The sequence below is a fragment of the Mesobacillus stamsii genome (genome assembly GCF_030814065.1).
GTDB lineage: Bacteria > Bacillota > Bacilli > Bacillales > Cytobacillaceae > Mesobacillus > Mesobacillus stamsii.
The window spans coordinates 56,670-114,340 of the sequence record NZ_JAUSUN010000006.1 but is presented as its reverse complement, the minus strand read 5'-3'; the positions used below and the strand labels follow the sequence as shown (position 1 = coordinate 114,340).

Sequence of the window (57,671 nt, the reverse complement as noted above, 5' to 3'; positions counted from 1 at the left end):
TTGCCTTGCGATTGGTCCCTCTGGGTTGAAAACTACCATATTGTTTTCACAGCCACTAAGCAGCAGCACAGTTATGATCGAGGTGAGGGAGACCAAAAAAAGTTTTGATTTCTTCATCACTGCAACTCCTTTCAAAATTAATCCTTGTACATTTTATCACAAACTTATGTTTATAAGTTCACAAATTTATCATACTTTCTCCAAAATAAACGGTAAGTTGTGGTAAAAAGTGTGATAAATATCACACATGTTTGTTTATAACTATTCTAACATGGCAATTGTTACAGTTTTGAGGATAATTGTGAACAAATTATGAAAACAAAAATTGGCATCTTCGTGAATTTCTAACAACAGATATTGACGTAAAAAGGGAAGCTAGGAGGGATGAATTTAATGGGAACGAGGAAATGAAAGCTAATTGTGTAGATTTTTTGATTAATCATTCACGAACATGTTGATATCAGAAATTGGTATGGTGAGGATAGGGTTGGATTAACCATTTAAAAAGCCTAGTTATGATACAATAAGAGGCGGATTAACAGAATTCGGCTCGCGTTTGAATGGAGGAATAAAGTAGTTATGTTAACAGACAACTTATCAGGGAAGATAGCCGTTATCACAGGTGCAAATAGTGGAATCGGCTTTGAGGCAGCAAAGTATTTTTCAGCAAAGGGAGCATTTGTCATTCTAGCTGTTCGAAATGAGAGTAAGGGCCAGATAGCTTTGGAATCCATTTTGAGGGAAAATCCAAATGCTAAAGTAAATATAATGAAGCTTGACCTTGCTGACCTTAAAAGTGTTCGCAACTTTGCAAAAAGTTTTATGGAGAAGTTCGAATTCTTGAATCTCTTGGTTAATAATGCCGGAGTCATGATTCCTCCTTATGGAAAGACAAAGGATGGTTTTGAACTTCAGTTTGGCAGCAATCACTTAGGTCATTTTGCTTTAACCGGACTATTACTGCCACTATTAAAAAACACACCGGGTTCACGTGTGGTTACTTTGAGCAGTATTGCCCATAGAGGAGCAAAGCTTGATTTTGACAATTTAGATGGGTCAAAAGGTTATAAGGCAATGAAGTTCTATGGTCAGAGTAAACTTGCAAATCTTTTGTTTGCCAAAGAATTGGATAATCGCTTCAAACAGCATGAGATAGAGAGCATAAGTGTTGCCTGCCATCCTGGATTATCAAATACGAATCTATTTCATTTCGGAAAAGGAGAAACACCTGCTTTTATAAAAGGACTGATGAAATTCATTACACAACCTGCTGAAAAGGGTTCTTTGCCAACAATTTATGCAGCTACGGAAGACAGCCTTAAAGGCGGGGAGTACATCGGACCGGACGGAAGAGGGAATCGAAAGGGGAATCCTGCGATTGAAGTACCGGCTTCAAATGTGTATAACATAGAAACGATGAATAGATTGTGGTCCATTTCTGAAGAAATGACAGATGTTTTTTATCATTTTTAGGCTTTTTATAATAGATGGTCTTGCTCAATCTGGCAGGACCATCTATTTATTTAATGCACCAAATCATCTCTTTTATCTATATAGAGTGTTCCATCAGGCTGGATTTCTGCAAAAAACACCTCATCCAATGAATTGGTACCAGATTGATGCAGCTGTTGCACGAGCCAGCTTTGATCTTTATTCATTTTAGCCAGATTTTGAAGATTGACCTGACCGTCAGCTATGAGTTCTGTCGAAAGCGGAACAAAATTACCTTGTGTAACGGCAATATTTAAATCTTTTTTCGTAACTATTTGTTTGTTCGGTTTTTTCATAACAGAAAGCTTTCCATCCGTTTCAAAGATAGCATAATCGACATCGCTTAATGAAAAGACATTTTTTCTAAATTATTTGCAATCAGGTAAAATATATTCTATGAGTTTGAAGTTGGAAATGTAAAACCGTGAGTGAGGGAGTGTGGAAGAAATCCGTAGCAGGAATGGGATCTGGAATAATAAAGAAGAAGGTTCCGAAAGGAACCTTCTTCTTTTCAGAAAACGATTATAGTTTTGTTACGTTAGCAGCTTGTGGTCCGCGAGCGCCTTGCTCCACGTCGAAAGATACTTTTTGTCCTTCGTCTAATGATTTGAAACCTTCGGATTGGATAGCAGAGAAGTGTACGAATACGTCGTCTCCACCTTCGCGCTCGATGAATCCAAAACCTTTTTCTGCGTTAAACCATTTTACTGTACCTTGTTCCATTACTTTTACCTCCTAGTGCCATTCGCACAAATGTTACTATCCTTGCCCAAAGTGATCATTAAGACGAAATAATTTCTATCCTTTACACCGAACAAAAATAATTCTACTCCATCATATCAAATAATGGTGTTAAAAGCAAACGAAAAAGAGAGATTTCATTCTATTTACCCATTTTAAAACGAAGGGATTTATTGAGTCCTCCTAACCACCATCTGGTCGCCAAATGTTAGTTTCACTATGTCTCCCTTGAGCGTTGTTGCTAGTTCCTGAGAGATTGCATCTTGTTCTTCTTTATTCTCCGCAAGCAAGGTTAGCTGCCGTCCGCCGATCACCCGGTCTTTAGAAAGGGTGACCAAGGCAATGATATCAAATCGGGGAATTCCGCCTATTTCCTGTCCCATATTTTTAATTCCTCCCAACAAAATTAGTGCTAAGAACATCTTTGTTCTTTTTTGTACTTTCAAGCAGTGGAGTTTTTTTGATTGCTTCGATTAAACGGTCGGCGTCTTTAAGTATGGGAACAAAGGTAATGATGACTTTTCCATTTTCAAAATCCTTTCTTGTATAGTGGTAGCGTTTAAGGCCAAGTGTCCGTGTAGCTTCAAACAAGGCAGCTTGCTGCTGACCAAAATGATCCAAAGTGATTCGGAATCTTTCCTCATTGGGACTGATCACAGCGGCAATTCCCTCTTTTTGAAATAAAGACGATGCATCATCCGATCCAAGCAGATTTGTTACATAGATACCATTAACATATAAATCATTGTTTTTAAGGGATATGATTCCTGATTCAACTTCCGCTATGTCTCCAATCGTTTTTCCTTTAGAGAATCGTTTCAGTACAAATAAAAGGATAAAACCGGTGATAATACCTGACACGATATTAATCGCCATGATCTTGCTGTTGATTAATTGCATTGTCAGTGCAGATCCGAATGAAACGATCAGTGCAAAATAATTGCGAGCCTCGAAAGTTTTGGCGATTCCATCGATATAGGCATTTCCCCTGCTTGTATATTCTGCATCTTCCAGATCTTTCAAGCTTTCTCTTTCGGCTTTTCTGACGTCTCGGAACTGCTGGATGGCCAATGTCAGGAAGGTAACGGCAATAAAGTTCTTTGTCATTAGAGCTGGAATTGCTACGGCTCCGAGAGCTGCTGCTACAAATCCAGTCACAAGGTTCGTAAGATAACCATTAGGGTAACTGGGATATTGCCGAAAATCCTCCTTAACAGTGAGGATGCGGGCGCAGGTCCCTGTACTAATGGCAACTATGATCATGATAATATGTTCGGTAGAAATGATGTCTGTTTTCATATAGTCACTCCGTTGTTTCCTCCATTTGATAGCTTCCATGCTTAAATCTTTGATACATATAAAATGGACAAAAGGAATAATAATGAATGATAGCTTATCCAAAAAGATCTAATACTTTAAAAAGATGGGATGCGCTTATGATCGCTTTTTTCCAAAAAAACGGTTTGGTTGTTGCAGGAGGAACCATTCAAGGGTTGGGAATGGGGCTTTTTTTATTTCCACACGCGATCCCTTCGGGTGGCGCAGGTGGAATAGCTGTTCTATTAAATTATTTTTTTCACCTTGATATGGGATTTGCTCTTTGGATCGTCAATTTCTCCATGCTAGTGGTCGCCACAAAATACCTCGGGAACAAAAGCGCATTATGGACGATGCTTGCTATCACCATAACCTCAATAACGGTAGCGTTTTGTGAACAATATTATCTGACTGTGAACCGAAATGAATGGTTTGATTTACTCATCGGATCGATCTTTTTAGGAACCGGAATCGGCATATTACTTAGGGAAGGAGTTTCCAATGGTGGTGTCGGGGTCATTGCCCTCATTCTTGCCAGAAGGAGAAACTCGCTTCCCGGTCCTGCACTTTTTTGGATTAATAGCAGTATTTTTATTATGACTGGCTTCCTTATTAACATCGAACTCATTGTGCAAGCACTGATTAGTCAATGGATTTCCACGAAAATCGTGGATATTGTGTATTACTATCGTTTTCATCAGGCATACACTTTAGACTGGCGAAGAAAATAGTTAAACATAATTATATCGGAAGGCTGAATATTTCTCCTTTTCTCCGCTTGGCTTACTAACGTGAATCGTCAGAATTGCTAGCAAACCTACAATAAATGTCAGAGTAGCGATTGACAGAAACATACCCGTACGCGACCAATCCATTAACCGAGTGAAGACAGGCGGACCGACTGCAACACCTAGAAAACGCACAGAGCCATATAGCGATGTGACAAAACCGCGCATTTCCTTGCCAACTGAACCTGTGATTAAACTATTGAGACAAGGGAGTACCAATCCTGTTCCGATACTGCTAAAGATCAGGATAAACAAAAATGGGACTATTTTTTCCACAAAAACTAAACTGACATAGGACAAGGTCATCAGCAGAAAACCAAGAACGGTCAGGCGCTTCATCACCAGCATGTTTTTCCCGATTTTTGCGCCTGTTATATAGGCAGTACCACCTTGAACAAGCAAAGGGATTGCCAAAATCAGTCCCTTTTTGACCCCATTAATGCCGTATTGGACCTCTAGAGTATCTGAAAGATAGAAGAGTATTCCAAATAGGGTAAATAAACAGGTCGCACCCGCAAGATAGGTAGTAAATAGCCATCTGCCCTCCATTTTAAAAACATTCATTAGACCATGTACATACTTTTCAAATGGAGGAGGTGCCTGTCGATTTCGCTTTTCTTTAATGAACATCCAGGTGAGGATGATAGATATAAGACAGATCGCCGGAAAGGCATAAAAAACGGCAAACCAGGCAACAATTGCAAGCAGCGAGCCAATGATCGGCGATAAAACTTTTCCTAAGCCGTTTGAAGCTTCCACAATGCCGAGAACGCGGCTTTGTTCACCGCCTTTAAATAAATCGCCTGTGAGCGCCATTGCTATCGGCGCGGTCCCAGCTGCACCGATTCCTTGGAGAGTCCTGCCAATAAGAATCCAAATATAGGAATTCGTCAGCACATTAGAAGCAAAACCGGCAAGTAAACCACCTACACCATATAAAATCAGCGCTGGCAGGATAACGATCTTCCTTGAGAATCGGTCAGACAAGTAGCCAAGAATGGGAATAAAAATTGCTGCTGCAACCGAAAAAACGGTAATGGTTAAGCTAACCTGAAGCTGTGTCAATCCTAGTTCTGATTTCATTTTTGGGAGAATGGGGATAAGCATCGAATTCCCCAATGTCATAATTAATGGGATAGACCCGATGGCAGCAATCAGCATCCCTTTATTTTTTTTTGCCAAAAATCCTGCACATCCTTTATGAAAAATTCTTATTTTAGATTGATTGGCGGCGCTACAATCCAACCTTTTTCTTTCATGATTTTCATTAGCTTGTCTTCATACTCACTTTTTTGAACATGAAACTCACCAAACATTTCTGGTATATCTGATCTGATTGCGATGCCCATTATATAACTGTCCTTTATTTTGCCGACCACCAATTCCCGTTGTACTAATAAAGCAATTTCCGGATCATTGAAACGTGCACCTGCAGGAATATCTTCCACCTGTACATCAGGTCGGGCAGGAGGTGCTGGCGGAAGACGGATTCCATTTTGCTTCAATATCGCTTCTGTTTGCTGCTCCTCTTGCTTATAACAATTCTCCAGCAAATCCTCTAAAAAAACCTTCAAATCATGATCCCCAGTATGATTGATAAAAATTTGCAGTGTGACCATATACCCTTTTGTTGCATAAAGATGCGACCATAAATTAAATACTTCACCTGAATGTAGAGGTTCATTTTCAGGTTTTTCACTAAACATTCCCATCTATGTTCCCTCCGAATCTTCAATTCACTTTCTGGTTAGTTTACCTGCTTTGATTTTTTTTATGTTTTTTATTTTGTTCGATTCAGGAACCTACTTTTTTCCTTTTACATAGGCTAAATCAGTTACAAATGGAGTTCAAGGGGAGTAGGGAAATGAGATTCAATTCATTGTTTTACAAAAAAATTTTTACAGGTTTTGTATTGTTTTTCGCCCTTGTCCTGACGAGTTGCAGTCAAGATGGGGGAACGCAGCAAGGGAAAGATGCTATGTCTTCTGATAAATCCATTCGAATTGGCTATCAAAAAAATGGTCCGCTAGTTATATTAAAGTCTTTGGGCACGGTGGAAAAGGAGCTGGAGAAAAAAGGAGTAAAAGTTGAATGGAAGGAATTTCAGGCAGGACCTGCATTAATGGAAGCTTTAAATGCGGGAAGCATCGATTTTGGAAGAACAGGGGATTCACCGCCAATATTTGCACAGGCCTCCGGTTCGCCAATTGTCTATGTTGCTGCTGGATATTCAAAATATGAGGGTAGTGGAATTCTCATTCCAAAGAATTCTCCGATTCAATCTCTGGCTGACTTAAAAGGGAAGAAGATCGGCTTTGTCAAAGGTTCAAGCTCCCATTACCTACTTGTTAAGGCATTAGAAAAAGCAGGTCTTGATTATAGCGATATCACTCCAGCCTACCTACAGCCAGGGGACGCTCGAGTCGCCTTCGAACAAGGAAGTATTGATGCCTGGGTAACGTGGGACCCATTCACTGCTGACACTCAACTAAATTCTGATGCTACATTGCTTGTGAATGGAGAAGGATTGACATCTGACCGTGATTTTTTCGTTGCGAACGCGAACTACGCGAAAAAAAATAAAGAAATCCTTGAGATTATTGTAAATCAGATCCAACATTCATCAGAATGGGCAAATGGTCATCAGAAAGAACTTGTGACCATGATTGCCCCACTGCTGAAAATTGATGAAAAATCGATAGAAATGGCCGTCCAAAGACGAGAGTACGGAGTCGACCCCTTAACAGATGAAATCAAAAAGGAACAGCAAGCAAAGGCAGATACTTTCTATCATCTGAAAATCATCCCTAAAGAAATTCATGTAGAGGAAGCAATGATGGATTGAGTGGGTTAGGAGGAGAAATTTTATGCAAGCTCGTTTTAAGGCTGGTATACGCCGGATGATTCCCTGGGCTTTACCGGTATTATTATTGGTATTATGGCAGCTGTTTTCATGGAATGGAGTCATTTCAGATAGAATATTGCCGGCCCCGAGTGACGTATTTACAGCGGCAATTGAATTGACGAGTACAGGGGAGTTGACTGATCATATCTCGATCAGCCTGGGAAGGGCAACGCTTGGATTTCTGATTGGTGGCCTTCTTGGCTTTTTCCTTGGAATCATGAACGGAATCTTCCGTTTTTCTGATCTATTGCTTGATACGTCGATACAAATGCTAAGGAATATTCCGCACCTCGCGCTGATTCCTTTAGTGATCTTATGGTTTGGAATAGATGAGACTTCCAAAATTTTTCTCGTCGCTCTCGGTGTTTTATTTCCGGTGTATATTAATACGTATCACGGAATTAAAAATGTGGAAGGTGATTTGATTGAAATGGGCAAAGCATATGGATTACGAGGATCCAAATTGTTTTTTTCAGTCATTTTCCCCGGAGCTTTATCCTCCATCTTAGTTGGCATCCGATTTTCACTAGGAGTGATGTGGCTCACATTGATTGTCGCAGAAACCATTTCTGCTCACTCAGGAATTGGCTATATGGCCATGAATGCAAGAGAATTTATGCAGATGGATGTCATTGTGTTAAGCATTCTCATCTATGCTTTGTTTGGAAAATTCTCTGATATGGTTGCGAAGTATATGGAAGAAAAATGGCTTAAGTGGAAGACATAATCAACGAGGAGGTTCGGGAATGAAAAAGGATGCTCGAGTACCGCATATTCACCTCAATCAATTGAAAAAGAGTTTTGATCATACTGTTGTATTGGATGGAATCAATTTGAAAGTAAACCAGGGTGAATTTATTGCCATTGTAGGAAAAAGCGGCTGTGGAAAAAGTACCCTTTTGCGGTTAATTGCAGGACTGGAACATTACAACGAAGGATCGATTTCGATTAAAGACAAGGAACTTGCAGGTCTCAATACACAGGCAAGAATCATGTTTCAGGATGGACGTCTGCTTCCGTGGAAAAGAGTCCTCGAAAATGTCGGATTGGGCTTGAAAGGGGACTGGCGACAAACTGCAATCGCTGCGTTAAGAGATGTAGGGCTCGAAGGTAGAATGCATGATTGGCCCTCAAAGCTTTCGGGAGGGCAAAAACAAAGGGTTGCACTTGCAAGAGCGCTGGTGCATAAACCGGAGATTCTGCTCCTGGATGAACCGCTAGGAGCATTGGATGCACTTACAAGACTGGAAATGCAGGAACTTATTGAATGTATATGGGAGAAAGAAAAAATCACAACCATCCTAGTAACACATGATGTAGAAGAAGCTGTTGCTCTTGCTGATCGAGTCATCCTAATTGAAGATGGAAAAATTGTCTTAAGTAAAAACATTAATCTTTCAAGACCAAGACAGAAAACTCAGCAGGTTTTTGTTAATATTTCAGAAGAGATTTTATCTAGAATTGTCGACCCAAACGAACAGAATCTGCGTCTCATTATAAAATAGCAATTTAAACCTACTCGGTTTTCACGCCATATAAAATACACGCAACACCACAAAGGATCCATATCATTTTTTGAAATGAAATTCGATCAGAAAGACCAAGTAACCCTATCGCCGTGGTTGCGATAAGGATGAGAGGGCCAACAAAAGCAAGGGTGCTATTAACAATAAGAGCTTTTTCTACATCATTAAATTTTAAGATGAGTACGGCTGCGAATATTTCAAGGCTCCCCGAAAAAAATCGTAACAGAGCCATTCCGATTATTGCTTTTTCAAATAACTGTACCATCGTAATCCTCCCCGGAAACCTTTTAGCATTTTATTGTATGCACGGTGCCAAGAATAAAGGACAAGAAAAAAAGCATATCAGAACTTTATCTGTTATGCCTTTTCTTCTATATTGAATAGGTTTCTGCTCTCTTCGCTTCTTTGACGTTAAACAGCTTTTCGTAAATGTTTGAAACTTCCCTTTGAAAGAATAGTTCTTTCGAGCCTATGGCCCATCATTCCAGCTAAAACAGCTAGAATAATGTCTTTTGGAAGAGGAGCAACCATCCAGAGCCATGCCAGCTTATACGTGAATCCTTCTGGTGCTGCCGCCCATAATTTATAGGCAAAATACATCCAGTTTGTACCTACTACATAATTAATAAAAAGACCTGCGAGTGCTGCTGAGATGAAAGCTGCAAGTGAACGATTATTCTTAACAACCTTGCCTGCTACATAAGCTGTTAAAATAAACGATAGAATAAATCCGAATGTAGGGCTGATCAATGTGGAAAATCCTGCGCTGAACTGCGCAAAAACAGGAACACCTGCTAGCCCAACCAAGGCATATACCGTCATTGAAATCGCTCCTAGCCGGCTGCCCAGGATGATTCCCGCTAAAATGGCAAAGAAGGTTTGCAAGGTAATGGGGACACCTCCTATTACCATGAATGGTACAAGTGCGGTGATGTTCGCTCCAATCGCCATTAGACCAACAAACATGGATGCAAGTGTTAAATCAAGTGCTTTTAATTTCAACTAAAACGCCCTCCTTTTTCCTCTAAAACAAGAATAAACTTTCTTGATTATTTATGTCAACTAAAAATAATATTGGTTAACAATTTTAATATCAGCAGACGGCTGTCGTATTTCCTTGATGGTTTGGATATTGCGGCTACTCCCCATATATACAAACACGAGAAATTGTGCGACAATAATGAATTAGAGGTGAGCTATGATGTCTACAATCGCAATTGTGGAAGACGACCCAACAGTATTTGAAATGCTTCAAGTTTTTCTAATTAGAGATGGATATAAAATTCAGAGGTTCTCTGATTCTACTGGAGTGATCGAGTATATTCAACAAACCCCTCCCGACTTACTTTTGCTAGACTGGATGTTACCAGGGGTCAGCGGGATTACTTTGTTGCAGGAAATTCGCAAAATTACAACTACGCTTCCTATCATTATGTTGACTGCAAAAGATGATGTCGTCGATTTAGTCATCGGCCTTGAAGGAGGCGCTGATGATTATGTTACTAAGCCATTTAGTCCGTTCGCGCTCTTAGCACGGATAAAAGCTCATTTGCGGCGCATGGAAACTTTTGGTTCCATTACTCAGGTGGTCACCAGCAATCAAATTCAAGACAATTTTATTGCGGGGCAAAACTATCAAATTAACCTAGACACTCGTGAGGTTGTCTTACATAATCAAATGATCGAAAGTTTAACGCCAAAAGAATTTGATATTCTTGTTTTCTTAGCAAGACATCCAAAACATGTATTTTCACGAGAACAATTAATCGAAACTATCTGGGGATATGATTATATTGGCGATGATCGTACCGTAGATGCTCATATTAAACGGTTAAGAAGGAAAATTTCTACTCCGCCTTATTCTTGGATTCATACTGTGTGGGGATCTGGTTACAAATTTGATGGGGATATCGTCGATGAAACTTAGATTTTTCCACCAGCTTTTTATCAGTCATATATTCGTATCGGGACTTTTGTTGACTCTGATCGTCGGCTCAACTTACATGCTGCTTCCGAATCTCCTATATCAATTAAAAATACAGCAGTTTGAAAAAATAGGGTCTTATTTAATTTTAAACCCAAGCCTTGTTCAGCCATCAAATGGTCGAGATGTATCATTGCACATACAATTAATCAAAAAAAATGTACCGATCCAAAACACACCTAATCCAAACGCTTCCAATATAAATCTGGGAGATTCGGATTGGGCAAAACTGAACAAGGGAGAAAAATTAGAATTTCGCCAAGACCGACAACACTTTAGCATTCCTATGACGGTTCTCATCATGCCTGTTCAACAAGATGAAGCTTTGCTTATCGCTTCCCCGTTAAACGAAATTGAAATAGCAACCAAAGAATTACAAAGTCTTTTATGGAAAGTAACTGCCATTCTCATGCTATCTGTATTTTTTATAAGCATTTTATTAGCTAGACGATTACAAAGTAGAATCTCCACCATGCGTGAAATGACCCGGATAATAGCCGATGGGGAATTTGGCAAACAAATTCCAGTAAAAGGTCAGGATGAAATTGCGGACCTTGCCCATGATTTGAATCGAATGAGCCAAAACCTTGAAATCACTTCAAAAGAAGTCGAACGGCTTGAACTCTTACGTTCACAGCTATTTGCCGACTTATCTCATGAAATAAAAACACCGCTCACATCGATTCGTGGCTGGATTGAGGCGCTTCGGAACGGATATATACAGAATGATCAACAGCAGCGAGTTTATTTTATGATTGAAAATGAAACCTTACGATTGATCCGAATGGTACAGACCACTATGGATCTGGAACGATTGCGCAGCGGTCAAGCACCACTCCAATATAAAACCATTGATTTATGCAAGATGGTGGAACAAGTTACAGATCAAATGCGTATATTGGCTGATGAGCAGGAGCTTCAGCTTACCAACGAATGTTCTGGTAGCCATCATAACCTCACGATAATGGGAGATGAGGACCGTCTCCGGCAAGTACTGATAAACCTTTTAAAGAACGCATTGCAATTCACTTCTTCAGGCCTTATAAAAATAAGCTGTTCTGCCGATGCGGATGAAGTTCGGATTGAAGTGGAAGATACCGGAATAGGAATGACGCCCGAGGAGCAGAAGCTCATTTTCGACAGATTTTACAAAGTTGATCCATCTCGTTCCTTGCAAAGAGGGGAGATGGGATTAGGACTATCTTTGGTCAAAGCCATCGTCGAAGCTCATAACGGAAAGATTGAATTAACCAGTATAGTTCAGCAAGGATCGATATTTCGTGTGATACTTCCGCGACTTCAGTAAGAAACTCGCCACCACTAGCAGTGACGAGCATGTATAATGGATTACAATTTATCTAATTCTGTTTGAAACGCATTGAGATGATTGTATGATGCGTTCATCAATTTTCCAAAGACATCCTTGACGTCAGCAGGAAGATCGGGTTGTTCCAAGAAAAATTCATACATCTTGATGTTATCAATTTCGGCTTGAACTCCCATTTGATAGACCTCTTTCAATGTCTCTGGTATTTCTACCTTGCTTGTATCTTCAGGCATCGGCAGTTGATACTCACTGAACAGCGGGACCAACAAATCAATGTGATGCTGTTCTGCTTCTGAGATGTTACTAAATGGACTGTCTACATTAAACTGCTCCATAATGATTTCATATTCAGCTAAGGCAAAGTATTCATCACGGATGGCGAAGTCAAGCATTTCTTCCAGTGAAGGATCTACGAGACTTAAAGACGGATGATCGGAGGTGGCTTGGCTTAGATCCGGTTTCACTTGATTGTGACCCTTACCTTGACCTTGCTGCCCTTGACCTTGATGTCCCTGACCTTGTTGTCCTTTGCCTTGTTGACCCTGTACCTGTGTATTCGTATTTGTTTCTTCAGCTTGAGTTGTTTGTATCGTATTCTCTTGGGGAGCTGGGGATGAAGCATTTGCCAGCAAAATACCTCCTCCAGTTAAAAGTCCGATAGCTGCTACTGTTGAAATCATAAATTTCTTGTTCATGTCAATCTCTCCTTTTTATCTATCATTCTGTCCTACAACCTTAGAATACAGAGAGAGTTTGACGGGCTAAAGACGAATTTATGACGAAAATAAGTTTTTTCATGGGGGATTTCCCTGGTGCTGTAGTTTATCTGTATTTTTCATGGAAAGGGGAGAGTATTATGCCAGAAAGTAAGCACGAAGTAATCATTGATGTTCCGATAGAAAAGGTTTGGGATTTTGTTAAAGAGATGGATAATTGGGCTCCTTTACTGCCGGGTTATATCAACCATGAAAAGCTGAATGAAAACCAGTCTAGTTGGACTTTCAGGGAGACGGTCGGAGTTTTGAAAAAGAAGCTTAGTTTGCTCGTAACAATCAAAGAATGGATCGAGCCTAGTAGAGTATTATTTGAATTAGATGGAATCAATGAAAATCTGAAAGGGAATGGTTATTTTCATGCCGAAACAGTTCAAATCAATAAAACAAAGATGACCGGATTTCTTGAATTGACAGCAGAAGGTGCCCTTGCGACAGTAATGAATGCGGTTATGAAGAGTTCCTTGCCAAAAAGCGGACAAAAATTAACAACCGCAATTGCAGAAGAGTTGGAACGAGGAATGTGAATTTCACTAGTGCATAAGGGAGTTTGCTTTAGAACATGACTAAATTATATGAAGCAGATCTTTATGGGCCAATTAAAGATCATTTTATAAAACAAGGGTATCGGGTAAACGGGGAAGTGCATGACTGTGATTTAACGGCTGTAAAAGACGGAAACCTTATCATTGTCGAATTAAAACTGACATTAAATATTGATCTTTTGCTTCAGGCAACTAGAAGGCTGCGCCTTACTGATTTGGTGTACATAGCCATTCCGAAACCAAAAAAGCAATCAAGAAAACGATGGAATGATGTCGAACACCTGTTAAAAAGGCTGGAAGTTGGCTTGATTATTGTAACGGTTACCGGCAATCGAAAATCCATTGAATTTAAACTTCATCCAGAACCCTTTACTCGTGTGACGAACAAGAACCACCGTAAAAAAGCAGCTTTACTCAAGGAAATTGAGGGAAGAAGCGCCGACTATAATATTGGCGGCAGCAATAAAAGGAAGATCATGACCGTCTATAAAGAAAATAGTATCCATATAGCATGCTATCTTAAAAAGCTTGGACAGATGTCCCCAAAAGCACTTGTGGCCCTCGGAACAGGCGAAAAGACACCATCCATCCTTCAGAAAAACTATTATAAATGGTTTGAGAGAGTGGAGAGAGGCATTTACGCATTAACAAACGAAGGAATAGCAAACCTGAAGGAATATCCGGAACTCGTGGCGTATTATACACAGAAACTAGAAGGAAAAGGTGAATGATCGAAGCCGGAATGAATTCATGGATAGAAATCTGGATGAAAATAATAAAAAAAGCATGGACAGTAAATCTAATGGATTGCTGCTCGTGCTTTTTTGTCCACGGTATCTTTATGCCTTTTCAAGCAAATGTTCATCGATCAAAGCTTGTAATTCATGTGTTTCTCGATTAAAATCCGCTGACATCGAGAAAACAATGCTATCGATCAGAAATTTTCTTGGTTCCTTTGACCGGAGTTCTTCTTCAAGAAAAGTTAGCTTTTGGAGATGAACTTTATTTTTGCAATCAAGCTTTTTCAAACGAGAAATAACAGAATGAATTTTGGATCTCCAGTCGAGTGCCTCTCTATTAGAAACAGGGAGCCATACATCAAGAAGTTCGGGAGACAGCAACTGTTCCTGAGACAGTGTAACTTCCTCCATTAAGTTTAGGATTCGGTTGACACTATAACGAACAACAGGGAGCATACTTACCGAATTCCCGTAGGCTTTTCGATAAAATCGGACATATTGAATGAGCATAGCATTCAGCATAATGGCAGCATCCAGTAGGTACGGACTGCAATGATCATCCGTGATATTTGCAAGCCTGTCGGAAAACCATCGTAAAATTTTCATTTGACCTATTTCAATGAATTGCTTTAGTTCATTATCACCAGAAAAATATACTTCTTCAAAAAGGGGAATAATTTTATTTTCTCTGTTAGCTGTCATCTGTTGTTCAATTTGCTTCATGAAAACTTCAGGATCACCTGCATCCTGTCCAAGTAATAAGGCGTCTCGGGCCATTTCCATTTTCCTGAAGGCTGCCCTGAAGATTTCCATGAGCAGTTCATTTTTTGATATGAAATAATTATAAAAAGTTCCCTTTGATATTCCGCTGTAATCTAGGATATCTTGTATAGAGGTTGCGTGAAATCCTTTTTCGATGAAGAGCTCGTGTGCTTTTTCGATGACATTTCGTTTTCTGTCGTTCATTTCATCACCTAAACCTTTTTTGGAACGTTAGTATAAATAAATACTACCTGAAATCTTTACACTTTACAAACCTCTTTATAACAGTAGTTTAAAAGCATTGCAAAAATTAGACCTTTAGTATATGCTATTGTTTATGCAATCACATTGTTTACTTATTTGTGAACAATAAAGGGGGAAATTCACAATGGAAAAAAACGTTAAAGCACCCGAAAAACCACCTTACGGCATCATCGCGGTTTTGTTAGTCGGAGCTTTTATTGCTTTTCTAAATAATACATTGCTTAATATAGCCTTGCCCACCATCATGGCAGACTTGAAAGTAGAGGCAACCACAGTACAATGGCTGACAACGGGCTTCATGCTTGTCAGCGGAGTGATGATTCCACTTAGTGCTTATTTGATTCAAAAATACTCAGTAAGACGGTTATTCATAATTGCAATGGGATTATTCACAGCAGGCACTATTTTGGCTGGTGCTGCCCATGTTTTCCCACTATTATTGGCAGGAAGGATGATCCAGGCATCAGGTACTGCCATCATGATGCCATTATTGATGAATGTCATGCTCATCAGTTTCCCAATTGAAAAACGAGGAACGGCAATGGGGGTATTTGGCCTGGTGCTGATGTTCGCACCGGCAATCGGTCCGACACTCTCCGGTTGGATAATTGAGCATTATGACTGGAGAATGCTGTTCCATTTTGTCACACCAATTGCAGCAATTGTTTTATTGCTTGGCTCCATTTTGCTTAAAGATAAAAAAGAAAAAGTGAGTATGCGTCTTGATGTCATTTCACTTACCCTATCCAGCATCGGTTTTGGCGGGCTGTTGTATGGCTTTAGCTCTGCTGGCTCAAAGGGCTGGGATAGTCCAAATGTTTATGTTACGTTAACAATTGGTACTGTGTCATTGGTAACTTTTATCTTGCGTCAATTGAGACAGGAAAAACCGATGCTTAATTTCAGGATCTATCAATATCCAATGTTCGCCTTATCATCTGTTATTTCAATGATTGTCACCATGGCGATGTTCTCTGGCATGCTTTTGCTGCCAATTTACGTCCAGACAATCAGAGGGATTTCTCCGATAGATGCAGGGTTATTACTTTTGCCTGGTGCGATCGTAATGGCAGTCATGTCACCTGTAACTGGAAGATTATTTGATAAGTTTGGCGGACGGTTATTGGCCATTATCGGTCTGGCAATTACACTTATAACGAGTTATTATTTCAGCCAGTTATCATTGGAAACAACGTATACCCAGCTGGTCATCCTTTACACTATTCGGATGTTGGGTATGTCGATGGTCAATATGCCAGTCTCGACTAATGGTTTAAACCAATTACCAGTAAAATATTATCCTCATGGTACAGCTATGAATAACACGATGCAGCAGGTATCCGGGGCTATTGGCACAGCATTATTGGTGACTGTCATGTCCACTCGCGCTAAAAGCTACGGTACAGAGCTGGCAGCCGATGCGTTTAAACAGGCGGCAGCAGCAGGCAAAGCTGTTACCCCAGCTGCAAAAGCAGAAATGGAACAGCAGATTGCGATGCAGGCAATGCTGCATGGAATTAACGATGCCTTTTTTGTGACAGTCATTCTTACCGCCATTGCGTTGGTGCTCGCTTTCTTTATCAAACGCGCTACTCAAGCAGAAGACACCATTGGCAAAAAAGTTCCTGCCAAGAAACACTCTCAAAAATTGGCTAATAACTAAAAGGACCCCCTGGATTTCAGGGGGCCTTTTAGTGTAATTCTTGTTGACTAATAGGCTGCTTGTTCATTAAGCTGTATAAGGACCCATTTTTGCATGTGTTTGTTCAAAAATCAACCAATTCAAGGAGTAGACAGATGTACCAGACTTTTTCGACAAAAGAAAAAATAAAGCAAATTTTAGTCATGTTAATCCCGATATTGATCACCCAATTAGGAATGTTCTCCATGGTCTTTTTCAATACCATTATGTCAGGAAAATATAATTCTTCCGATCTTGCTGGGGTAGCGATTGGGTCTTCAATCTGGAATCCAGTCTTTACAGGTCTTAGTGGAATTCTTCTGGCTGTTTCCCCGATTGCCGCGCAGCGATTTGGAGAAAAGAAGGGAAAGGAAGTTTCCTCGATTCTCACCCATGGAATTTATTTGGCTCTGATTATTGCCGGACTCGTGATTATTTTAGGAATTTTTCTGCTAACTCCTATTCTGAATGCCATGAATCTGCCAGAAAGTGTGCAGCAAACGGCCTATCAATATTTGGTCGGCTTAAGCTATGGTATTATCCCATTATTCATCTTTAATGTTCTTAGGTCCTTCATCTACGCGCTTGGAAAAACTAGAGTAGTGATGTATATTTTGCTCATGTCACTTCCCATCAACTTTTTCTTTAATTATGTTTTCATATTTGGAAATTGGGGCTTTCCGGAACTTGGTGGGGCAGGTGCTGGTTATGCAACGTCCATTACTTTTTATCTAATTGCGGCAATGACAGCTGTCGTTATTATCAAGCAACAGCCATTTTCCGAGTTTGTTAGACTGGAATTTTTCAAGGAATTTTCATGGGAGAAAGTAAAGGAAATAGTAAAAATCGGTGTTCCGATGGGCTTGTCTATCTTTTTTGAAACGAGCATGTTTGCTGTTGTGACCATTCTAATCAGTAAATTCAATATTACCACGATTGCAGCCTATCAATCCGCGTTGAATATTGTCTCCTTCCTTTATATGATTCCTATGAGTATCTCGATGGCGTTAACCGTGTTGGTTGGGTTCGAAGTAGGCGCTCAACGTTATAAAGATGCCAAAATTTATAGTTGGCTTGGGATTTATTTGGCTGCGCTCATCGCGATTGGTGCAGGCTTACTTGTCGTTTTATTCCGATATAAGCTCGCAGGTTTTTACTCGAATGAACCTGCCGTCATTTTGCTAACCGGTCAATTTTTGATATATGCATTATTCTTCATGATCTCCGACGCCATTCAGGCTACTGCGTTAGCGGTTCTACGCGGATATAAGGATGTGAATATTTCCTTCGTAATCACGCTGATTGCATACTGGTTCATCTGTTTGCCAGTAGGTTATCTGCTCGCACAATATACCGGGCTTGAAGCATCTGGCTACTGGATTGGCCTTACCGCCGGATTGCTAGCAGCCGGGATCTCTTTATCACTAAGGTTACTATTCATTCAAAAAAGAAAATTCAATGTCCCTACAGCCAAAACAGTTTAAAGAGATTCTTTTTGAATCTCTTTTTTCGTTCCGTGAAACTTTTCAATCGATTCTTGAGTAGATTAGGAAAATAGGACCACAGAAAAAAGCAAGAGGGAGGAAGCCCCCTTGCATGCATCTACTGCTAATTCTTCAAAACATTGAAATATCTGGCTTCTGGATGTGAGAATACAATTGCCGTTACGGAAGCCTCGGGTTCCATCATGCAGCCTTCAGTTAACTGTATGCCGATATCCTCTGGCTGGAGGAGATTAAATAGCTTTTTTTGATCTTCCAGGTCTGGACAGGCAGGGTATCCAAAGGAAAAACGCTGACCCTGATATTTAGCCGAAAATCGATCCTTCATCGTCATTTCCGCTGTGTCCGGAAATCCCCAACGATCCCTTATTTGGCGATGGAGTAACTCCGCAAAGCCTTCTGCAGTTTCAAGTGCCAGGGCTTGAAGGGCATGACTTTCCAGGAATTCTCCTTTGCTTTTCAGCTTGTCTGCAGCTTGTCTGATTCCTGCTCCTGCGGTTACCGCAAACATCGCTATATAATCCTTAATTCCGTCTGAAACAGGGCGTACGTAATCTGCCAGACAAAGACCGGGCGAAACCTCCTGGCGTGGGAACTCAAAGGTTTCAATGATCTGGTCTTGTTGCTCAGGGTGGAAAATAAATAGTCTATTCCCCTCTGACTGGGCAGGGAAGAACTGGTAAACGGCAGCAGGATTGATCCATTTGTTTGCTATTGCTTCCCTTGTGAGGGATTGGACAACCTCATGCAGCTTGACTGCCTTTTCATTTGATTCAGCAAGCAATTTTTCTACTTTTCCTTTTAGGCCCAGATGATGGCCTAACAACATTTGCTGGTTGATATATGGCTCGATGTGAGAAAGGGTATACGTTTTTACGAGATGTCTATTCAAATCCTGCGGAATAAAGACAGGCGCCTTTGGAAGTGCTTTTGGACGTTCAAGCACAGCAGTGGCAGATTTCCGGCCAGGAATGATGATTTCTTGCTTGTTTAAGGCTGCTTCTTGCTTGTCCTTTTGTTCTTGCAAAAACTGTTCAAGCCCGTCCGGTTCCTGCAGTCGATTGGCTAGAGAAAGCCCGTTCATTGCATCTTTTGCATATAATACAAGTCCGTCATATTCCTGGGCGATTTTCGTATCAGTAAATTTCCTTGAAAGGGCCGCGCCTCCTACCATTATCGGAAGATCGATGCCTGCTTGCTTCATATCTTGTGCCGTCAGCACCATTTGCTGTGCGGATTTCACCAGTAGACCCGAAAGGCCGACGATGTCAGGTTTTTCTTTTTTAATTGCCTCTATAAGCGCAGTTGGTGCAACCTTGATTCCAAGATCGACGACATTGTAGCCATTGTTGCTGAGAATGATATCAACAAGGTTTTTGCCAATATCATGGACATCGCCTTTTACAGTAGCAAGAAGCACTTTCCCCTTAGCAGCGGTTGTATCGTTTTTTTCCATATGCGGCTCGAGGTGAGATACAGCTGCTTTCATGACTTCTGCGCTTTGGAGAACTTCCGCCACGATCAATTGATTATCATTAAAAAGTCTGCCAACTTCTTTCATTCCATCCATCAATGGACCGTTGATAATATCCAGTGGGGCAGGAAAGGTTTCCACTGCAATATCCAGGTCAGGGAGAAGGCCTTCTTTCGTTCCTTCAACCACATAGTAGGCCAGCCTTTCTTCTAGGGTCATATCAGGCAGGGTACTTTTTGTTTCCTTCTTTTTGTCTCGGTAAAAATCGGTAAAATCAGCTAGTGTTTGATCTTTAGTATCGAACAGTAAATCTTCCGCCATTTTTACTTCTTCAGGACTAATGGAAGCAAAACGCTCGAGCTTTTCCGTATTCACAATTGCATAGTCCAAGCCAGCCTGGGTGCAGTGATAAAGAAAAACAGAGTTCAATACTTCTCGGCCTACCGGAGGCAGACCAAAAGAAACATTGCTGATTCCTAGGATTGTTTGAGTTTCCGGAAGTTTTTCCTTAATCATCCTGATGCCTTCAACAGTCGCTTTTGCTGAACCGATATATTGTTCATCGCCGGTACCGACTGGGAAGACAAGCGGATCAAAAATCAAATCCTCCGCCGGTACCTTATATTTATTGACAAGCAGGTCGTAGGATCGTTGGGCAATCGCCAATTTTCGTTCAGCGGAAACACCCATCCCTTCTTCATCAATCGTGCCAACCACCACTGCGGCTCCGTATTTGTGGATCAGTCGAGCAACTGATTCAAAGCGCTCCTCGCCATCTTCTAAATTGATGGAGTTGATGATCGCCTTTCCCTGACAATAGCTTAGCGCTTTTTCAATGACTGCATCATCAGTCGAATCAATCACCAGTGGAACCTTTACTTTTTTGACAACTTCCTGAATGAACTGTTCCATATCTTGCAGTTCTTCTCTGTCGGGATCTGCAAGGCAAATATCGATAACATGGGCTCCATTTTTAACCTGAGCTCTTGCAATTTCTGCTGCTTCTTCTATCTTTCCTGCAGAAATCAATCTTTTAAATTTCCGCGAACCGATCACATTGGTCCGTTCCCCAACCATGATTGGTCTTAATGTTGGATCATCATAGATGAAGGGTTCGATTCCAGATACCATATGATGCCGATTTCCTTCTGTCTGCCTTGGCTCTTGTGCTCTCATTTTTTCCGAAATCGCTTTTATATGAGCCGGAGTGGTGCCGCAGCAGCCTCCGACAATATTCAGCCAGCCATGCGTGGCAAAATCGGATAGCTTCTGCGCAAGGGTATCAGGTGTTTCATGGTATTGACCTTCTTCATCGGGCAGTCCTGCATTTGGATAGCAGCTGACTGCGGACTGGGAGAGGAAGGACAGAGAGCGCAGATGCTCTTGCATGAATTCAGGCCCTGTTGCACAGTTCAGCCCGATGGCGATTGGATTCATATGCTGAACCGAAATATAGAATGCTTCAATTGATTGGCCGGCTAGTGTAGTGCCCATTGGTTCGATTGTCGCTGAAATCATGATGGGAAGTTCTTTGCCGCTTATTTCGAAAGCTCGTTTGATTCCACTATAGGCTGCTTTGACATTAAGCAGATCCTGACTCGTCTCAAGCAGCAGCAAATCCACCTTACCATCGATCAATCCGAGTGCCTGTTCTTCATATGTTTTCGACATTTCCTCGAAAGTGGATCCCCCGGTAACACTCAATGTTTTGGTTGTCGGGCCCATGGAACCAGCAACAAATCGAAGTTGGGAAGGAGTAGACGCTTCATCCGCAGCGGCCCTGGCGATCAGAGCTGCTTTCTTGTTAATTTCATACGCTTTATGCCCTAAGCCATATTCGTCAAGGACTAAACTGGTAGCACCGAATGTATTGGTTTCAATGATGTCTGCGCCGGCAGTTAAGTATTCACGATGTATTTGTTTAATCAATTCTGGTGCAGTAAGATTCAAGATCTCATTACAGCCTTCATATTCTTCCCCGCCGAAATCATCCGCGGAAAGATTAGCCTGTTGGAGCATTGTTCCCATGGCGCCATCCATGATCAGGATTTTTTGTTTCATCTGCTCAGTTAACAAGGTTGACATTTTGTTTCCTCCTCTGTAGATGGCTGCTGTATTCTTTAGCATAACGAGCTAATTCCACACTCATTTCATAATTCATAAAAGGGGTGATCAAATAGATGCCATTAAATAATTCAGCTGCTGCTTCGATCAAACCCTTCGTGATGGCAATGCCTTCTTTCTTGGATTGAAGCGGTTCGTTATTGAATTTCGCCATCGTTTCGAGTATTTCCTGTGAGATCTTAATTCCGGGAACTTCATTATGGAGAAATTCTGCATTCCTGCTGCTCGTAAGCGGCATCAACCCAATATAGATAGGTGTATCCAGATGCTTTGTAGCTTCCTGGACTGCTAATAGCATTTTTTCAGAGTAGACCGGTTGGGTTATGAAATAATCTGCACCAGCCCTGATTTTCTTTTCCATCCTCAGGACTGCTTTATCTATGGAGCGGACATTTGGATTAAAGGCTGCTCCGATCGAAAATGCTCCTTTTTGCCCAAGGTCTTTGCCAGAATAGGAGAGTCCTGAATTCAATTGTTTGATCATCTCAATTAATTCAAAGGAAGATACGTCAAAAACAGACGACGCTCCAGGAAAATCCCCGACTCGGGCAGGGTCTCCGGTAACTGCCAAGACATCATGAAGGCCAAGTGTGTGCAGACCCATTAAATGCGACTGCAGCCCGATTATGTTACGGTCCCGGCAAGTCAGGTGTACGAGCGGACGCATTCCAATTTTGTCTTTAACCAGATGGCCAACGGCTGAATTGGAAATTCTGGGTGAAGCAAGTGAATTATCCGCAAGTGTCAAAGCATCGATTCCTATTTCTTTTAACGCCTTCGCTCCTTCAAAAAAGCGTTTAGTATCGAGTTTCCGCGGAGAGTCTAGCTCGACAATCACCGAAGGTCGTTCTTTTACTAATTCATGCAGAGGAGCATCTGGCCGTTTGACATCTGCTGGTGCCGCCACAACCTTGACTTTTTTTGCCGCGACTAGCTTATTGCTAACTGGCTGCGACCCCTTTAGTTCATCAGCTAATGCTTTAATATGTTCTGGTGTAGTACCGCAACACCCACCGATCAGCCTGATTCCTTGTTCACGAAAGCTGCGGGCCGACTTTCTGAAATATTCCGGGTCGCCCTCATAATGGAATTTTCCATCTGTGTACGCTGGCAAACCAGCATTTGGATACACCGATAAGAATGCTCTTGTCGGAAGCTTGATCTGTTCGAGGCTCGAAATCATATGATGAGGCCCTAGTCTGCAATTAAGTCCGACGATATCAGCACCCAGATTTTCCAGCCTGTTAAAAACTTCCTGAAGAGGAGTCTGGTCCTGCATAATGCCGATTTCCTGGAGCGTTACATGAGCAATGATCGGCAAATCTGTTTCCTTTCTGGCAATTGCCAATACAGTCTCGATTTCCTCCATATCATAAAAGGTTTCGAGCAGCACTCCGTCCACTCCTTCAAGAAGCAGGCAATAGAGCTGTTCCCTGAAGCTACGCTTGATCTCTTCAATCGGGATGGCTGATGGCCTGATGCCGCGATTGCCGCCCATCGTTCCTAAAACATAAGCCTCGCTGCCTGCTGCCTGACGGGCAAGCCGGACAGCTGCGCTATTGATTTCCTTCACTTGATCCTCAAGTCCATATCTTTCTAGTTTTATATAATTGGCAGCATATGAATTCGTCTGAATTAGATCAGCTCCAGCATCCATATATGCTTTATGGATCTTTATGATCGCTTCAGGCTGGGAGAGATTCAACTCTTCAAAACAGGTTCCTGCTCCATAGGAATGGAGCAGGGTACCGATTGCACCATCCGCTATTAAAATTTCATTTTCCATTCGTTTCAGGAAACTCATTCTAATCCCTCCTTCTGTAAATCAGCCTTCTCCACCGCTTTTTTAAAAGCCGCTTGCAAATCATCTAGCAAATCTCGGTAATCTTCAATACCGACAGAGAATCGCAACAACCGCTCACAGACGCCGGTTTGTTCGCGAATTTCAGGTGGAATATCAGCGTGTGTCTGAGTAGCAGGGTAGGTAATAAAACTTTCAACACCTCCAAGACTCTCAGCAAAAGTGATTATAGACAAGCTTTTCAAAAATGGATCGACGATGGCGGGAGACTGGACACGGAACGAAATCATTCCGCCTCTTCCGGGATAAAAAACATCCTTTACAGACTCATGTTTTTTCAAGAAGTCAACCAGCTTCTTGGCATTCTGCTCATGTCGCTCCATCCTTAGTGACAATGTCTTCATGCCACGAAGGAGAAGCCAGGAATCGAAAGGACTTAAAACCGCCCCGCCCCCATTATGATGGAGGAAAAGGGACTCGCAAATTTCTTTCCCTCTTGCAACAATCAATCCTGCCAGCACATCATTATGTCCCCCGAGGTATTTCGTCGCACTGTGGATCACAATATCAGCGCCAAGAGTCAAAGGTTTTTGGAGAAGGGGAGTGTAGAAAGTATTATCAACGATCAACAAGATCCCGTACTCATTGGCGATCTGAGCAATGGACTCGATATCTGCCTGTTCCATTAACGGGTTTGTCGGTGTTTCCACAAACAGTGCCTTTGTATTGGGATTGATGGCTGCCTTGATTTCTAGTAAATTTGACATATCTGCATAGGTACTATGTAATCCCCACTTTTTAAATCCTTGCTCAAGAAGTCTGTATGTACCCCCATACAAATCTTTTGAGACAATCCATTCATCCCCAGACTTAAAAAGCGAGAGAACGGTCCAAATTGCCGCCATTCCTGAGCTGCAGGCAAATCCACGGTCTCCTTCTTCGAGGTCGGCAATTGCCTTTTCCAAAATTTCGCGAGTAGGATTGCCAGTACGAACATAATCATAACCACTGGACTGTCCAATCCCTTCATGACGATACGCTGTTGTCAAATAAATGGGAGGATTCACCGCACCGGTCGCAGATTCACTCCTATTGCCTAGCTGTGCTAACTTTGTATCGATTTTCACCAATGTACTCACTCCTCATGATTGATCGGCCAGAGACTATATTTGTTTTAAAATGCTGACTTGTAAAAAACAAAAAAGCCTTCTCAAGAAGAAGACTTTAAAATGATCAGCCAACTTCTTATCTGCCAAGTTTTTGAAAACTTGCTGGAATTAGCACCTTTTCAACAAAGTTGAAGGTTGCTGAAGCTTCATAGGGCCAGGACCCTCAGCTTCTCTCGATAAGATTCCATAAATGGAATTATTAAATTTCTCTAAATATTACAGCTGATATAGAAAATTGTCAATCATTAAATTAAAGTGGTGAACTAGTTTGTATTTGTTTCCTTCATTTGAGTGCGCATTAAATTTATGTGTTTGATATAATAATAGCATTCAACTTACGCAAGAATACGAGAGGCATTAAAAGAGTTTTAGTTTGGGAGGGGAAGACTATGAAATTTATCCATACAGGTGATTGGCATCTTGGGAAGCTTGTCCACGGCATCTATATGACAGAAGACCAGCGGGAGGTATTGAATCAATTTGTTGATCTTGTTGCTGAGGAACAGCCGGACGCAGTTGTGATTGCTGGAGATCTATATGACAGATCTGTACCGCCGACTGATGCGGTGGAGCTGCTCGATGAAATTCTGTTCAGAATCAATGTCGAGCTGAACACCCCCGTTATAGCGATAGCCGGGAACCACGATAGTGCCGAACGGCTGTCGTTCGGGAGCTCTTGGTACCGTCATAATCATTTTTACTTAACCGGCAAATGGACGAATGAGTTTAAACCTGTACATATCAAAGGGGTCAATTTCCATCTGGTTCCGTATGCTGAACCTGGCGTAATCCGGCATTTGCTCGGCGATGCTTCGATTCATTCCCATCAGGATGCAATGAAAGCTGTCATTGGCAAAATGGAAGAAAACCTGAATCCGAACGAACCGAATGTGTTTGTCGGACATGCCTTCGTTCTTGGAGGGGATTCCTGTGATTCTGAGCGGGCGCTTTCGGTGGGCGGTTCTGGCTGTGTGACACAGGATTTATTTGATCCATTTTCGTATACGGCACTAGGGCATCTTCACAGTCCTGATGCGATCAAACATGACAAGGTCAAATATTCTGGCTCTCTTTTAAAATATTCATTTTCAGAGGCAAAACAGCGCAAGTCAGTCTCCATTGTTAAAATGAATGAGAATGGAAGCTTCGAAATCAGCTATAGGAGCCTGAAACCGAAACAGGATATGCGTGAACTGGAAGGGCAACTTGAACAGCTTTTGGATCCTTCTTTTTATGAAAAAGAAAACACCACGGATTATTTAAAAGTAACGTTGTTGGATGATGGTGCGATCATTGACCCGATGGGCAAGCTGCGTCAAGTTTTTCCAAATGTCTTGCATCTTGAACGGAAAATCGAATCTATCGACCAAAAGCAAAGGCAGCACTTCAGCTCCATCAGAAAAGAAAAAAAGTCTGAACTGGAGCTTTTTGCACAGTTTTACAAGGAAATGACGACGAGCGAATTCACTGAGGAGAAACAGGGCATTATGACGGACGTGATTGGCCAAGTTTTAAAAGAGGAGGGGCAAAAATGAAACCTCTTAAACTGACGATGCAGGCTTTCGGGCCATATGCAGGTACAGAAACGATTGATTTTAAAGAGCTGGAAAACAGGACAATGTTTGTTATTTCCGGTAAAACGGGTGCAGGAAAGACAACGATATTCGATGGAATCAGTTATGCGATTTATGGAAAGGCAAGCGGAGAGGACAGGAATGGCACTGACCTGCGTAGCCAGTTTGCAGAAGAGGATACCCTGACTGAAATTTCCCTCGATTTTTCCTTGCGTCAAAAGACGTACCGAATCACCAGGTCTCCGCAACAGGAGCGGAAAAAGAAATCAGGCGAAGGAACAACCACCGTCGGAGCCAAGGCAGAGCTTTACCTGATTGACGAAAATGGTGACATCCAGCTGCTGGCTTCCAATGTTCGTGAAGCAGATGAAAAAATAAAGGAAATTATGATCATTGACAGCAATCAATTCCGACAAATTTTGATGATTCCGCAAGGTGAATTTCGGAAGCTGCTGACATCTGACAGCAAAGAAAAGGAAATCATCCTGCAAAGATTATTCCATACGGAAATTTATAAAAAAGTGGAAGAAAAATTAAAAGAAGAAGCAACACTTTTGAAAAAGATGGTCGAGGACCAGGTCGAAAAAAGGAGTGCTCAGCTGCGAAGCATTAAAGCGGTTGAAAACGATGAGCTCAAAGAACTGATCGCTGCAGGCAGCGTGAATGACACGCTTATTCTTCCGCTTTTAAAAAACGAAATCGACGCAATGGAGAGCAAGCTTCAGGAACTTGCGAAAGCCCGTGAAAACCTGCAACTAGACCGTGATCAAATGCAGCAGCGCTTGTTCGAGGCCGAAGCCACTTTGAAACAGATCCAATCGCTTGAGACATTGAAAGCTGCAAAGGAAAAGCTAGAATCCCAGCAAGCTTTGTTTGCCGAAAAAGAAACGCAGACGGTATTTGCTAAAAAAGCTGCCCTGCTCAATGCCCAGGAACAGCTGTGCCATAACTTGAAAGCAGATTTTGATTCCATGACGAACCAGGTGTCCCAGATTTCCCAGCGAATTGGACAGTTATCTAGGAAACGGGAAGAAGCGGAACGGGAGCACCAAAGACAAATGGACCGGGAACCTGAAAGGAAAGCCGCAGCAGAACAAGTGAACTTGCTTGAGAATATAAGAGGAGAAGTCCTAGCATTTGCCAGTATTGATTCCAAGGTAAAGAAAATGAAAGGATCCCTTGATTCCAAAAATCAAGACCGTGAAAATGGTGAACACGCCCTGAAAACAGCAGAAGATCGTCTTAAGGTTCTGCAAATTGAGAAGGAAGAGGCGGAAAAAGCTCAACTCACTTATCTTGAGAATGACCGGCAATTAGAAAAGCTCCTGCGCGAATTGGACAAGCTAACTAAATTTAAAAATCACCTACAAAAAACGCATTTGGCCAAAGCAAAATTTGAAACAACGAAAGGGCTGCTGAACCAAGTTGTTTCTCATCATCATGATGGGAAAGCTGCAGCAGAAGAGCTAGAACAAAGGTGGCTGCACTCCCAGGCTGCCGTTTTAGCCGGAAAATTGCAAGAAGGAAGTGCCTGTCCCGTCTGCGGCTCCGAACATCATCCAGCTCCAATACGGGCAGATGAAGGCTTTATCCCGACAGAAGAGGATTTAAAAGCAGCCAGGAAGCAAGTTTCCGTCCTTGAGAAAGAAAAGAGTGCTGTTGAGAAAACGGTTATTGAAGCTGAAACAACTTTGCGATCATTAAACACAAATGGCGAGGAATTAATGGCTGAAATCCTCGGTTTCCGTCCTGACTTTAAAATGGAACAGATTGCGGATGTCATCCTCATGACAGAGGGTGATATTGAAAAGCTGAAAAAAGAGCAGAATCAACTCGCAATAAAACAAAAATCGCTTGAAAAAATAAGGGCAGAAATAAAACGATATGATGAAGGCAAGGAAAAATTGCAGCTGCAATTGAAAGAGCTCGAAGACGAATACCAAAAACTGATTATCCAGTATACCGAAAACAAGACTACGCTAGCGAGAATGACAGAGAAAATTCCGGAACAACTTCGGTCACTGCAAGCATTCGAAGCAAAGTTGCAAACCGCAGAACAGCATCGAAAAGAGCTGGAACAGGAAATGGAGCTGGCGCGAAAGAATTTCCAGGACGCCAAGGAATTGCTAGGAACGGAGAAAGCCCGTCTTGAAGAAGCAGAAAGGCGTTTGAAGGAAATTGAAGCAAGGTTAGCCGCAGAACGGGAAGTGTTTAAAAATAACATGGTCGCTCAGGGATTCGAAAATTATCAGGCATATCACCAGTCTAAGACCCCCGAGCAGGCAATCCTGCGACTTGAAATGGAAGTAAGAGATTATCGGGAAGAAGTTCGCTCGGTCCGGGACCGGTTTACAGAACTCTCGGAAATGCTGAAGGATGTTAAAAAACCTGATCTGGAAACACTTCAAGCTAGTTTCTCAGAACTGAATCAAAAGATAAAAGAAGCGGATGAGACCTATCAGGATTTGAATCTCAAAAAACGTGATAATCAGTCTATTTTTAAACAGATTGTCTCATTAAACGAACAAATGAAGCAGCTGGAGGAAAAATACAAACTGGTCGGCCATCTATATGAAATTTCCAAAGGCCAGAACACATACAGAGTGACATTTGAACGCTTCGTCCTTGCTGCGTTCCTCGATGATATTCTGCGGGAGGCAAATGTCAGGCTGCAAAAGATGACAAGTGGCCGATACAGATTATTAAGAAAAACGGACCGATCAAAAGGCAATGTTCAAAGTGGCCTGGAACTTTTGGTGCTTGATGCTTATACAGGACAGGAACGGCATGTCAAAACCCTATCTGGCGGCGAAGGTTTCAAGGCAGCACTTTCATTGGCTCTTGGTCTTGCGGATGTGGTTCAGAATTACGCTGGCGGAGTATCACTGGAGACCATGTTTATTGATGAAGGTTTCGGAACGCTTGATCCAGAATCGCTCGATCAGGCAATTGAAGCCCTGATTGATATTCAGAGCAGCGGACGACTTGTTGGCATCATTTCTCACGTTCCAGAACTAAAAGAACGAATTGATGCAAGGCTGGAGGTTATCTCCACACAAACAGGCAGCAAAACTCAATTTGTGTTCATGAATTAATCGAGACAAGGAAGAGATTTTTAGATAGAGCCAAAATATAGTCACCAGGGAGATCGATCATGGAATTTGAAGTGGAATACCTTTCCTTCTACGTTGTTCAGGTAGAAGGAAAAGGCGATCAGGCAGATAAAAGATATAAACATTTCCAGACTCTGAACGAGGAAGAATATGAAAATAGTCCTTTAAAAGATTTCCTGGATGGTGAATTCGCAAAAATCGTCAAACGAAAGGTTGAACGCCATCCAAAAACAGATGAAGTTCCGACTAAGATTGGTTCCTTCATTGTTGAGGAAGGGCATGACCTGACCTCAAACCCAAACTATAATCTTTTTCACCGGGCGCGCTTTTCAGAATCAAAGGAGGATTTCCAGCAGGAGAGTGAGAAATTCGCCATTGCCTATGTGGATACGAGTGCTGTCCGCGGAGGAGCTTTCATTGTCGCCAAGGCAAAACTTCGTAAATATTTTGATGATGCTTTTGTGTTCATTCTGAAATGTGATTTCGAGCCGAAAGTTGCTTCCATTTCTGATGAAACTACCTTGATCCGTCAGGTGGAAATGGCCATTACAACGAAGAATATGAAGTCCATCCAGTATCCTTTTATGCCAGAAGAAGGCATGATCCAGGATAATGAATTGAAAATCAACCAGTCTTCTCATTCCCGTTATTTTGAGGATTTCCTGAAATATGTAGAATATGGACAGTCCATGCCCGAAATCGTCAAAACTCAAGTCATCGAAATGGTCCGCGGGCACATGGAGGAAACCTTCGAGCCGGAAAGTGAAGAGCGCGAACAGCTCGAAAACGCCATGGAAATCTGGGCTGCCAGCGAAAAAAGGGAACTGCAAGAACGATTTGAACCGGAACAAGTCATCGAGGCTGCCGCGCAGCTAATCGAGCATACACCTGAGCTCGAATTAAAGATGAAGCTTGATCACGTTTCGGTCAAAGGATTGCTTGCCGACTACGGTGACAGCATCCACCTGGCAAAACTAAATGGAAAATATGTCTTAATAATTGAAGCAGACGCAGTAACCTTTGAAAAAGGCTTTTCTCCAGTCGAATTTGCGAAACCTGACGAAATCGGCACTGTAGTGGAAAGAATCAGGCAAAAAGGCTAGCCACAAATAGATAAAATCCATCAGGCATCGATGTTTCGATGCTCTTCTTTATATTGTCAACATATAGGCTTGCTGATTAATTAGAAATGAATAGATCCAGTCTCGTTTTTCGTTGTGGACACATCCATACACATCTTACTGGGATTCCAAACACTCCCGTTCATTAAAAATCAATGAAAATAAGAAGTTTTAAAAAAATTGCTGATACAATTAGTTTTTATACTAACAATAACAAATACCTTTATACTTTATTGCTAGGGGGGCAATGTTGCATGAAAACCCATATTTTAGTCGTAGAAGATGAAATCCAAATTGCTCGTGTTTTGAAGATGGAGCTTGAATATGAAGGATATCAGGTGACGGTAGAGCATAACGGGAAGGCTGGGCTGGAAGCAGCCTTACATAAAGACATAGACTTAATTTTATTAGATGTGATGCTGCCTATATTAAGTGGCATCGAGGTGTTAAGACGGATACGAAAAGAAAACGAGAAGATTCCTGTTATTCTCCTTACCGCCCGTAATACCACGTTTGATAAAGTAGGTGGGTTGGATCAGGGTGCTAATGACTATATAACAAAACCATTTGAAATTGAAGAATTATTAGCAAGAATTCGTTCCTGTCTCCGCCATAATTCTATAAAAGACTCGATGCTGTCTATAGAAGATCTAGTTATTAATACCGATACAAGAGAGGTTGTAAGAAATGGCCTATCCATCCTCTTAACGCCGAAGGAATACGACCTATTGGTCTATCTAATTGTAAATAAAAATAAAGTGGTTACACGTGAAAGTATCCTTGTAAACGTATGGGGATATGACTATGAGGGAGAAACGAATGTGATTGATGTGTTCATTCGTCATTTACGAAAAAAGATTGATGATGGTTTTGCTTCTCCTTTGATCACCACTGTTAGAGGCATCGGGTATTCAATACGGGGAGAACTCAGATGAGGATTACATTAAAGATTAGTCTGTTAACCACCGCTTGGATGCTCCTTACCTTAATAATAATCAATATTATCGTGTTTATTTTATTTATGAAAACGACTGTTGATATGGAAAAAGATACCACGATTCAAAAAGCAGATGACATTGTAAAGTATTTTCAGGCCGAGACTGACTATACTCCTGAACAAATCAATAGTAAATTAAAAGCGCTTTTAACAGAACACTCGTATATTCGCATCTTACAGGCCGACAACCAAGTCCTATATGAAGTAACAAATGAAAAGCCGCTTGCTGAAAAAATAAAAGGAAAATATGTGGATACACAGGAGTCTGAAAGACGGGGAATATCATTAGCAAAAAAGGAAAAGCAGGTGTTAATCGTTCGTGTTCCGTTGAAAGAGGGACTTAATGTAAAAGGAAGTCTGGAGATTGGTAAGGAACTAATTGGCTTAGAATCAAGGAAAGATATACTATTATGGATTCTAGGGGTTAGCTCCCTTTTAGCGGTTATTTTATCATTACTAAGTGGAAGATGGCTAGCAAATATTATCATGCGGCCGATTACTAATATGATTCAGACGATGGAAGATATTGAACGAAGCGGTATTCCTAAGAAAATTATTATTCATAGCGAAACGAGGGATGAACTTCAAACATTAGCCAATACATTTAACTTGATGATTGATAGACTAGAGGAAAACTTTGAAAAGCAGTCTCAATTTGTTTCGGATGCATCCCATGAATTGAAGACTCCTTTAACCGTTATTAAAAGTTATGCCAACTTGCTGAGAAGACATGGATTGAAAGATCAGGAAATGGCCGATGAAGCTATACAAGCCATTCACACAGAGGCAACAAGAATTCAAAAAATGACGGAAACCTTTTTAGATGTAGCTTCTTTAGAGAAAGAAGTTGAGTTGGAAATGAATTTAGTCAATTTGGTTTCATTGTGCCAATCCATTCTTAAACAACTAAAACATGTTTATAAAAGAGATATTATCTTGCATTTTGAGGAATCGCCAATACTTATTCTAGCGGACGAATTAAAGATTAAGCAGGTTATTATTATTTTACTTGATAATGCCATTAAATATAGCAATAAAAACATTGATGTTTTTTTAAAAAAAATGGAGGGAAATGCTATTGTATGTGTGGAAGATCATGGTATTGGTATTCCCCAAGAAGAAATTGAGAATATTTTCGAACGATTTTACCGTGTGGATAAAGCAAGAAGCAGGGAAACAGGCGGATCAGGTTTAGGGCTTCATATTGCGAATAGGATTGTGAAATTACACAAAGGGGAAATTACCTTAAAAAGTAAAGAAGGAGAGGGAACTAAGGTAATACTGCATTTACCTGCCGGATTGGAATTATTGTAATAAAAAAATCTCATTCTATTCTTCTTGACCTTGAACTAATTTGGAGGCATGTATGTCCTATTTAATCACTTTATTTGAACAACACAGTTATTTGACATTATTTATTGGGATTTTTCTTGAGCTTCTAGCTTTTCCAATATCAGGGGAACTATTGATGAGCTATGCGGGCTACTTTGTTTATCAAGGGAAAATGAATTATGTTTTTGCACTGCTGACTTCATTTATATCGGCAGGTGCAGGAATTACAGTTACCTATTGGATTGGCAAGGTTGGAGGCTATAGGCTTATTGAGAAATACGGAAAATATATACATCTAGGTCCCGAAAGATATAAAAAAACAGCCGCTTGGTTTGAACGGTCAGGGAGTAAATTGTTGATCTTTGCTTATTTCGTCCCAGGGGTTAGGCACTTTACTGGCTACGTATCAGGAATTTCCGGAATGCCGTTTCGGAAATTTATTTTCCCAGCATATATTGGTGCTATTTTATGGGGAAGCAGTTTTATTACATTAGGAAAAGTATTGGGGCCGAACTGGAAAATATTCCACGAAGCAGCAAGTAAATATTTAGTTGGTTTTCTTATTGCTTTGGCTGGATTGATAGTGGGTTATCTCGTTTATCGGTTTTATAAAAATCAAATTAAAAACTTTTTCATTCATTGGTTAACATGGGTAACTAATTATTTTAGGACAATTAGGGCTACGGAAATATTTCTTGTATTTCTTTTCTTAGCGCTCATTGGTTTAGTGGTCCTGATGTTTGGGTTAACACAGGATTATCTGGCCAATGACTTTGCTGAGTTTAACGAAATAACAGAATATGTCATTCAAACTGCTATTTACATGAACTGGATGAACGGGTTATTAACATTTCAACAGCCATTTGCATTTGGAAGTGTAATTGCTGTAACCCTCATAGGTATCTGGGTAAAACAGAGAAACCGATTACTCGAATATCTTCTACTGGTGGTAACAATATTTGGAGGTATTCCTTTTCGTTCCATCATCATGGACCTATTTTCTTTCCTTCAAACACTAGGTTTCATGGGGGAATTTCATTCGGCGAATTTTCCTGATTTGAAAGCAACTTTGGTGATGATCATTTATGGAACTTGTATATTTTTACTCGTTCGGCATTCAAAAAAGAATTATTGGACTATTGTTATTCCTGTAATCGGATTATTTTTATTAGTAGGTCTAGCGATTGCAAATATTGCATCGACTCATTTGCTTCCTAGTGACATTGTAGGTGGGTATGTATATGGTGGAGTTTGGATCTTCTTTAACTTCTTGTTGTTTGAAATGTTTCGACTAATGCTTGAAAAGGATGAATTTAGAAAGGATAAAAATTAAATCTACGTATAAGGGAAGAAACCGTGATATTGGTCAAAATAATGCCGCCTAATATGTTTTATAAGGCGGCATTTTATTTTTTAGAATATTTAGACTAATAGTTGAATATTTCAAAATAAACGATATAATAAAGTTAAAAATACATACCGACCGGTTAGTAGATGAATAAACGATGGGGAAAAACGGTATATTTTTTGTGCAGACTAGTAGGAATGCGAGGACAACAAAGTGAAAGAAAAAATAATCGAGTACAGCATTCAATTATTTGAAAAAAAAGGCTTCAGTGAGACATCCATCCAGGATATCGTTAATTCTATAGGTGTGACAAAAGGGTCTTTTTATTATTATTTTTCCAGCAAAGAAGAGCTTCTCATGGATATCCACCTGAGATATATCGACGAATTGCTCGGCCGACAAGAACAGATATTGGCTGATCCATCGACAAGCAAACAAAAATTGTTCGAGACTGTCTATATGCTGATCAGCAGCATTAAAACAAAAGGGACATCAGCAAGAATCTTTTTTAGAGAGATGCGGCACTTAAGCGATGCCAGACTGGCACAGATTATCGACAAACGGGATGAATTTAGGCTGAACGTGGAACGGTTAATCCGGGAAGGAATCGAAATTGGGGAATTCCGTAAGGATTTAAACCCGGTCATTGTTACGTTTGGAATACTCGGTGCAGCTAATTGGAGTTATCAGTGGTTTAATCCAGATGGCAAGGTTTCTGACAGGGAAGTAGCGGAGATATTTGTCGAAATGATCTTAAAGGGAATTGAAATCAACTAAAGAATAAAATAGGAAGAGGATTAAAAACTTTAACATACTAACCAGTCGGTAGGGAGAAAGTGAGGATAAATAGATGCAGAACATTCAAATCCAGGTCCGTTTTGGCGAAACGGATGCCTTAGGACATATCAACAATACAAGTTATTTTGTCTATCTTGAAGAGGCAAGAATCCGCTTTTTTGAATCATTAGGCTATAGCATGAAATTGGATGAGTGGAAATTCATACTAGCGTCAACCAAATGCGATTTTGTCAGCCAGGGATACTTTGACCAGCTTTTGACTGTGAAAACATATGTGTCAAGAATCGGGTCAAAAAGCTTCCATCTTGAGCATGACATCGTCTGCTCGCAAACGAATGAGCTAATCGCCAAGGGAAATGCCATCATTGTGTATTACGATTTTAAAAATCAAAAGAGTGAAGTGTTGCCTGAATTGCTCAAAGAAGCATTAAAAAATAATTTTTTACTTGCTTGAAAAATGAATGATTTGTATTTGATTCTAATCAGGAGGTGCCTGGTTTGAGGTTCTCAGAAACGGTAGCGCTTATTACAGGAGCCGGAAGCGGAATACAGGATCAGATGTCCTTGTCGATGGCGGATGGTTAATCAAATAGTTAATTCGAAAGGGTGAGCGATATGACAGAAGTTAAAACAAGTGACCATTTAATTGTAAACAGAAGCGGAGCCGTTCTTTCATTGACGCTTAACAGGCCTGAGAGCCTGAATGCTTTTAGCCCGGAAATGATTCTCGGAGTGACAGATGAAATCCAGAAGGCCCAGGAGGACCTCAATGTCAAAGTAATCATACTGTCTGGCTCCGGCCGCTCCTTCAGTGCCGGAGGAGATGTGAAAACGATGGGACAGGCAAATGCCGTTGGCGTTTATGACCATATCGGCAAATTGAATGAATGCATCCTCACCATTAAGGATACAGAGAAGCCAATCATTGCTGCAGTACATGGTTTTGCTGCTGGCGCTGGCTTCAACCTGGCATTGGCATGTGATTTGATCATAGCGGCGAACGACAGTAAATTCGCCCTGAGTTTTTCCCAGGTAGGCCTAGTATCTGATGGGGGCGGTTCCTATTTTGTCCCGCGGCTGGTTGGACCTCACCTGGCAAAACAATTTATGTTCACCGCAGAACCTATTCCAGCAGAACGCTTGTACCAGCTGGGAGTCATCAACTACCTTGTGCCATTGGAAAACCTTCAAGAGGAAACGATAAAACTAGCCAGTAAATTAGCCAATGGGCCAACACGGACGTATGGCATGATCAAAAAGCTGATTGACCATTCAATGGCCGCAACTTTAGAGGAAATCCTTGAGCAGGAGCGTATTACCCAGACGATGATGGTTTCAACAGAGGACCATCAAGAAGGTATTGCAGCTTTTAACTTACAAATGCGTGGTCTAACTCCACCGTCTTTAGACGGTATCAGCTTTTAGCCTTATCCTTGCGTGTCCATACTAAGTGATGAGGTGAGAGTATGGACGGATACAGGAAAAATAGTCATGCGGTATTTGATATAAAATATCACGTGATTTGGGTAACAAAATATAGATACAAGGTGTTGCGTGGCCCAATAGCGGTAAGAACGCGGGAACTAATAAGGCAGGGCTGTGAAGCAAGAGGCATAACAATCTTGCAAGGTAGTGTAGGAAAAGATCACATTCATCTGTTACTATCATGTCCACCAAGTCTAGCTCCGAGTAAAATATTGCAATATCTGAAAGGGAGATCATCGAGGTTATTGCAAGACGAGTTCCCAGAACTAAAAAAGAAGTACTGGGGTCAACATTTATGGGCCAGAGGCTATTTTTGTGCAACAGTTGGTACAGTGACGGAAGAAATAATAAGAAACTATATTGCAAACCAGTTCAATGAAGAAAAGAACGACATATTCAAGATTGAAGAATGAGTTCAGTCTCATTTGGAGTATGCTTCAGCTTAGGGGCTTTAAGAAGGACTTCAGCCTTGAATAACGACTTTAGTCGTCGACATTTATGTCAAAATCCACCTGCTTTAGCAGGTGGTCGTTTAAGGAAAAAAGGAAACCTGAATTTACAGGCAACTAATGAGGATCATGATGAAAGCAATTTCTTCAGTCCCGGCAAACGAAAGGAAAGCTGATTTTAAAACCTTAAAAAGACCTGCGGTAACAGTATGGCAAAGATTAATACGGTTACCGGTCCAATTAATGCAGAGCAATTGGGAAAGACTTTGATTCATGAACACTTTATTTTTGGCTATCCAGGTTTCCAGGGCGATGTGACGCTAGGTGCTTTCAATGAGGAAGCAGCTTTGGAAGAGGCAATCAACATTGTCAGGCATATGCAGAGCTTCGGTGTCCAGACTGTCGTGGATCCGACACCAAATGAATGTGGCAGAAACCCGGAATTTTTAAAGAAAATATCTGAGGCGACAGGACTTCAGATCATCTGTGCAACAGGCTATTATTATGAAGGCGAAGGAGCAACCCCCTATTTCAAATTCAGGCAGGCTTTAGGTACAGCTGAAGAAGAAATTTATGAAATGTTCAAGAAGGAGCTGACCGAAGGCATTGCAGGTACAGGAATCAAGCCTGGAGTCATCAAATTGGCTTCAAGCAAAGACGAAATCACAGAATACGAAAAAATGTTCTTCCGTGCGGGTGCGCGCATCCAGCAGGAAACAGGAGCTGTGATCTTGACCCATACACAGGAAGGTACAATGGGTCCCGAACAGGTTCGGCTATTGATCGAAAATGGAGCGGATCCAGCAAAAATCATCATTGGCCATATGTGTGGGAATACAGACCCAGAATATCACAAACAAGTGCTTGACCAGGGCGTCAGGATCGGCTTTGACCGCTTTGGGATCCAGGGGATGGTGGGAGCACCATTCGATCAGCAGCGGGTACAGACTCTTCTTGCTTTGCTTACTGCAGGGTATGAGGACCAGATCTTACTTGCCCATGATACTGTGAATATCTGGCTCGGCCGTCCTCCTGTTATGCCTGAACAGGTAGCAAAAATCATGGAAAACTGGCAGCCAGGCCATATTTTCACCGATATCCTTCCGCAGCTAAGGGAAAACGGAGTGTCCGAGACTCAAATCGATAAGATGCTTGGCGGTAATGCAATTGGGTTATTCACGGGATCTTCCGTAAATTTAAATTTCCTAGAATACTAACCCTTGATTCTATAAGAAAGGGGCGATGACCTATGCAAAATTCACACATATTAAAAAAGGAATCAAGGATAGGCTCCCCAGCATGGCCTATCGAGTCAGTATCGGAAGAATTCATGAATGAATTAGCAGACACCTACTAACTATGTAAAAAGGAGATGCGCTTTCATACCGAAGCGCATCTCCTTTATTTATCATTATAAAATCATTTCAGATTGTACGTAGTGATAAAGCAGCTTAGTTGTATTTTCAATAGAATCTTTATGCGTTCTTTCAAATGCGTGTGATGAATCGATTCCAGGACCAATCAGACCGTGGATGATATCATGTCCTGAACGGATTGCGGCTGAAGCGTCCGATCCATAAAAAGGATAGATATCGAGTTTGTAGCCGATTCCATTGTCGATGGCCAGTTGTGTCAGCCTTTTACGAAGTTCATAATGATATGGGCCGCTCGCATCCTTCACACAAATGGAAACCGTATATTCATCGGTAGATTGGCCATCGCCCATCGCACCCATATCCACCGCCAGGTACTCAACAGTTTCCGGTGTGATATTCGAATTTCCTCCATAACCGATTTCTTCATTATTAGAAATGAGGAAATGTGTTGTATACGGCAGTTCCATGTTTTCACTTTTGATTTGTTTGATTAGCTGAAGGAGGATTGCTACGCTTGCTTTATCGTCCAGGTGACGTGATTTAATATACCCGGATGGCGTAAGCTGTACACGCGGATCAAACGAGACAAAATCTCCAACCTCGATGCCAAGTGCTCTCACATCATCAGCACTTTGGACTTTTTCATCGACACGTACTTCCATGTTATCCTGGTTGCGCTCTGCTTTTCCGGCATTCTTATAGACATGTACGGAAGTCTGGTGCATCAAAATCGTTCCTGAGTACTTTTTTCCGCTGGAAGTTTCAATCTCACAATACTCACCCTCGATGGAGTTATACTTAAAGCCGCCGATCAAATCAAGCTTTAGTCGTCCACTTGGTTTAATTTCTTTTACGATGGCGCCAAGAGTATCGACGTGGGCAGTCAGCATTCTGTGGTTTTGCCGATCTTTCCCCTGCAAGGTGGCAATCAACCCACCCTTGCGATTTCTTTTCGTTTCTACCTGCAATTCCTTTAAATAATTTTCTACATATGTAATCACATCGTTTGTATTACCTGAAGGACTCGGAATACTGACCAGTTCCTTCAACAGGTTCACTGTCTCGTCCGTAATTGGATATGCCATATTATAACTCCTCCCTATAATGAAGATTCTCGCATTATTCTTATTATAAACTTTTTTCCTGAAGCGAAATACCATTTAACTTTAAATACTGTAATCCTTAAACCAGTCCGCTCATATTTTGATTATGGATGTAGTTTTGGGAGGCGATAAAATGCACGGGTATTGGTTTAAATATTCCTTGCAGGAATGGTGCAGGGAGATGGAAGAGAAATGGGACTCCGTAAAAGCTCAGCTTAGAGAATCTGGAGATCAAGACTCGTTAATGCAATGGGAAGAAAACTTATTCACACTGAAAAATAAAGCAGAAAGTAACCCGGATGCGGAAGAGTTGTATGCACAAGCAAGAAAATTATTTGACGAGCTTACAAATTTTGAAAATAGCCCTGAAGATGGACGCCTGCAACCACAGAGGCTACAGCCGGTGCCAATAGGAGGCCACAAATTGCCGCCATTGCCATATGCTTATAATGCGCTCGAGCCTGTGATCGATAGAGAAATCATGAGACTTCATCATTTAAAGCATCACCAAGGCTATGTAGATGGCTTGAACAAAGCAGAAAAAGAAATGCAGAAAGCCAGGCAAACCGGTGATTTCTCTTTGATCAAACACTGGGAAAGGGAAGCAGCTTTCCACGGATCAGGCCATTATCTCCACACGATTTTTTGGAACATTATGATCCCGAATGGAGGGGGAACTCCAAAAGGGCAGCTAAGCAAGGCCATCAACGATACATTCGGCAGCTTCGAGAATTTTAAAAAACATTTTACCGAAGCCGCTAAAAATGTCGAAGCTGTAGGCTGGGTCATCCTTGTCTGGTCTCCTCGTTCCCATCGCCTCGAGATCCTCCAGGCTGAAAAGCATCAAAACCTGACACAGTGGGATGTTGTTCCACTCCTCGTTTTGGACGTTTGGGAACATGCCTATTATCTTCAATATAAAAACGAACGGGCTAAATATGTTGAAAACTGGTGGAATGTTGTCAACTGGAAGGAAGTAGAGCAGCGGTTCAACAAAGCCAGGGCATTAGCTTGGCAGCCATTTTAGAGGAGTGACTTAGTGTCACTTCTTTTTTTGTATAAAAGCTTCCTTTTGGCAAAAACTAAACATATGTTCGGGAGGTGGTATTTTGGATAATAAAGATTTTAACCAGATCTACAATGAATATAAGGAGCAAAGCAAAACACAGGTGGAAATCGAAGTAAACACTGGCCAGCCCGGGAAAGAGCAAATCGTGGCTGTCCGGAAAAATGATGACGGGGACCTGATTGCGTTCAAGACAGAGAATGGCAGAGAGCTGGATTACGTCACTGCCCTCAGTGAAGCGAAGGCTGGCAGGCTTGCCCATGTGGATGTATTCCATAAATACGGACGGGATATTCTCAGGAGTGAACCAGACGGAATCAAAGAAAACAATCTCGATCATTTACCCGATTTTTAGCAGGGAATTTCCCCTGCTATTTTTGTTTCCTATATAAAAAAACTTGATTTTTCTGAAATTTCAATCTAAAATTAAGAGTAACATACCAACCGGTAGGTATGTGAAAAAGGGTAGTAACATACAATTTTAATAGGCCAGTTTGTTTAATAAGTAAAAATGAAAGCGTTAACAGCTACCAGATAGGGAGGAATCATGATGGGAAGATTTGATGGCCGAGTGGCTTTTGTAACAGGAGGAAGCCGGGGAATTGGAAAAGGGATTGTCCAGCTATTCGCGCAAGAAGGAGCTAAAGTAGCTTTTATTGATTTGAACGAGGAAGTACTTGCAGATACAACGAATGAGCTTCGTGAAAAGGGATATAAAGTCTACTCAAAGATAGCGAATGTTACTGACGCAGAGCAAGTAGAACAAGCTTTCAAAGAGGTGAAAGATACCTTTGGTTCGGTTGATATTCTAGTGAATAATGCGGGCATCATACGTGACAACCTTCTTTTCAAGATGACCGACTCTGACTGGCAAACAGTCATGGATGTTCACTTAAAGGGATCATTCAATGCAGCCAGGGCTGCTCAGAAGTACATGGTCGAACAGAAGTATGGCCGGATTATTAATATTTCCTCAACTTCTGCACTTGGAAACCGAGGACAGGCAAACTATGCTGCAGCCAAGGCAGGGCTTCAGGGGTTCACCAAAACCCTGGCCATTGAGCTGGGGCGTTACGGCATAACCGCAAACTCCGTAGCTCCAGGGTTTATCGAAACGGAAATGACAAGAGAAACTGCAGCTCGAATTGGCATCCCTTTTGAGGATTTAATTAAACACAGTGTAGCGGGAATTCCTGTTGGCAGAAGCGGAAAACCGGAGGATATTGCCAATGCGGTCGCTTTCTTTGCGGATGAAAAATCATCCTTTGTAAATGGCCAGGTCATTTATGTCGCAGGCGGGCCTAAAAATTAACGTGAGGTGAAGGATCTATGTTCAAAGAGCATATTGGCAAGCAATCGAATAAAGTGAAAAATATAGTTGAACGCGGTGCTGTCAAAAAGTTTGCGGAAGCCATCGGGGATCTTCATCCCATTTTCGTGGACGAGGAAACGGGCAAAAACTCCAGATACAGCAGAAACATCGCGCCGCCAACGTTTCCGAGAGTATTTGACTATGGAACAATCGACGGATTGAACCTTCCAAATAAAGGCCTGATCCATGGTGAACAAACCTACCATTATGAGCGTCCATTATTGGTAGGTGAAGAACTCACATGCTACTCCGTAGTGGAAAATTACTTTGAAAAGAAAGGCACTCAAGGAGAGATGGGATTTCTTGTGCTGGAGAGCTTTGGCGAGGACGACATGGGTCAGGTTGTTTTCACTTCTACGCAAACAGTCATTATTACGGAAGCAGTAAGGAAGGTGCTGATTGGATGAGTAGATTGGCAGAATGGAAGATTGGTGAATCTCTAAAGGAAATCCAGCTGGATCCGGTGGATCGTATCACTTTAATTAAATATGCCGGTGCCTCCGGTGATTATAATCCGATTCATACAATAGACGAAGAAGCCCAGAAAGCGGGACTGCCTGGGATTATCGCTCACGGAATGTGGACGATGGGCAACCTGGCAAAACTGTTTACTAATTTTTACGAGGAAGGTTACATTCAGGACTATACCATTCGTTTCAAAGGAATGGTGTTCCTGAATGACGTTGTCACTCTCCAGGCTGAACTGGCAGAGGAAAATGAAAACAATCTCCGATTCCTCGTCCGAGCAGTCAACCAAAATGGCAACGAGGTCATTAAAGGAACTGTTACTTGCCAGCTTTATGCTTCTTCATACTAATAATATCAATAATTTCAGGAATATCTGCGCCAATTGTTTCAGCTAAATCTACTTCTGTTAAAAAAACGTTTGTTTTTTCCAGAAACAGGTGACGTTGATGATGGTTTGAAACAGAATTATTCAATCAAAAGAAAATTTGAAGAGGTGGAAGATATGAATTTTGACCATACAGAAAAGGTCAAGGAATACCAGGCCAGGCTGACAGATTTCATGGATGAATACATTTATCCAAATGAACAGGTATATAATGAACAAATTGACAAAAAGGACCCTTTTTCAAAGGTTCCATCGATCATGGAAGAACTAAAGGTAAAAGCAAAAGAAAAAGGTCTTTGGAATCTGTTTTTGCCTAAGAGCGAATATGGGGAAGGATTGACAAATCTCGAATACGCTCCCCTTTGCGAAATCATGGGCAGGTCCAGCATCGCGCCAGAGGTGTTCAACTGCGCTGCTCCAGATACCGGGAATATGGAAGTGCTTGTCCGCTACGGAACGGAAGATCAAAAGGAACAATGGCTGAAACCACTTTTAAATGGGGAAATCCGTTCCTGTTTCTCCATGACGGAGCCGGATGTTGCTTCATCTGATGCAACGAATATTCAGGCTAGCGTCGTCCGTGATGGCGACGAATATGTTATTAACGGGACAAAATGGTGGTCATCGGGTGCAGGCGATCCGCGCTGCAAGATTGCGATCGTGATGGGAAAAAATGACCCAAATGCTCCAAAGCATGAGCAGCAATCTATGGTTCTCGTTCCGCTGGAAAGTCCGGGAGTGACAATTAAGAGAACCATCCCAGTCTTTGGCTATGACCATGCTCCACATGGACATGCCGAAATAGAATACAAGAATGTCAGAGTGCCTGTTTCCTATATGATTTGGGATGAAGGGAAAGGCTTTGCGATTGCCCAGGGGCGTCTTGGCCCAGGCAGGATCCACCATTGCATGAGGACGATTGGAGCTGCTGAAAGGGCACTAGAGGAAATGTCCAAACGGGTACTGGAAAGAACTGCTTTTTGCAAAACACTTGCCGAACAGGGGGTCATCCAGGAATGGATCGCGGAAGCACGAATCGATATTGAGCAGTCCAGACTTCTGACATTGAAAGCCGCCTATATGATGGATACAGTTGGAAACAAAGAAGCGAAAGCAGAGATTGCAATGATCAAAGTTGTTGCACCAAATATGGCGTTGAAAATCATCGACAGGGCGATCCAGGCTTTCGGCGCTGCAGGAGTAAGTGATGATACCACGCTCGCTGCTTCCTGGGCAAATATCAGGACACTGAGGTTGGCGGATGGGCCTGATGAAGTACACAAACGGGCAATTGCAAGGTATGAACTGAAAAAATATAGGTAGGGGGAAACAGCAATGCATGTATCAGAATTATTTTCACTAAAAGGAAAAGTCGCCATTGTCACTGGTGGCGGACGCGGTCTCGGCGAACAGATCGCTGTTGGTTTTGCAGAAGTAGGAGCCAATGTTGTCGTCTGTTCGCGACGAGTCGCGGCATGTGAGGAAGTAAGTCAAAAACTGAAGGAAATCGGTGTTGAATCCCTTGCTTTGAAATGTGACATCACGAACCCAGAAGATGTAAAAAATGTCGTTAACCAAACTGTAGAGAAATTCGGCCGGATCGATATTCTCGTCAATAACAGCGGAGCGTCATGGGGAGCGCCAGCGGAAGATATGCCGCTGGAGGCGTGGCAAAAGGTAATGAATGTCAATGTGACTGGAACATTTCTGATGTCACAGACAGCTGGGAAAGTCATGCTCGAACAAGGCTCAGGGAAAATCATCAATATTGCCTCGGTGGCTGGATTGAAAGGGTCCAATCCAAAGATAATGGATGCAATTGGCTATAACACCAGCAAGGGCGCTGTGATCACTTTTACAAAAGACCTTGCTGCAAAATGGGGACCACGCGGGATCTACGTTAATGCAATAGCACCCGGTTTCTTCCCGACTAAAATGTCAAAAGGCCTGCTGGAAAAAAGCGGCCAGGCAATCCTCGAAGGAACGCCACTACGGAAATTTGGATCTGATAACGACCTAAAGGGGGTTGCTGTATTCCTAGCGTCCCCAGCCTCTGACTACATCACTGGAGACGTAGTCGTAGTGGATGGCGGCACTCATGTCCTTTAAAAATGGGAGAATGCATTGAAAAGAAATTCCAAAGGAGGAATGGAAAAATGGCTTCTGATACGATACCGATCAGGCAAGGAGAAGAACTAGATACAGAAGGAATCGAAAAATACCTGAGGGAGCAATTGCCTGATCTTCCAGAAGGCATTTTAACAGTTGATCAGTTTAGCTTTGGGAAATCAAACCTCACCTACCAGCTGAAAATTGGAGAATGGGAGGCCGTCTTAAGGCGGCCTCCGTTCGGTCCTGTTGCACCAAAAGCGCATGATATGGCTAGAGAGTACAAAATTCTTAAAGAGATTAGTCCACACTTTGCTGCTGCTCCGAAGCCCTTTTTATTTGCTGATGAAAATGTCATCGGCAGTCCGTTTTTTGTGATGGAAAGAAAGCGTGGCATCGTACTTGATACAGATTTCCCAGAAGGCATCGCGCCGACTGAAGAAATGTGCAGATCGTTATCGGAAACGATGGTTGACCACCTCGTTGAGCTTCATAGCATCGATTATACGAAGACTAGGCTGACCGAAATGACAAAACCTGAAGGCTTCATGGAACGGCAGGTCATAGGCTGGATCCGCCGTTATGAGCGAGCGGAAACGGATATTATCGAAGGGGTTGAGCATTTGAAACAATGGTTGCTAAAGAATGTCTCAGAATCCAAAATGCCAGCAATCATTCATTATGATTATAAATTGAATAATTCCATGTTCAATGAGGATTTAACCAAAATGGTCGGACTGTTCGACTGGGAGATGACGACGGTAGGTGACCCGCTGGCCGATCTGGGTGTGGCGATGAGCTACTGGATTCAACCGGATGATTCCGATCTGTTAAAAAGCGGGCTGGGAAAACCGCCAGTTACAGTGATACCAGGGTTTATGACGCGTAACGAATTCATGGAGAGGTATGCGAGGAAAAGCGGCAAGGACCTTGCGAATATGAATTTCTATCAAACATTCGCTTATTTCAAGCTTGCGGTGATCTGCCAGCAAATTTATTTTAGGTGGAAAAATGGCCAGACAAAGGATAGCCGGTTTGCTCACCTAGATGCGTTTGTCAGCAGCCTGATTCAATATGCGTTATATACCTCAGAAGAGAAGGGGTGAAGGACAGAATGAAAATTCACCTTTTGCTAAAAAAAGAAGAGATTGACAAGCAAAAAATGGCCGACAATAAAATCGCTGTAGTTTTTGATGTGCTTCTGGCAACTTCCACGATCACGTCAGCCCTTGAATTCGGTGCCAAAGAGGTGATTCCGGTCAATGATAGAAAGGAAGCGGAAAAGGAAGCAGCAGGGAGGGAGAAAGATTGTTTCGTACTCGTCGGCGAGTATCAGGGGAAAACAATCGATGGGTTTCTGTCACCAAATCCGCTGGAATTGAGAGAAAAAATCGAGGGGAAGTCCGTCATCCTGTCGACAACCAATGGAACCGTCGCGCTTAAAAATTCGGCCGATGCCCAAAGAGTTTATGCGGCGTCCTTAATGAATTGCCGGGCAGTAGCCAATCATATTTTAAAAGATTACCAGGGAGAAACGATCGTGGTTGTCTGTTCAGGCTCCTCGAATGAGTTTAATGTCGAGGATTTCCATGGGGCGGGATGCTTCATTGACTGCCTAATTAAGGAATATGACAAGGAGTATTTCCTGACGGATTCTGCTTATGCTGCGCAAAGTTTCTACCATAGGCACAATCTAAACAGTAATGATATTTTAAAAGATACCAGAGTTGGACGGATGCTAAGTAAACATGGCTTTGACGAGGAAATTGAATTTGTCTCACGGCAAAATATTTTTACCACGGTTCCTATGCTGATGGACAAAAAGAGGATAATAGACGTTTTGAATGACAACGTTTACAAAAAGGAAGGAAAAGTATGTCATTGAAAACAGAAGGAAGGTATTGCTTCCTTTAAAAAGAATTGCTCTTAAGCCGGTTGAATAATAATCTATGAAGGGGACTATATGATGCCAAACCTACACTTTGATCACTGGCCAAGAACCTCTAAATCTCTTATATTGCCGGAAACATCCCTCTATGAGAATCTGAAAGTCAGTGCGGAAAGATATCCGGACCAAATTGCAATCTATTACTATGGAAATGCCATTACTTACAGAGAGCTGAACGAAGATGTAAATTCACTTGCTGGATTCCTCCAGCAGAAACTTGGAGTTAAAAAGGATGACAGAGTTTTGTTATTCATGCAAAATTCTCCCCAGTTCGTCATTGGATTCTATGCAATTTCTCGAGCTGATGCAGTCGTAGTGCCAATCAACCCTATGCTGACTGCAGATGAATTGAGTTTTTACATCAATGATTGTGAGATTACTTCGGCGTTGGTTGGGCAGGAGCTTTATGCAAAGGTTGAGCCGCTGATCGGTTCAACTCCATTACAGAATGTTGTGGTTGCTGCCTACTCTGATTACAAAGGAGAGAATTTTGACGGTGTCGTACCTCCGGAGGCAGAGGCTGCCAGGGAAGTTCATGAACAACCAGGGCACTTCCATTGGATTGAAGCTATTGCAGCCCAATATGAGCCAGATGCCCATACGACAAAGGCAGATGACATTGTCGTGCTTCCCTATACATCCGGAACAACCGGACTTCCAAAAGGCTGCATGCATACGAATCGGACCGTCCAGGCGAATACCATCGGAGCCTATCATTGGTCCAGCTCGACAACGAGTACCGTTCACTTGACTACATTGCCATTATTCCATGTGACCGGCATGGTACACAGCATGCATATGCCGATTTTTTCCGGAAGTACGATGATCCTAGTGACAAGATGGAACCGGGAGACAGCGGTGGAACTAATAAAATCTCAAGAGTGCACACACTGGGTTGCGATTGCTACGATGATTGTCGATTTCCTGGCGAATCCAAAACTTGATCCAAGGGATATTGCCACACTAACATCGATTTCCGGCGGGGGCGCAGCCCTTCCAGAGGCAGTGGGGGAAAAGCTTTTTAAATTGACCGGGCAGCGATTTGTAGAAGGGTACGGACTTTCCGAAACAATATCCCAGACCCATTTCAATCCACCAGATCGGCCTAAAATGCAGTGCCTTGGCATTCCATCCTTTGATGTTGATGCAAGGATTATTGAACCATCCACCGGGAACGAGCTTGATCCCGGTGAGGCAGGAGAAATTATCGTAAATGGGCCGCAGGTAATGGTGGGATATTACAACAGGGAGGAGGAGAACAGAAGTTCCTTCATTGAAATAGATGGCAAAAAGTTTTTCCGGACGGGCGATATTGGCCGTTATGATGAAGAAGGCTACTATTTCATGGTTGACCGTGTTAAAAGGATGATCAATGCTTCTGGCTATAAAGTTTGGCCTACAGAGGTTGAATCTTATCTTTACAAACATCCGGCAATCCAGCAGGCGGTTGTAGTCGGAATACCTGACCCAAGAAGAGGCGAATCGGTAAAAGCATTTATCATTTTAAATAATGGGTATGAAGGAAAATTAAGCGAAGAAGAAATCATCGATTGGTCCAAACAGCATATGGCAGCTTATAAGTACCCTCGCGAGGTAGAATTCAGGACGCAATTCCCGATGACCAGCAGCGGCAAGATTCTGTGGAGGAAGCTTCAGGAGGAAGAAAGGGAAAAGGCTGAAAATCAAGTGAGAGAAAAGACTCCGTCAGAATATTCAAATGCTGATAATTAATCCGTGATAAATAATTCTAGCTGCGGCAGTTAAGATGAACTGCCGTTTTTCGTTGAAATCATATGCATCCAGGTCATACAATAAGAAATAAGCTGTCGCCCAGCATGGTACCTGAAAGGAGTGGTTGACATGAATAATAGAATTGGAGTGGACGCGGGAGGATCTTTAATTAAAATTGTCTATGAGGAAAATGGGAGAATGCATTTTCGAAAGCAGCCTAATTCAGAACTGGATGATGCCTTGCAGTGGCTGAAAATCACCGCACCAAATAAACCAATCTATCTGACAGGTGGAAAGGCAGGAACGATACAAGCCAATTATTTTCCGGAGGCAAAGGGGGTAGATGAATTTTCTGCTGTATGCGAAGGCAGCCAGTATTTGAAAATGAGGGAAGCGATGACTGCCGGTGAACCTTACATACTGGTCAACATCGGGACAGGCACTTCCTGGTTTACAATGAAAGGGGAACAGTATGAACGCGTTCTCGGAAGTGGAATTGGTGGAGGTACTTTTATGGGACTGGGGAAAATTTTATCTGAAGTGGATAGCTTTTCTGAACTGGTAAGTTTAGCTGCTAAGGGGGACAAGGGGAATGTTGACCTGCTCGTGAAGGATATTTATTATCCGGAAAACCCGCCAATCCATGGTGATTTAACAGCGAGCAATTTCGCGAAGATACAAGAATTCCCTTCAAGCTCTTCAGCGGACAAAATGGCTTCGCTTAACAATATGATCGCAGAAACGATTACGCTTCTCACTGTTCAGGTTGCTAGTATTCACAATATACACCAGGCTGTCTTTATCGGGAGTACACTTGCAGGAAATAACCCCCTCCGCGAAAGTCTCAATACTTATTGTAAAATGTCTGGAATTGATCCGGTTTTTTTGAAAAATGGTGAGTTTAGCGGGGCGATTGGGGCAATGCTCAAATAATGAGAAAAACCGGGCAAACTGCGCCCGGTCCTTTTTTGGTTTGGCCGATAATCGATTTCCACTCCAGACACTCGCTTTCCGTGGGGCGCCAGGTGAGCATTTCGTCGCTTTGCTCCTGCGGGTCTCACCTTGGCTGCAATCCCTTTTTTAATGGAAAAACCAAGCTTTCCTCTTTAAACCGGTTTGAAAATACTAAGCGAGTTTTCGATTTATATAGCGAATTGGAAATCACAACTCCCAAAATTTTATATGTTTCGTGTTTTTTTACTAAAACTCCTGCCATAAGGGCATCTTTCATGCAGAAAGATACCCTATGCGAGCATTTCCACAGTTAATTCTCTTATTATTATAATTTTGATTATTTGGATCATCGAAATAAGTAAAACTATTTCCATTTTTTTCAATACACCTTTAACTTCATTTGGCAGGCCCTAAGCGTCTCGAAGAGTATGATCCACAGCTAGACAAGAGACTCAAGGGGCTAGGCGTTGAAGTAAACCTCAACTAAAGAAGTTTATAATTTCCTAAATTCAACAAAAGAGGGGAAGCCACTGGCTCCTCCTCTTTTATGGAATTTACCTATTTTCTTTAAAAATGTCAGAGACGATTTCAAATGATTTCAGTCTGGCTTTATGGTCAAAAATTTGTGCATTGATGATCATTTCATCCGCCTGAGTATCATTAAGAAACTCCTGTAGCTTTGCTTTAATGGTCTGCGGTCCGCCAACAATCGAGGAACCGATTCGGCTATCTAGCAGCATCTTTTCATATTCGCTGATCTGACTATCAAAATCTTTTACAGGTGGCAGCAGGGGACTTGGATTATTTCTAAAAAGATTTAGGAATTGCTGCTGCATGGATGTCGCCAGAAATTCTGCTTCCTGATCCGACTCGGCCGCAATCACGTTTACGCCAACCATAGTATATGGCTGGTCTAATACATCAGAAGGCTGGAAGTTTTTCCGATATAGTTTTAGCGCACCCAAAGTATTTTCCGGAGAGAAATGACTGGCGAATGAAAAAGGCAAGCCGAGTTGTCCTGCAAGCTGTGCACTATAGCCGCTTGATCCCAAAAGCCAGATTGGGATGTTTAATCCTTCCCCGGGAATAGCGTGCACACTTCGAAGTTGTGAATCAAGTTCCGGATTAAAGTATGCGCGAAGTTCATCCAATTGCTCTGGAAAGTCTTGGCCATCACTGCGCCGTTCTCGCCTTAAAGCATAGGCTGTCATCTGGTCTGTGCCAGGAGCACGGCCGAGCCCAAGATCGATCCGGCCCTGGAAAAGAGATTCTAAAGTCCCGAATTGTTCCGCGATCACAAGTGGAGCATGATTTGGCAGCATGATCCCACCTGATCCTACTCGGATTGTGGATGTACCGGCTGCAACATGTCCGATGACTACCGAAGTTGCAGAACTAGCAATCCCAGGCATATTATGATGTTCTGCCAGCCAGTAGCGATGATATCCCCATTGTTCCACATGCCTAGCTAGGTCAAGCGTGTTGTTCAGTGCATCTGAAGCGGTGCCGCCTTTAATGATTGGGGCAAGATCAAGCACTGAAAATTTGATATCGGTTAAACGTTTGCCGTCTGCCATAATTGCATCTTCCTTTATTGAATGATATTAACAGCTAGGAAGAGCTTTTATCTATTCCTAGCGTCTATACCATTCAATAGTACCAATAATCTTTCGATAATCAAAATAAAATGGTTTTTCGCTCGATTTGACAGATGGCTTTTCCGTTAATTAATGGAAGGTCGCTGCGTGACAAGGGAGGGATTCTCAACCTTTGTCTCTCTTTTTGACTCTCTAATGGTTGCTTCAATATTGACAAATTCCGGATATCCATAAATACCATGTTCACTGATGTCCAGTCCAATGTTTTCTTCATCTTCTGTAACTCTCAAGCCATTCATCACCATTTTCATTCCTAACAAAATGAGGTAGGAAACAACAAAAGCAAAAGCACCGGAAGCTAAAACTCCCATAGCCTGTACCCCGAGCTGGTCGAAACCTCCGCCATAAAATAATCCTGGTTTTCCGACAGTTGCCAATTCTGGAGTTGCGAAGAATCCAGTTGATAAAGTACCCCAAACTCCTGCTGCCCCATGAACGGATAATGCAAATATAGGGTCATCAATCTGTTTGCTTTCAAAAAACCTAATGCTATAGAAGACGAGAATTCCGGAAACCAATCCAATTACAACTGCTGCCCATGTATCAACAAAGCCACTGGAAGCAGTGATGCCGACAAGACCGGCCAGTGTTCCGTTCAACATCATTGGGATATCGGCCTTTCCCATGACAATCCATGAAACAGCAAGTGCAGCAATGGTACCAGCCGCAGCTGCAAGATTCGTGTTCAGGGCGACAAATCCAAAAAATGCTCCATCTACTGATAGCGTGCTGCCTGCATTGAATCCAAACCAACCCACCCAGAGGAAGAGTACACTCAACGCGGTGAATACGAGGTTATGACCGTCAATTTTATTGGCCGAGCCATCTTTATTATATTTGCCTAAACGAGGTTTCAATAGAAGTGTTGCTGCCAAGGCACCCATTGCGCCTGTAAGGTGAACGACTGTCGAACCAGCAAAATCCTGTTTCCCATGTTCTGCAAGCCAGCCGCCGCCCCAAATCCAGTGAGCAATAAACGGATAAACCAATATGGAGAAGAAAACTGCGAAAACAACATAAACAGATAATTTTGCTCTTTCAGCGAATCCGCCAAAAGCTATTGTAATCGAAATTCCCGCGAAAGCCAGTTGAAAAAGGAAGAACACGGATCCTGAAAGGCTAAGCCCTTCCACTTCATAGCCTGAATAAAAGAAATCCGAAAATCCTAAAATCGAATTGCCTTCCCCGAATATCAGACCATATCCTACAGCCCAGAAAACAATGGAGGAAATACCAAATGTCAAAATCGTTTTGCCGGCGATATGGCCAGCATTTTTCATTCTGGTAGAACCTGTTTCAAGTAAAATGAAGCCCCCAATCATCAAAATTACTAATACTGTTGAAACCATTACCCATAAGCTATTTAATAAAAAAGCTGTATCCAATTTTGCTCAACTCCCTCTTTAGTTTGTATGTTATATGTATTTTGTCATCTAATTCATAAGAAAACCACTACCGTGTAAGGAAATCTAACATCAAATTTAAGTCAAACAAAAAAACCCTCTAGGAAGAAGGTTTCAAGATCATTTTTTTCGTATACCGAATCGGGCATTTAGTTGTCCTTGGATCATTTTTTTATGTTCTTCTGCTTCATTTATTTTCTGTTGCTTCACCATTTCCTGCCTGATTTCATACGTCTGGACACCATCTTCAATCTTATTGGCGATCTCAACTAGTAGTTCAACATCCGCAAACGAATATTTTCTGCTCCCGCCTGGTGTTCGATCAGGAAAAACCAGTTTTCTTTCTTCGTAATATCGTATTTGCCGTTCTGAAAGACCTGTTAATTCACTAACTATCCCGATTGTAATCACTTTTTTATCTTTATAGGAGGAATCAGCAGCCAGAAGGATCACCACGCTTCTTTCTTTTTATGTTACATTTTCTCACATAACATCATGTTTTGTAAAGAAAAACTGGAGGAGCTACCGTCCATTTGTTAAATTTTTTAGTTCAGTCACGGTTAGTTTTCTTAATTCGTTTTCACTTTTTTTCGTTAGCCCTGTTTTCACCAAATGTTTAATATAATGTTCCTTTAATTGTTCAACAGCAGTCCTTAAATGGAATGACATAAAATAGCCCCCTTAAAGATCGTCATTTTGAATTTTGCGCAAAATTTCCATTGCTTGCATTCCTTCTTTTTTCAGAAGTTGCTCAAACAATTGATCCCGAAATAGGTCAAGCATCACAATCAATTTCGCCAAATCCAATTCCTTCTGTCTGACCATAGAAATCTCCCCATTCCATTTGTAAATAGATGTAATTTGTTTCATCTTAACGGATACCAATTGGGTAATCAGTAAGTTAGGAAGGATTTCTGACAGGAATTTTAACAGTTGAGTAATCATTTGTGTGCAAATCGGAAAAACTATCATGACGAGGAGGAATAATAATGAACCAGAACATACCATCGAAAAATCGAGGGTATATCATAAATGAATATGATGCACTTAAGAAAGTCATTCTTTGCCAGCCACAATATATGACCATCCGGGATGTCATAAATGAAACTCAAAAACATTTTAAGGATGAGGGAATTCATATCGAGCTTGCCTTGGAGCAACATCAAAAATTTGTGAATACATTAAAAGATTACGGTATTGAAGTCATTCTGCTTCCGTACCATAAAAAGTTTCCAGAGCAAGTCTTCACTAGGGATGTTGGCTTCACCCTCGGCGAAACCATTTTTGTTGCAGAAATGGCAAATGACGTCCGAAAAGGCGAGGAGGATGTATTGAAACAGTGGTTAGAGGATGAAGAGATCTCCTATTACAATCTTCTAGGTGATAAGATTGAGGGCGGCGATGTAATCATTGATCAGGACACCGTATATGTAGGCATGAGCAATAGGACCAACAAGCAGGCAGCCGACCATCTGCAGGGATTGCTACCGAATGTGGACGTTAGGGTCATTCCCTTTAAAGAAGAATACCTTCATCTTGATTGTGTTTTCAATGTTGTCTCCCCTACTGTTGCTTTAATTTACCGGCCTGCTTTGACAGATTCAGACATTCAATTGTTTAGCTCCCGTTATGATCTGATTGATGTTAGCGAAGCAGAACAATTTACTCTTGGTACCAATGTCCTGAGTATCGGAAACAAACAGATTATCAGTCTGCCTGTAAACAAAGAAGTGAATGAACAGCTCAGAAGGAAAGGCTTTAAAGTAATCGAAGTTGATATTTCGGAGATTATTAAATCCGGAGGCTCCTTTCGCTGCTGTTCATTGCCGATTTTGCGCGAGAGGAATATAAAATAGTTTCTTCTATCCCTCAAGTTGTCTGTAAGAAAATCATTGGAAGCAGGTGACCACCGTCATTTGCTTTTGTTTTTTTCTGCTAAAATTGTTGGCGAAATCTTTAGTTATAACAGATTAATAAATAATTTGCTGTTAAATATCAGGTTTTGATTGTCCTTTGAGTTTTATTATCTTATAATTCAAAATAGAAAAAAATAAAATTTGAGGAGGATTCATTTGGAAGCTTTCGTTTCTTGGCTCAATGGGATTTTGTGGAGCAACCCGGTCATTTATATTATTCTAGGCATCGGCCTGGTATTCTCCATCCTGACACGTTTTTTACAAGTAAGACTCATAAAGGACATGATTATGCTCATGTTCCAGGGGAGAAGTTCCGATGCGGGCGTTTCATCTTTTCAGGCCTTATCTATCGCTTTATCTGGCCGTGTAGGAACTGGTAATATCGCTGGTACTGCCACTGCGATTGCGATGGGTGGACCTGGTGCGGTTTTCTGGATGTGGGCAATCGCGTTCATTGGGGCGAGCAGCGCTTTTGTTGAATCAACATTAGCCCAGATTTACAAGGTTAAGCAAGATGGTCTTTATCGCGGCGGTCCTGCTTATTACATTGAGAAAGGTCTTGGCATCAGATGGTTTGCGATTGCTTTTTCTATAGCGGCATTGCTGGCAATGGCCCTTTTAATGCCGGGGATTCAGTCAAACTCGATTGCGCTTGGCCTTGAGAATGCTTTTGGTGTCAACAAATCAGTATCTGGTTTGGTTATAATCGTTCTTTTAGGATTCGTCATTTTTGGAGGCGTAAAAAGGATTGCAACAGTTGCCCAGTATACGGTCCCATTCATGGCAATCGGATATATCCTTGTTGCTCTTATCATTATTGGAATGAATATTACTGAAGTTCCCGCGGTTTTCGCTTTGATTTTCAAAAGTGCTTTCGGTGCTGACTCTATGTTTGGCGGTATCGTGGGAAGTGCGGTTTCTTGGGGGGTAAAACGAGGTATTTATTCCAATGAAGCTGGACAGGGTACAGGACCTCACGCAGCTGCTGCTGCAGAAGTATCCCACCCAGCTAAACAGGGCCTTGTCCAGGCATTTTCTGTTTATATCGATACTTTATTCGTTTGTTCTGCTACGGCATTCATGATCCTGTTCACCGGTATGTTTAATACAGTTGGGGCTGATGGCGCGTTCATCGTCGAAAACTTGAAAGGTGTAGAGGCTGGTCCAGGGTATACACAAGCTGCTGTTGATGCGGTACTTCCTGGTTTCGGAGCAGAATTTGTTGCAGTAGCACTATTCTTTTTCGCTTTCACAACCATCATGGCCTATTATTATATGGCCGAGACAAATATTGCTTATCTTCTCAGAGGAAGAAATGGTAAGATACCGATGTTTGTCCTGAAAGTTGTCATCCTAGGAGCAACTTTCTACGGTGCTGTGAAAGAAGCATCACTTGCATGGGCGCTGGGAGATGCTGGTCTCGGATTGATGGTATGGCTGAATCTGATTGCCATTGTCCTGCTCGCTAAGCCGGCACTGATTGCTTTGAAGGACTATGAGGAACAGAAAAAGCAAGGGCTAGATCCGGTGTTCAATTCCAAAAAGCTCGGCATTAAGAATGCTGAGTATTGGGAAGACGAATATTCTTTCAACCATGAAAAAGAAAAAGTGTCATAAGAGTGATTTTTGTGAAGAGCTACCTGATCAAAGGCAGCTCTTCTTTCTGTTTTCGTTTCATCATATTGTTTTAGTGGAATGGGAAGGATGATAGTATCAAAGACGTAGCGGGGGAATTTCATGAAGTTGTTATGTATTGACGGTGGCGGTATTAGAGGTGTTTTCCCGATCGCCATCCTGAAGGCGATCGAAGAAGAATTCGGCAAGCCTGTAGGCAGTCTGTTCGATGTGATCTCAGGAACTAGTACAGGATCCATCATTGCCGCTTCCGTTGCTTTGAATAGATCGATGGGGGAATTGATGGATAGGTACGAATTTTATGGAGAAAAGATTTTTGTCAAAAAATCAAAGATTGGTTTTTTTACAAGTGTATACAGTGACCGTTATTTGAGGAGGCTGCTGAAGCAAGCTTTCCAAGATCTTACCCTTGGCGAAATAAAAAAACCTCTTTTAATTCCTGCAGTTGATATTACTCATGGAAAACCGTATGTCCACCGCTCAGACTTTGGTTATTCATCGGAAAAAGAACTTTCAGTTAAATTATGGGATGCTGTCCTTTCCTCCTGTTCGGCGCCGATTTATTTTCCTCCAAACAATGTTAATAATCAGTTTTTATCGATTGATGGGGGATTGTGGGCCAATAACCCATCATTGGTTTGTTTGACTGAGGCATTGCATCACTTTAAAATGGAGCTAGAGGAAATACAGATTCTCTCCATCGGGACAGGCCAGCAGAACATCGCTTTTAAAATGGAGGAGAATAAATACTGGGGAATTCGTCAGTGGCTGCCATTCCGTTTTCCATCATTGAAAATAACCCCTAAGCTATTGGATCTGGCGATGGACTTATCATCTGAATCCGTCTCTTATCATTGCAGGCTTTTGCTGAGTGATCGTTATCTTCGCTTGAATACTGAATTATTAGAGGAAGTTCCTTTTGACGATTTTACTTACACTGCAAAATTAAAAGAAATGGGAAAACAGGTTTTTGAAAGGAACAAAGGAAAAATCACAGCATTTCTTTCTGAGAGTTAGCTCGCACCATTTATAGGGAATACTATTTACATGAGGAGGAACAACTATGGAAAAAATGGAAGTTGGAGAAGTATTTACAATTAGCGACGAAAGCGAGATCGAGCAAGAGGTCGAGGTAATCGCAACATTGAACATAGACGGATCTGATTATGTTGCTGTCAGCTTTGTGGAAGACTTGAAAATAAGCACGGACGAAGAAATTGATATCTTTTTTCTCAAGCTTGACGAAGATGGAGATTTTGCTGCCATTGAATCTGATGAAGAATTCGAAAAGGTTTCTGTGGCTTTTGATGAAGGCATGATCGAAGAAGAATAGTGAGAAGAGGAGAGGATTGGAAATTCCATTCCTCTCTTTTTTGATTGCCATGATTAAAGGAAAATAGGTGGACTATAGCAGGA

Annotated in this window: 56 protein-coding genes, 1 pseudogene and 1 riboswitch (1 of these 58 only partly in view); of the genes and pseudogenes, 37 read left to right on the top strand and 20 right to left on the bottom strand. The window is 41.8% G+C overall.

Features of this window, described 5'->3' with window-relative positions; genetic code table 11:
* On the bottom strand, positions 1 to 117 hold the beginning of the coding sequence (gene qoxA, locus J2S25_RS07075; RefSeq protein ID WP_044392206.1) for a cytochrome aa3 quinol oxidase subunit II. The gene continues 894 nt to the left of window position 1, outside the view; only the first 117 of its 1,011 coding nucleotides appear in the window; the start codon lies at positions 115 to 117; its stop codon lies beyond the left edge, outside the window.
* A 462-nt stretch (positions 118 to 579) separates the two neighbouring features.
* Between qoxA and J2S25_RS07070 the strand changes: the two genes are divergently transcribed.
* Positions 580 to 1,473, top strand: a complete 894-nt coding sequence (locus tag J2S25_RS07070; RefSeq protein ID WP_044392207.1) for an oxidoreductase — start codon at positions 580 to 582, stop codon at positions 1,471 to 1,473.
* A gap of 50 nt (positions 1,474 to 1,523) precedes the next feature.
* On the opposite strand, the pseudogene J2S25_RS07065 reads toward J2S25_RS07070, so the two are convergent.
* From J2S25_RS07065 to J2S25_RS07050, 4 genes and pseudogenes are all read right to left on the bottom strand, one after another.
* Positions 1,524 to 1,841: pseudogene (locus tag J2S25_RS07065) on the bottom strand (DUF421 domain-containing protein); the annotation flags it as partial.
* 172 nt (positions 1,842 to 2,013) lie between these two features.
* Entirely contained in the window at positions 2,014 to 2,214 is a 201-nt protein-coding gene (locus tag J2S25_RS07060; protein ID WP_044392209.1) for a cold-shock protein, read from the bottom strand.
* Between the two features lie 188 nt (positions 2,215 to 2,402).
* Positions 2,403 to 2,615 (bottom strand): capping complex subunit for YIEGIA, encoded by a 213-nt coding sequence (locus J2S25_RS07055; RefSeq protein WP_044392211.1) that lies wholly within the window; start codon positions 2,613 to 2,615, stop codon positions 2,403 to 2,405.
* A 4-nt stretch (positions 2,616 to 2,619) separates the two neighbouring features.
* Complete coding sequence (locus tag J2S25_RS07050) at positions 2,620 to 3,531, bottom strand: YIEGIA domain-containing protein (RefSeq protein ID WP_044392213.1); 912 nt, start codon at positions 3,529 to 3,531, stop codon at positions 2,620 to 2,622.
* Between the two features lie 86 nt (positions 3,532 to 3,617).
* Here J2S25_RS07050 and J2S25_RS07045 point away from each other — a divergent pair, with 86 nt between their 5' ends.
* Positions 3,618 to 4,280: a YitT family protein gene (locus tag J2S25_RS07045; protein ID WP_241768441.1), complete on the top strand. Its 663-nt coding sequence runs from the start codon at positions 3,618 to 3,620 to the stop codon at positions 4,278 to 4,280.
* Here the strand turns inward: J2S25_RS07045 and J2S25_RS07040 are convergent, their stop codons facing one another.
* On the bottom strand, positions 4,281 to 5,498 hold the full coding sequence (locus J2S25_RS07040; RefSeq protein ID WP_044392246.1) for an MFS transporter: 1,218 nt from the start codon (positions 5,496 to 5,498) through the stop codon (positions 4,281 to 4,283). It lies immediately after the preceding gene.
* A 50-nt stretch (positions 5,499 to 5,548) separates the two neighbouring features.
* Entirely contained in the window at positions 5,549 to 6,049 is a 501-nt protein-coding gene (locus tag J2S25_RS07035) for a DUF3231 family protein (protein ID WP_044392215.1), read from the bottom strand.
* A 152-nt stretch (positions 6,050 to 6,201) separates the two neighbouring features.
* Between J2S25_RS07035 and J2S25_RS07030 the strand changes: the two genes are divergently transcribed.
* The 3 genes from J2S25_RS07030 to J2S25_RS07020 are packed head-to-tail and all read left to right on the top strand — an operon-like array spanning position 6,202 to position 8,747.
* The gene (locus tag J2S25_RS07030) at positions 6,202 to 7,182 is read left to right on the top strand and encodes a sulfonate ABC transporter substrate-binding protein (RefSeq protein WP_044392217.1); all 981 of its coding nucleotides are present in this window, start codon (positions 6,202 to 6,204) and stop codon (positions 7,180 to 7,182) included.
* A gap of 22 nt (positions 7,183 to 7,204) precedes the next feature.
* Positions 7,205 to 7,969, top strand: coding sequence for an aliphatic sulfonate ABC transporter permease SsuC (gene ssuC / locus J2S25_RS07025; protein ID WP_044392219.1), 765 nt, complete (start codon positions 7,205 to 7,207; stop codon positions 7,967 to 7,969).
* A gap of 19 nt (positions 7,970 to 7,988) precedes the next feature.
* On the top strand, positions 7,989 to 8,747 hold the full coding sequence (locus J2S25_RS07020) for an ATP-binding cassette domain-containing protein (protein WP_044392221.1): 759 nt from the start codon (positions 7,989 to 7,991) through the stop codon (positions 8,745 to 8,747).
* A 10-nt stretch (positions 8,748 to 8,757) separates the two neighbouring features.
* On the opposite strand, the gene J2S25_RS07015 is transcribed toward J2S25_RS07020, so the two are convergent.
* Positions 8,758 to 9,033: a YqhV family protein gene (locus tag J2S25_RS07015; RefSeq protein WP_044392223.1), complete on the bottom strand. Its 276-nt coding sequence runs from the start codon at positions 9,031 to 9,033 to the stop codon at positions 8,758 to 8,760.
* Positions 9,034 to 9,179: 146 nt separating this feature from the next.
* On the bottom strand, positions 9,180 to 9,770 hold the full coding sequence (locus tag J2S25_RS07010) for a biotin transporter BioY (RefSeq protein ID WP_044392225.1): 591 nt from the start codon (positions 9,768 to 9,770) through the stop codon (positions 9,180 to 9,182).
* A 196-nt stretch (positions 9,771 to 9,966) separates the two neighbouring features.
* On the opposite strand from J2S25_RS07010, the gene J2S25_RS07005 reads away from it, so the two are divergent.
* Both J2S25_RS07005 and J2S25_RS07000 read left to right on the top strand, forming a co-directional pair.
* Entirely contained in the window at positions 9,967 to 10,695 is a 729-nt protein-coding gene (locus J2S25_RS07005; RefSeq protein WP_044392227.1) for a response regulator transcription factor, read from the top strand.
* Positions 10,685 to 12,058: a sensor histidine kinase gene (locus J2S25_RS07000; protein WP_044392229.1), complete on the top strand. Its 1,374-nt coding sequence runs from the start codon at positions 10,685 to 10,687 to the stop codon at positions 12,056 to 12,058. Before J2S25_RS07005 ends, J2S25_RS07000 begins: the two co-directional genes overlap by 11 nt.
* A gap of 41 nt (positions 12,059 to 12,099) precedes the next feature.
* Here J2S25_RS07000 and J2S25_RS06995 read toward each other — a convergent pair whose 3' ends face one another.
* The gene (locus tag J2S25_RS06995; RefSeq protein ID WP_307191564.1) at positions 12,100 to 12,774 is read right to left on the bottom strand and encodes a ferritin-like domain-containing protein; all 675 of its coding nucleotides are present in this window, start codon (positions 12,772 to 12,774) and stop codon (positions 12,100 to 12,102) included.
* A 161-nt stretch (positions 12,775 to 12,935) separates the two neighbouring features.
* Here J2S25_RS06995 and J2S25_RS06990 point away from each other — a divergent pair, with 161 nt between their 5' ends.
* Together J2S25_RS06990 and J2S25_RS06985 are read left to right on the top strand one after the other, a co-directional pair.
* Positions 12,936 to 13,379, top strand: coding sequence for an SRPBCC family protein (locus J2S25_RS06990; protein ID WP_044391109.1), 444 nt, complete (start codon positions 12,936 to 12,938; stop codon positions 13,377 to 13,379).
* 35 nt (positions 13,380 to 13,414) lie between these two features.
* Positions 13,415 to 14,128 carry a DUF2161 domain-containing phosphodiesterase gene (locus J2S25_RS06985; RefSeq protein ID WP_044391110.1) on the top strand — a complete coding sequence of 238 codons (714 nt, stop codon included), beginning with the start codon at positions 13,415 to 13,417 and terminating at the stop codon, positions 14,126 to 14,128.
* Positions 14,129 to 14,236: 108 nt separating this feature from the next.
* Here J2S25_RS06985 and J2S25_RS06980 read toward each other — a convergent pair whose 3' ends face one another.
* The gene (locus J2S25_RS06980) at positions 14,237 to 15,103 is read right to left on the bottom strand and encodes a TetR/AcrR family transcriptional regulator (RefSeq protein ID WP_044391111.1); all 867 of its coding nucleotides are present in this window, start codon (positions 15,101 to 15,103) and stop codon (positions 14,237 to 14,239) included.
* A 184-nt stretch (positions 15,104 to 15,287) separates the two neighbouring features.
* On the opposite strand from J2S25_RS06980, the gene J2S25_RS06975 reads away from it, so the two are divergent.
* The gene (locus tag J2S25_RS06975) at positions 15,288 to 16,826 is read left to right on the top strand and encodes a DHA2 family efflux MFS transporter permease subunit (RefSeq protein ID WP_044391112.1); all 1,539 of its coding nucleotides are present in this window, start codon (positions 15,288 to 15,290) and stop codon (positions 16,824 to 16,826) included.
* 134 nt (positions 16,827 to 16,960) lie between these two features.
* Positions 16,961 to 18,328, top strand: coding sequence for an MATE family efflux transporter (locus J2S25_RS06970; RefSeq protein ID WP_044391113.1), 1,368 nt, complete (start codon positions 16,961 to 16,963; stop codon positions 18,326 to 18,328).
* 124 nt (positions 18,329 to 18,452) lie between these two features.
* Here J2S25_RS06970 and metH read toward each other — a convergent pair whose 3' ends face one another.
* The 3 genes from metH to J2S25_RS06955 are packed head-to-tail and all read right to left on the bottom strand — an operon-like array spanning position 18,453 to position 24,875.
* Entirely contained in the window at positions 18,453 to 21,905 is a 3,453-nt protein-coding gene (metH, locus tag J2S25_RS06965) for a methionine synthase (protein ID WP_044391114.1), read from the bottom strand.
* Positions 21,886 to 23,748: a bifunctional homocysteine S-methyltransferase/methylenetetrahydrofolate reductase gene (locus J2S25_RS06960; protein WP_044391115.1), complete on the bottom strand. Its 1,863-nt coding sequence runs from the start codon at positions 23,746 to 23,748 to the stop codon at positions 21,886 to 21,888. The genes metH and J2S25_RS06960 overlap by 20 nt, the downstream gene beginning before the upstream one ends.
* Positions 23,745 to 24,875, bottom strand: coding sequence for a methionine biosynthesis PLP-dependent protein (locus J2S25_RS06955; RefSeq protein ID WP_044391116.1), 1,131 nt, complete (start codon positions 24,873 to 24,875; stop codon positions 23,745 to 23,747). The genes J2S25_RS06960 and J2S25_RS06955 overlap by 4 nt, the downstream gene beginning before the upstream one ends.
* Positions 24,876 to 24,987: 112 nt before the next feature.
* Positions 24,988 to 25,097, bottom strand: a riboswitch (SAM riboswitch).
* Between the two features lie 206 nt (positions 25,098 to 25,303).
* On the opposite strand from J2S25_RS06955, the gene J2S25_RS06950 reads away from it, so the two are divergent.
* From J2S25_RS06950 to J2S25_RS06900, 11 genes are all read left to right on the top strand, one after another.
* Positions 25,304 to 26,449 carry an exonuclease SbcCD subunit D gene (locus J2S25_RS06950; RefSeq protein ID WP_044391117.1) on the top strand — a complete coding sequence of 382 codons (1,146 nt, stop codon included), beginning with the start codon at positions 25,304 to 25,306 and terminating at the stop codon, positions 26,447 to 26,449.
* A complete protein-coding gene (locus tag J2S25_RS06945) occupies positions 26,446 to 29,583 on the top strand; it encodes an AAA family ATPase (protein WP_044391118.1) in 3,138 nt (1,045 codons plus the stop codon). Before J2S25_RS06950 ends, J2S25_RS06945 begins: the two co-directional genes overlap by 4 nt.
* 59 nt (positions 29,584 to 29,642) lie before the next feature.
* A complete protein-coding gene (locus tag J2S25_RS06940; protein WP_044391120.1) occupies positions 29,643 to 30,704 on the top strand; it encodes a DUF3900 domain-containing protein in 1,062 nt (353 codons plus the stop codon).
* A gap of 272 nt (positions 30,705 to 30,976) precedes the next feature.
* Positions 30,977 to 31,657: a response regulator transcription factor gene (locus J2S25_RS06935; RefSeq protein WP_044391122.1), complete on the top strand. Its 681-nt coding sequence runs from the start codon at positions 30,977 to 30,979 to the stop codon at positions 31,655 to 31,657.
* Positions 31,654 to 33,033 carry a sensor histidine kinase gene (locus J2S25_RS06930; RefSeq protein WP_044391124.1) on the top strand — a complete coding sequence of 460 codons (1,380 nt, stop codon included), beginning with the start codon at positions 31,654 to 31,656 and terminating at the stop codon, positions 33,031 to 33,033. The genes J2S25_RS06935 and J2S25_RS06930 overlap by 4 nt, the downstream gene beginning before the upstream one ends.
* A gap of 52 nt (positions 33,034 to 33,085) precedes the next feature.
* Positions 33,086 to 34,384, top strand: a complete 1,299-nt coding sequence (locus J2S25_RS06925; RefSeq protein ID WP_044391126.1) for a VTT domain-containing protein — start codon at positions 33,086 to 33,088, stop codon at positions 34,382 to 34,384.
* A 228-nt stretch (positions 34,385 to 34,612) separates the two neighbouring features.
* The gene (locus J2S25_RS06920) at positions 34,613 to 35,176 is read left to right on the top strand and encodes a TetR/AcrR family transcriptional regulator (RefSeq protein WP_044391128.1); all 564 of its coding nucleotides are present in this window, start codon (positions 34,613 to 34,615) and stop codon (positions 35,174 to 35,176) included.
* A 73-nt stretch (positions 35,177 to 35,249) separates the two neighbouring features.
* A complete protein-coding gene (locus J2S25_RS06915) occupies positions 35,250 to 35,651 on the top strand; it encodes an acyl-CoA thioesterase (RefSeq protein ID WP_044391130.1) in 402 nt (133 codons plus the stop codon).
* A 161-nt stretch (positions 35,652 to 35,812) separates the two neighbouring features.
* Positions 35,813 to 36,622, top strand: a complete 810-nt coding sequence (locus J2S25_RS06910; protein WP_044391131.1) for an enoyl-CoA hydratase/isomerase family protein — start codon at positions 35,813 to 35,815, stop codon at positions 36,620 to 36,622.
* Between the two features lie 41 nt (positions 36,623 to 36,663).
* Entirely contained in the window at positions 36,664 to 37,095 is a 432-nt protein-coding gene (tnpA, locus tag J2S25_RS06905; RefSeq protein WP_044391133.1) for an IS200/IS605 family transposase, read from the top strand.
* 245 nt (positions 37,096 to 37,340) lie between these two features.
* Positions 37,341 to 38,348 carry a phosphotriesterase family protein gene (locus tag J2S25_RS06900; RefSeq protein ID WP_044391135.1) on the top strand — a complete coding sequence of 336 codons (1,008 nt, stop codon included), beginning with the start codon at positions 37,341 to 37,343 and terminating at the stop codon, positions 38,346 to 38,348.
* Positions 38,349 to 38,542: 194 nt separating this feature from the next.
* Here the strand turns inward: J2S25_RS06900 and J2S25_RS06895 are convergent, their stop codons facing one another.
* Positions 38,543 to 39,592 (bottom strand): M42 family metallopeptidase, encoded by a 1,050-nt coding sequence (locus tag J2S25_RS06895; protein ID WP_044391137.1) that lies wholly within the window; start codon positions 39,590 to 39,592, stop codon positions 38,543 to 38,545.
* Positions 39,593 to 39,743: 151 nt separating this feature from the next.
* On the opposite strand from J2S25_RS06895, the gene J2S25_RS06890 reads away from it, so the two are divergent.
* The 11 genes from J2S25_RS06890 to coaW all read left to right on the top strand — a co-directional run bounded on the left by J2S25_RS06890 (position 39,744) and on the right by coaW (position 49,622).
* Entirely contained in the window at positions 39,744 to 40,637 is an 894-nt protein-coding gene (locus J2S25_RS06890; RefSeq protein ID WP_044391140.1) for a superoxide dismutase, read from the top strand.
* Between the two features lie 82 nt (positions 40,638 to 40,719).
* A complete protein-coding gene (locus tag J2S25_RS06885) occupies positions 40,720 to 41,031 on the top strand; it encodes a DUF3892 domain-containing protein (protein WP_044391142.1) in 312 nt (103 codons plus the stop codon).
* A 192-nt stretch (positions 41,032 to 41,223) separates the two neighbouring features.
* Positions 41,224 to 41,988 carry a beta-ketoacyl-ACP reductase gene (locus tag J2S25_RS06880; protein ID WP_044391144.1) on the top strand — a complete coding sequence of 255 codons (765 nt, stop codon included), beginning with the start codon at positions 41,224 to 41,226 and terminating at the stop codon, positions 41,986 to 41,988.
* A 17-nt stretch (positions 41,989 to 42,005) separates the two neighbouring features.
* Positions 42,006 to 42,455 (top strand): MaoC family dehydratase N-terminal domain-containing protein, encoded by a 450-nt coding sequence (locus J2S25_RS06875; RefSeq protein WP_044391146.1) that lies wholly within the window; start codon positions 42,006 to 42,008, stop codon positions 42,453 to 42,455.
* Positions 42,452 to 42,865 (top strand): MaoC/PaaZ C-terminal domain-containing protein, encoded by a 414-nt coding sequence (locus J2S25_RS06870; protein ID WP_044391148.1) that lies wholly within the window; start codon positions 42,452 to 42,454, stop codon positions 42,863 to 42,865. Before J2S25_RS06875 ends, J2S25_RS06870 begins: the two co-directional genes overlap by 4 nt.
* Before the next feature lie 153 nt (positions 42,866 to 43,018).
* Positions 43,019 to 44,224 (top strand): acyl-CoA dehydrogenase family protein, encoded by a 1,206-nt coding sequence (locus J2S25_RS06865; protein WP_044391248.1) that lies wholly within the window; start codon positions 43,019 to 43,021, stop codon positions 44,222 to 44,224.
* 12 nt (positions 44,225 to 44,236) lie between these two features.
* Entirely contained in the window at positions 44,237 to 45,010 is a 774-nt protein-coding gene (locus J2S25_RS06860) for an SDR family oxidoreductase (RefSeq protein WP_044391150.1), read from the top strand.
* Positions 45,011 to 45,057: 47 nt separating this feature from the next.
* Positions 45,058 to 46,116, top strand: a complete 1,059-nt coding sequence (locus J2S25_RS06855) for a phosphotransferase family protein (RefSeq protein ID WP_044391152.1) — start codon at positions 45,058 to 45,060, stop codon at positions 46,114 to 46,116.
* Positions 46,117 to 46,124: 8 nt separating this feature from the next.
* A complete protein-coding gene (locus J2S25_RS06850) occupies positions 46,125 to 46,895 on the top strand; it encodes a 2-phosphosulfolactate phosphatase (RefSeq protein ID WP_044391154.1) in 771 nt (256 codons plus the stop codon).
* A gap of 81 nt (positions 46,896 to 46,976) precedes the next feature.
* Positions 46,977 to 48,689: a long-chain fatty acid--CoA ligase gene (locus tag J2S25_RS06845; RefSeq protein ID WP_044391156.1), complete on the top strand. Its 1,713-nt coding sequence runs from the start codon at positions 46,977 to 46,979 to the stop codon at positions 48,687 to 48,689.
* Between the two features lie 129 nt (positions 48,690 to 48,818).
* Positions 48,819 to 49,622: a type II pantothenate kinase gene (gene coaW, locus J2S25_RS06840; RefSeq protein ID WP_044391157.1), complete on the top strand. Its 804-nt coding sequence runs from the start codon at positions 48,819 to 48,821 to the stop codon at positions 49,620 to 49,622.
* 575 nt (positions 49,623 to 50,197) lie between these two features.
* Here coaW and J2S25_RS06835 read toward each other — a convergent pair.
* From J2S25_RS06835 to ykzB, 5 genes are all read right to left on the bottom strand, one after another.
* On the bottom strand, positions 50,198 to 51,220 hold the full coding sequence (locus J2S25_RS06835) for an LLM class flavin-dependent oxidoreductase (RefSeq protein WP_044391160.1): 1,023 nt from the start codon (positions 51,218 to 51,220) through the stop codon (positions 50,198 to 50,200).
* Positions 51,221 to 51,366: 146 nt separating this feature from the next.
* Entirely contained in the window at positions 51,367 to 52,686 is a 1,320-nt protein-coding gene (locus tag J2S25_RS06830) for an ammonium transporter (RefSeq protein WP_084221701.1), read from the bottom strand.
* A gap of 138 nt (positions 52,687 to 52,824) precedes the next feature.
* Positions 52,825 to 53,148, bottom strand: a complete 324-nt coding sequence (locus tag J2S25_RS06825) for a MerR family transcriptional regulator (RefSeq protein WP_044391250.1) — start codon at positions 53,146 to 53,148, stop codon at positions 52,825 to 52,827.
* Between the two features lie 78 nt (positions 53,149 to 53,226).
* Positions 53,227 to 53,373 carry a Fur-regulated basic protein FbpA gene (fbpA, locus tag J2S25_RS06820; RefSeq protein WP_084221702.1) on the bottom strand — a complete coding sequence of 49 codons (147 nt, stop codon included), beginning with the start codon at positions 53,371 to 53,373 and terminating at the stop codon, positions 53,227 to 53,229.
* Between the two features lie 12 nt (positions 53,374 to 53,385).
* A complete protein-coding gene (gene ykzB / locus J2S25_RS06815; RefSeq protein ID WP_307191563.1) occupies positions 53,386 to 53,649 on the bottom strand; it encodes a protein YkzB in 264 nt (87 codons plus the stop codon).
* A gap of 44 nt (positions 53,650 to 53,693) precedes the next feature.
* Between ykzB and J2S25_RS06810 the strand changes: the two genes are divergently transcribed.
* The 4 genes from J2S25_RS06810 to J2S25_RS06795 all read left to right on the top strand — a co-directional run bounded on the left by J2S25_RS06810 (position 53,694) and on the right by J2S25_RS06795 (position 57,588).
* A complete protein-coding gene (locus J2S25_RS06810) occupies positions 53,694 to 54,560 on the top strand; it encodes a dimethylarginine dimethylaminohydrolase family protein (protein ID WP_044391162.1) in 867 nt (288 codons plus the stop codon).
* Positions 54,561 to 54,776: 216 nt separating this feature from the next.
* Positions 54,777 to 56,237 (top strand): alanine/glycine:cation symporter family protein, encoded by a 1,461-nt coding sequence (locus J2S25_RS06805; RefSeq protein WP_044391164.1) that lies wholly within the window; start codon positions 54,777 to 54,779, stop codon positions 56,235 to 56,237.
* Positions 56,238 to 56,357: 120 nt separating this feature from the next.
* Positions 56,358 to 57,272, top strand: coding sequence for a CBASS cGAMP-activated phospholipase (locus J2S25_RS06800; protein WP_044391166.1), 915 nt, complete (start codon positions 56,358 to 56,360; stop codon positions 57,270 to 57,272).
* 46 nt (positions 57,273 to 57,318) lie between these two features.
* Positions 57,319 to 57,588, top strand: coding sequence for a DUF1292 domain-containing protein (locus tag J2S25_RS06795; protein ID WP_044391168.1), 270 nt, complete (start codon positions 57,319 to 57,321; stop codon positions 57,586 to 57,588).
* The last annotated feature ends 83 nt before the right edge of the window (positions 57,589 to 57,671 follow it).

What these genes read in the sequence shown, in the direction of transcription:
- coaW (WP_044391157.1), top strand. Translation starts at nt 48,819, where the DNA reads ATGAATAATAGAATTGGAGTGGACGCGGGAGGATCTTTAATTAAAATT.
- ykzB (WP_307191563.1), bottom strand. Translation starts at nt 53,649, where the DNA reads ATGATTACTCAACTGTTAAAATTCCTGTCAGAAATCCTTCCTAACTTA.
- J2S25_RS06975 (WP_044391112.1), top strand. Translation starts at nt 15,288, where the DNA reads ATGGAAAAAAACGTTAAAGCACCCGAAAAACCACCTTACGGCATCATC.
- J2S25_RS06870 (WP_044391148.1), top strand. Translation starts at nt 42,452, where the DNA reads ATGAGTAGATTGGCAGAATGGAAGATTGGTGAATCTCTAAAGGAAATC.
- J2S25_RS06895 (WP_044391137.1), bottom strand. Translation starts at nt 39,592, where the DNA reads ATGGCATATCCAATTACGGACGAGACAGTGAACCTGTTGAAGGAACTG.
- J2S25_RS06855 (WP_044391152.1), top strand. Translation starts at nt 45,058, where the DNA reads ATGGCTTCTGATACGATACCGATCAGGCAAGGAGAAGAACTAGATACA.
- J2S25_RS06970 (WP_044391113.1), top strand. Translation starts at nt 16,961, where the DNA reads ATGTACCAGACTTTTTCGACAAAAGAAAAAATAAAGCAAATTTTAGTC.
- ssuC (WP_044392219.1), top strand. Translation starts at nt 7,205, where the DNA reads ATGCAAGCTCGTTTTAAGGCTGGTATACGCCGGATGATTCCCTGGGCT.
- J2S25_RS06880 (WP_044391144.1), top strand. Translation starts at nt 41,224, where the DNA reads ATGATGGGAAGATTTGATGGCCGAGTGGCTTTTGTAACAGGAGGAAGC.
- J2S25_RS06850 (WP_044391154.1), top strand. Translation starts at nt 46,125, where the DNA reads ATGAAAATTCACCTTTTGCTAAAAAAAGAAGAGATTGACAAGCAAAAA.
- J2S25_RS07015 (WP_044392223.1), bottom strand. Translation starts at nt 9,033, where the DNA reads ATGGTACAGTTATTTGAAAAAGCAATAATCGGAATGGCTCTGTTACGA.
- J2S25_RS07000 (WP_044392229.1), top strand. Translation starts at nt 10,685, where the DNA reads ATGAAACTTAGATTTTTCCACCAGCTTTTTATCAGTCATATATTCGTA.
- J2S25_RS06865 (WP_044391248.1), top strand. Translation starts at nt 43,019, where the DNA reads ATGAATTTTGACCATACAGAAAAGGTCAAGGAATACCAGGCCAGGCTG.
- J2S25_RS06980 (WP_044391111.1), bottom strand. Translation starts at nt 15,103, where the DNA reads ATGAACGACAGAAAACGAAATGTCATCGAAAAAGCACACGAGCTCTTC.
- J2S25_RS06800 (WP_044391166.1), top strand. Translation starts at nt 56,358, where the DNA reads ATGAAGTTGTTATGTATTGACGGTGGCGGTATTAGAGGTGTTTTCCCG.
- J2S25_RS06890 (WP_044391140.1), top strand. Translation starts at nt 39,744, where the DNA reads ATGCACGGGTATTGGTTTAAATATTCCTTGCAGGAATGGTGCAGGGAG.
- J2S25_RS07030 (WP_044392217.1), top strand. Translation starts at nt 6,202, where the DNA reads ATGAGATTCAATTCATTGTTTTACAAAAAAATTTTTACAGGTTTTGTA.
- J2S25_RS07040 (WP_044392246.1), bottom strand. Translation starts at nt 5,498, where the DNA reads ATGCTGATTGCTGCCATCGGGTCTATCCCATTAATTATGACATTGGGG.
- J2S25_RS07045 (WP_241768441.1), top strand. Translation starts at nt 3,618, where the DNA reads ATGATAGCTTATCCAAAAAGATCTAATACTTTAAAAAGATGGGATGCG.
- J2S25_RS06795 (WP_044391168.1), top strand. Translation starts at nt 57,319, where the DNA reads ATGGAAAAAATGGAAGTTGGAGAAGTATTTACAATTAGCGACGAAAGC.
- J2S25_RS06925 (WP_044391126.1), top strand. Translation starts at nt 33,086, where the DNA reads ATGTCCTATTTAATCACTTTATTTGAACAACACAGTTATTTGACATTA.
- J2S25_RS06950 (WP_044391117.1), top strand. Translation starts at nt 25,304, where the DNA reads ATGAAATTTATCCATACAGGTGATTGGCATCTTGGGAAGCTTGTCCAC.
- J2S25_RS06915 (WP_044391130.1), top strand. Translation starts at nt 35,250, where the DNA reads ATGCAGAACATTCAAATCCAGGTCCGTTTTGGCGAAACGGATGCCTTA.
- J2S25_RS06995 (WP_307191564.1), bottom strand. Translation starts at nt 12,774, where the DNA reads ATGAACAAGAAATTTATGATTTCAACAGTAGCAGCTATCGGACTTTTA.
- J2S25_RS07050 (WP_044392213.1), bottom strand. Translation starts at nt 3,531, where the DNA reads ATGAAAACAGACATCATTTCTACCGAACATATTATCATGATCATAGTT.
- J2S25_RS07005 (WP_044392227.1), top strand. Translation starts at nt 9,967, where the DNA reads ATGATGTCTACAATCGCAATTGTGGAAGACGACCCAACAGTATTTGAA.
- J2S25_RS06940 (WP_044391120.1), top strand. Translation starts at nt 29,643, where the DNA reads ATGGAATTTGAAGTGGAATACCTTTCCTTCTACGTTGTTCAGGTAGAA.
- fbpA (WP_084221702.1), bottom strand. Translation starts at nt 53,373, where the DNA reads ATGTCATTCCATTTAAGGACTGCTGTTGAACAATTAAAGGAACATTAT.
- J2S25_RS06935 (WP_044391122.1), top strand. Translation starts at nt 30,977, where the DNA reads ATGAAAACCCATATTTTAGTCGTAGAAGATGAAATCCAAATTGCTCGT.
- J2S25_RS06990 (WP_044391109.1), top strand. Translation starts at nt 12,936, where the DNA reads ATGCCAGAAAGTAAGCACGAAGTAATCATTGATGTTCCGATAGAAAAG.
- J2S25_RS06985 (WP_044391110.1), top strand. Translation starts at nt 13,415, where the DNA reads ATGACTAAATTATATGAAGCAGATCTTTATGGGCCAATTAAAGATCAT.
- J2S25_RS07020 (WP_044392221.1), top strand. Translation starts at nt 7,989, where the DNA reads ATGAAAAAGGATGCTCGAGTACCGCATATTCACCTCAATCAATTGAAA.
- J2S25_RS06810 (WP_044391162.1), top strand. Translation starts at nt 53,694, where the DNA reads ATGAACCAGAACATACCATCGAAAAATCGAGGGTATATCATAAATGAA.
- tnpA (WP_044391133.1), top strand. Translation starts at nt 36,664, where the DNA reads ATGGACGGATACAGGAAAAATAGTCATGCGGTATTTGATATAAAATAT.
- J2S25_RS06845 (WP_044391156.1), top strand. Translation starts at nt 46,977, where the DNA reads ATGCCAAACCTACACTTTGATCACTGGCCAAGAACCTCTAAATCTCTT.
- J2S25_RS06960 (WP_044391115.1), bottom strand. Translation starts at nt 23,748, where the DNA reads ATGAGTTTCCTGAAACGAATGGAAAATGAAATTTTAATAGCGGATGGT.
- J2S25_RS06860 (WP_044391150.1), top strand. Translation starts at nt 44,237, where the DNA reads ATGCATGTATCAGAATTATTTTCACTAAAAGGAAAAGTCGCCATTGTC.
- J2S25_RS06835 (WP_044391160.1), bottom strand. Translation starts at nt 51,220, where the DNA reads ATGGCAGACGGCAAACGTTTAACCGATATCAAATTTTCAGTGCTTGAT.
- J2S25_RS07055 (WP_044392211.1), bottom strand. Translation starts at nt 2,615, where the DNA reads ATGGGACAGGAAATAGGCGGAATTCCCCGATTTGATATCATTGCCTTG.
- J2S25_RS07060 (WP_044392209.1), bottom strand. Translation starts at nt 2,214, where the DNA reads ATGGAACAAGGTACAGTAAAATGGTTTAACGCAGAAAAAGGTTTTGGA.
- J2S25_RS06910 (WP_044391131.1), top strand. Translation starts at nt 35,813, where the DNA reads ATGACAGAAGTTAAAACAAGTGACCATTTAATTGTAAACAGAAGCGGA.
- J2S25_RS07035 (WP_044392215.1), bottom strand. Translation starts at nt 6,049, where the DNA reads ATGGGAATGTTTAGTGAAAAACCTGAAAATGAACCTCTACATTCAGGT.
- J2S25_RS07070 (WP_044392207.1), top strand. Translation starts at nt 580, where the DNA reads ATGTTAACAGACAACTTATCAGGGAAGATAGCCGTTATCACAGGTGCA.
- J2S25_RS06875 (WP_044391146.1), top strand. Translation starts at nt 42,006, where the DNA reads ATGTTCAAAGAGCATATTGGCAAGCAATCGAATAAAGTGAAAAATATA.
- metH (WP_044391114.1), bottom strand. Translation starts at nt 21,905, where the DNA reads ATGTCAACCTTGTTAACTGAGCAGATGAAACAAAAAATCCTGATCATG.
- J2S25_RS06945 (WP_044391118.1), top strand. Translation starts at nt 26,446, where the DNA reads ATGAAACCTCTTAAACTGACGATGCAGGCTTTCGGGCCATATGCAGGT.
- J2S25_RS06930 (WP_044391124.1), top strand. Translation starts at nt 31,654, where the DNA reads ATGAGGATTACATTAAAGATTAGTCTGTTAACCACCGCTTGGATGCTC.
- J2S25_RS06900 (WP_044391135.1), top strand. Translation starts at nt 37,341, where the DNA reads ATGGCAAAGATTAATACGGTTACCGGTCCAATTAATGCAGAGCAATTG.